Origin of the sequence: Cellulosimicrobium arenosum, from assembly GCF_014837295.1 — a bacterium.
GTDB classification, from domain to species: Bacteria; Actinomycetota; Actinomycetes; order Actinomycetales; family Cellulomonadaceae; genus Cellulosimicrobium; species Cellulosimicrobium arenosum.
In genome coordinates, this window is the sequence record NZ_JACYHB010000019.1 from 1 (window position 1) to 51,848 (window position 51,848).

The following is a 51,848-nucleotide window of genomic DNA, read 5'->3' on the forward strand; positions in this document are numbered from 1 at the left end:
GGGGAGGGGCGGCGGCGGGTCGTGGCGGGCCTGGCGGGAGCCCGCGAGGAACGAGCGGGCGGATGGAAGACCCGCCGCCGCCCCTCCCCGCCCGGCCGCCGCACGCACAGACCGCGACCTTGCCGACGCGCCGACGCGCCGACGCGCCGACGCGCCGACGCAGGCTCACCACCGGTCGTGGATCTGCCCCCGGAGGTACTCGTCGTAGATCTCGCGCACGCCGGACGCGAAGAGCGGTCCGAGCACGTCGAGCGAGCCCGCGACCGCGTTCGAGCGTGCCTGGTCCACGTTCCGTGCGCCGGGGATGACCGTGGAGACGCCGGAGCGCTGCCAGATCCACGCGATGGCGGCCTGCGCGGGCGTCACGTCGGCGCCGAGCCGGTCGCGCACGAGAGCGGTGAACTCGCCCGCGGCCCGCACCCCGGTCTCGTAGTCCACGCCCGAGAAGGTCTCGCCGACGTCGAACGCGCTGCCGTCCCGGTTGAACGAGCGGTGGTCGTCGTCCGCGAAGGTCGTGGTCCGGGTGTACTTCCCCGAGAGCAGGCCGGACGCGAGCGGGACGCGGGCGATGATGCCCACCCCCGCGTCCGAGGCGGCAGGCAGGACCTGCTCGAGCGGCTTGAGCCGGAACGCGTTGAGGATGATCTGCACCGACGCCACGTGGGGCCGGGCGATCGCCGTCAGCGCCTCGTCGACGGTCTCCACGCTCACGCCGTAGGACGCGATCGCGCCCTCCGCCCGCAGGGTGTCGAGCGCATCGTACACCTCGTCGCGCGAGTACACGTCGGTCGGCGGGCAGTGCAGCTGCACGAGGTCGAGGCGCTCGGTGCCCAGGTTGCGCCGCGACCGGTCGGTCCACTCGCGGAACTTCGCGAGCGTGAAGTTGTCGGGGTCCTGCTCCTCGCGGCGACCCATCTTCGTCGCGACGGTGATCGAGTGGCCCGGGTTGTCGGCGAGGTAGGAGCCGATGACCTGCTCGCTGCGCCCGTCGCCGTAGACGTCGGCGGTGTCGAAGAAGGACACGCCGGCCTCGGCGGACGCGTCGAGCACCGCACGGGCGTCGGCCTCGCTGACGTCTCCCCAGTCGGCACCGAGCTGCCAGGTCCCCAACCCGACGACCGAGACGAGTCGTCCCGTGCGTCCGAGCACTCGTCGTTCCATCGTTCCTCCTCGTGCTGCGTCGGGCGCGGCGGTGCGCGCGCCCGACCACCGAGTCTGACGGGAGCCGGTCGATCCCGCACCCGCGCGCGCCGAGTACCGTATGTGAGCGTGAACACCTACGCCCCCACCGGAGCCCAGCTCCGCATCGTCCACGGAGACCACGCCGCCACGATCACCGAGGTCGGAGCTGCCGTGCGCGAGTACACCGTCGGCGGCCGACCCGTCTTCGTCCCGTTCCCGGCCGACGAGCTCTCGCCCGCCTTCAACGGCGGTGTGCTGGTGCCCTGGCCCAACAGGTTGCGCGACGGCGCGTACGAGCTGGACGGCACGGCGTACCAGGTGCCGATCACCGAGCCGCGCCGAGGCACCGCGCTGCACGGGCTCGCCTGCTGGCAGCGGTGGGGCGTCGTCGAGCACGACGTCGCCACCGTCACGCTCGAGCTCGCCCTCGTCCCGACCCCCGGCTACCCGTTCTCCGTCGTCACGCGCGTCACGTACTCGCTCGGGGACGACGGGCTGCACGTGCGGGTCCGGACGACCAACGTGGGACCCGGGGCGGCGCCGTACGGCGTCGGCTTCCACCCGTGGCTGTCCCCGAACGGCGCGGACCTGGACGAGTGCACGCTCCGCCTGGACGCGACGACGCGCGTCACGACCGACGACCGGCTGCTGCCGACGGGCACGGAGCCGGCGTCGGGCTCGTTCGACCTGCGCGAGGCCCGCCCGCTCGCCGGGGTGGATCTCGACGACGCGTACGTGGACGTGCTCCGCGACGACGACGGCCTGTCCTGGACACGGCTCGCGGCCCCGGACGGTCGCACGGCGGCGATCTGGATGGACTCCACCATGGACACATGGCAGGTCTGCACGGGCGACCACGTCGACCCGGCGTTCCGCCGGTCAGGCGTCGCCGCCGAACCCATGAGCTGCATCGCGGACGCGTTCCGCACGGGCGACCGGCTCGTCCGGCTGACCACCGGCCAGACCCACGAGGTCACGTGGGGAGCGACGCTGCTGTGAGCCGCGCGCGCGGCGACGGCGGAGCGGGCGGCCCCCCGACACGCCGCTGAGACGTGGACGGGTCGTCCGCCGGCCCCCGCGTCGGCGACAATGGCTCCGTGGAGGACGCCGCTCATCGAGAAGTTCGCATCTGCGTCGTCGGCGACGAGCTGTGCGCCGGCGCCGGGGACGCCAAAGCCCTGGGGTGGGCGGGCAGGGTGGTGGCACGCACGCACTTCCCGCACCCCGCCTACGTCTTCCCGCTCGCGATCCCGGGCGAGACCACGACCGCGCTCAGCCAGCGCTGGGAGACCGAGACGGTACGGCGCTTCGCCACGGACCCGGACGTCGACAACCGCCTCGTCGTCGGGCTCGGACGGCACGACCTGGACGCGGGGCTGTCCGTCGCGCGGTCGCGCCTCAACCTGGCGAACATCCTCGACGTGGCGGACTCCCAGCGGCTGCAGACGTTCGTCGTCGGCCCTCCGCCCGGCCGTCCGCAGGACGGCCCCCGCCTGGCCGAGCTGTCCAACGCCTTCGCCGACGTCGCCAACCGCCGCCGGGTGCCGTACGTGGACACGTTCAGCCCGCTGGTCACGCACGAGCAGTGGCTCGCGGACCTGGCGCAGAGCGGCAACGGCCTCCCCGGGCAGGCGGGCTACGGGCTCATGGCGTGGCTCGTGCTGCACACCGGCTGGCACGCCTGGCTCGGGCTGCCCGACGCCGCGGCCTGAGCCGCGGCGTCGGGTGTCCCGCGGGGCGCGGGCTCAGCCGCGTGAGACGGTGACGTCCCCCGAGACCGTCCGCGCCGACACGTACGCCGCTGCGGCGCCGCGCGGGTCGACGTGGTCGACCTTGGTCGAGCGCTGCGCCGAGCTCTCGAGCGGGGCGCCGTCGAGCACCACCTTGCCGTTCACGCTGCGCGCCCGGATGTTGACGGGGGTTTCGGGGCCCAGCCGCACGGCGACGTCCCCGGAGACCGTCTTCGCCTCGACGAGCGGCGTCTGCTCGCGCGCGACGATCTCCACGTTGCTCGAGACCGTCGAGACCGAGGCGCGGCCGAGCGTCCCGACCAGGTTCACGGCTCCCGACCCGGTGCTCACGCGCACGTCGCCGAGGTGCTCGAGCACGTCGACCGACGCCGATGCTGTCTTGACGGAGACGGCGCCGCTGGAGCCCTGCACGCGCACCGGTCCCGTCGCGGTCGCGACCGTCAGCGCACCGCGCGTGCCGGTCGCGGTCGTGGCGGCCACCGACGTGGAGAGCTTCAGCGCGACGTCCACGGGGACGGTCAGGCGCACCGTGGCACTGTCCTTGTCGCGCATGCCCTTGGCACGTTCGACGATCCCCTCGAAGCCCGAGAAGTCGTAGCCGATCCTCAGGTCGCCGTCGTGCGCGCTCACCTGCAGCGGTCGCTCGGAGATCTCGGCGACCTCGACGTGCGCTCCCGACGTGCGCGCCGGGTCGGCCACGACGTCGAGCGAACCGGCGTTCAGCTGGACGACGACGCGGCGGACCTCGTCCACGTCGATGTTCTGCGGGGCGTTGATCACCCAGGACTCTGTAGTCATGTGCACTCTCCTCGGGTCGGGATTCCTGTGGTCGGTTCGTGTGGTTCGTGCGGATCAGGGAAGGGTCGCGCGCACGGCGTCGCGCGCGCCGTCGAGCACGGTGCGCAGCGTGTCGAGCGACACGTCCGTGACCGCGCCGGACGCGTCGGCGCGGCGCAGGTCGGCCCGGACCTCGTCCCGGAACCGGCGCAGCGCGACCTCGGCCTCCGCGCGACGCCGGGCCGAGTCGCGCCGACGCCCCTCGCTCGCGTCGGGACGTTCGCGCGCGGACCGGGCCGCCGCGGTGAGCTCGGCACGCAGCCCCGCGAGGGACCCCTGGACGTCGGCGCGCAACGCCTGCGCGCGGCGTCGCACCGTCTCGGTGATGTCGTGCTCGAGCGCGAAGACGTCGTCCCGCCGGGCTGCGAGCTCCGCCCGCCCGGCGGGGGTGAGCTCGTAGGTCGACTTGCGACCGTCCTCGCTGCGCACGACCAGGCCGTCCTCCTCGAGCCGGGCCAGGCGCGGGTAGATGGTTCCCGCGCTCGGGCGGTAGGTCCCGCCGAACCGCTGGGAGAGCTCCGTCATGAGCTCGTACCCGTGCTTGGGCCCGGACGCGAGGAGGGCCAGCAGGTAGAGCCGGAGCTGCCCGTGGGCGAACACGGTGGCCATCAGCGACCGACCGCCCCGTCGTCGACCGGCGCCGCGGGGACGGCGCCGTCGTGGGCACCGCGCAGGACCGTGACGCCGCCGGAGACGGCTGTCACCTCGACCGGTCGCCCGGGGCCGTGCACGGCCGCCCGTGTGAAGGAGCCGAACGAGACGTGCTGCGCCTCGCCGTCCACGACGACGCGTCCGCTCAGGCAGCGGACGGCGTAGTCCATCAGGTCCGGGTCCGGGAGGCGGACGAGCACGTCCGCGGACACGGCGTTGACGCGCACCACGGACGGGGTCGTGCTCGTCGCCACCGTCACGGTGCCCGACACGGAGTCGACGGTCAGCTCGCTCAGCGCGCCGGTCGCCGTCAGAGCCCCGGAGACCGACTCCATCTCCAGGCGTCCGTCGTGCTCGCTCGCCGCGACGTCACCCGAGACGGTGTCGACGTGGAGCGTGCCGCAGGTCCGGCTCGCGACGAGCGCACCGGAGACCGTCGCCAGGTACGCGCCGTCGTGCAGCCCGGCGACGAGCGCCTCCCCCGTCACGGTCCGGACCCGGACCTGGGTGCCGGCCGGCACCGCCACGTGGATCTCCGCGGCGTCCGTCCCCGTGTACGAGCGGAACCGCTCGACGAAGCCCCGCCATCCGACGCTGACGGGGCCGTGCCCGATCCGGAGCGCGTCGCCCGCGTACTCGACCTCGAGCGGACGTCCGTCGACCGCGTGGACCTCGACCCGCGCGTCGGTGCGCCCGGGATCGTCGTGGGCGACGACGTCGACGCGCCCTCCGAGCACCGTCGCGTCGAGCGAGCCGACGCGCTCGAGGTCGATGATCTGGGGACCGTCGACGGTCCAGCTCTCGCCGTTCATCTGTGTTCCGTCCTCCTGGGAGCCGTCCAACCGGCCACACGCGATATATCGCGTCAGACAGACACGATATATCGCGTTCGCCCGCAGGGCAAGGTGTCCTGTGTGGGACCATGGAAGGCAGTCGGGGCCCGATCCCCGCACGAGACCCCACGGGAGAACACCATGAGCAAGCGCGGACGCAAGCGTCGCAGCCGCAAGGGCAACGCAGCGAACCACGGGAAGCGCCCCAACGCCTGAGGCGACACGAGCACAGCACGAAGGCCCGGACCGACACCGTCGGTCCGGGCCTTCGTCGTCCCTGGGACGAGCGCTCAGCGCTCCTCGATCACCGCGGTGGTGGTGGTGGTCGTGATCGAGGTCGCCGTCATCACGGTCAGCTGCGCGTGGATGCGTGCCCGCAGCCCCGCGGGCGCCTGCTCGTGGCAGGACCGCTGCACGAGACGCTTCACGAGCTCCTCGACGCTCAGCTCCGCGAGGCACGGCGAGCAGTGTGCGACGTGCGCGCGCATCTGCTGCTCGTCCTCCGGCGTCATCTGCGAGTCCAGGTACTCGTAGAGGTGCAGGAGCGCGTGCTCGCACTCCGACTGCCCCTGCGTCGAGTGCGGGATGGGGGTGACCGTGGCCCCCGCGTCACTCTCCTGTGCGTGCTGGCCCGTGCTCACGACTCACCTCCGGCGTTCTTCGCTCCGACCAGGCCGCGCCTGGTCGCGTAGTCCGCGAGCAGCTCGCGCAGCTGACGCCGGCCGCGGTGCAGGCGGGACATGACCGTTCCGATCGGTGTCCCCATGATCTCCGCGATCTCCTTGTAGGGGAAGCCCTCGACGTCGGCGTAGTACACCACCATGCGCCGATCCTCCGGGAGCTCGGCCAGGGCACGCTTGACGTCGGAGTCCGGGAGCCGGTCCAACGCCTCCGCCTCGGCCGAGCGCAGACCCTGGGACGTGTGCGACGCCGCCCGGGCGATCTGCCAGTCCTCGACGTCGTCCGTCTGCGCCTTCTGCGGCTCACGCTGCTTCTTGCGGTAGGTGTTGATGAACGTGTTCGTCAGGATCCGGTACAGCCACGCCTTGAGGTTCGTCCCCGGTCGGTACTGGTGGAACGCCGCGAACGCCTTGGCGAACGTCTCCTGCACGAGGTCCTCGGCGTCCGTCGGGTTGCGCGTCATGCGCAGGGCCGCGGAGTAGAGCTGGTCGAGGTACTGCAGGGCGTCCTGCTCGAACCGGGCGGCACGCGCGGCGTCGCTCTCCGCCGCGGGCGCACGGTCGGTCTCGGTGCTCTCGTCCGGGTTCGCGTCGTTGCTCGCGTCCGGGGCGGAGGTGGGTGGCGTCGTCATCACCGACGAGCCTAGTCCTCCACGGCCCCGTCCGTCCGGCGAGCCGACAGCGAGAACGCGCGTGGTGGGCCAGCCGGCGGTGGGCTGCGCGGGTGCGGACGGTCGCAGGGCCACGGACGGCGGCTGGACCTGGTGCTCGAGAACGCATGTCACGACCTCTCCAACGGTTCCCCGGCCCGTCCCATTCCCGACGGCCCCGCGCGGCGAGGAGTTCCCGCCGACGAGCCGTGGCGGGTGGCGCGGCGGCGCCGCGCGAGGCAGGCTGGGACAGAACGCCCACCTGCGAAGGAGTCCCCCATGCCGATGCTGCTTCGTCAGCTCGCGAGGCCGATGCTGGCCTCGTGGTTCGTCTACGACGGCGTCCAGGCCGCGATCCGCCCCGCCGAGCACGTCCGCGCGGCCCGGAGCGGTGTCGAGCTCGTCGAACGGAGCGTCGGCGTCGAGGCACCGCTCAGCGAGAAGCAGGTCACCGCCCTCGTCCGTGCGCACGGCGCGGCGACGGCGCTGGCCGGGCTCTGCCTCGCCGTCGGCAAGGCGCCGCGGACCGCGTCCCTCGCGCTCGCGGCGCTCACCGTCCCGCTCGCGGTGGTGAACCAGCCCTTCACCTCCGGCGAGGCGACGCGGGCAGAGCGGACCCGTCGGTTCGTCACGAACATCGGCGCGATCGGGGCCGCGCTCATCGCCGGTGCGGACTACGAGGGCCGGCCCGGGGTCCAGTGGCGGCTGGCGAAGGCGCGGCACGACCTCGCGCTCGCCAAGGACGCCAAGCAGGAGGCGCTCGTCGCGAGCGCCAAGGACGCTGCGCACCAGACCGGTCGGTCCGCACGCAAGGCGGCCAGGTCCGCGCGCACGTCCGCCGAGCAGGCGGCCGCGAGCGTGTCGCACGCGGTGCACGACGCCGGCGACGCCGTCCGGGCCACGGTCTCCTGAGCGGCGGACGCTCCGCCGTCGGGCCGCGACGCTCCACTAGCCTGGGGCCATGACCGACGTGCGCCCCGACTCCCCCGCCACCCCTGCCGCCGACGGGGACGGCTGGCCCGCGCCCGTCGCGGGCGGACCGCTCGACGCGACCGTCGAGGTGCCCGGGTCGAAGTCCCTGACGAACCGCCTGCTGGTGCTGGCCGCGCTCGCCGACGGGCCCGGCGTCCTGCGCGGCGCGCTGCGCTCGCGCGACGCGGACCTCATGGTGGCGGGGTTGCGCTCGCTCGGCGTCGAGGTCGCCGAGGGCGACGCCGCGAGCGAGCTGCGCGTGACGCCCGGCCCGCTGCGAGGGCCGGCGGAGGTCGACTGCGGGCTCGCGGGCACGGTCATGCGGTTCCTGCCCCCGGTCGCGGCGCTCGCGGACGGGACGGTCCGGTTCGACGGCGACGAGGGCGCGCGGGTGCGCCCCATGGGTCCCGTCCTCGCGGGCCTGCAGGCGCTCGACGTCGGGGTGGGAGCCGGCGAGGGCGGCCCGGTCACGTCCGGCCGCGCGCCGACGACGCTGCCCTTCACGATCCGCGGGCGCGGCCACGTGCGAGGCGGGTCCGTCGACGTCGACGCGTCGGCGTCGAGCCAGTTCGTGTCCGGGCTGCTGCTCGCCGCCGCCCGGTTCGACCAGGGCCTGACGCTGCGGCACACCGGCCGGACCCTGCCGAGCATGCCCCACATCGACATGACGGTGCAGGTCCTGCGCGACGTGGGCGTCGTCGTCGACGACTCACGGGCCTCGATCTGGCGGGTCGAGCCGGGCACGATCGCCGCGCGCGACGTCCGGGTCGAGCCCGACCTGTCCAACGCCGGGCCGTTCCTCGCGGCCGCACTCGTCGCGGGTGGGACGGTGCGCGTCGCAGGGTGGCCGACGACGACGACGCAGCCGGGTGCGATGCTCGGCGACCTGCTCACCGCCATGGGCGGGCACGCGACGCTCGCGGACGGTGTCATGACCGTCACCGGTACGGGAGAGGTCCGCGGTGTCGACGTCGACCTGCACGCCGCGGGCGAGCTCGCGCCCACGATCGCGGCGCTCGCCGCGCTGGCCGGCTCCCCCAGCCGGCTGCGCGGCATCGCGCACCTGCGCGGCCACGAGACGGACCGGCTCGCGGCGCTCGCGAGCGAGATCACGCGCCTCGGGGGGCAGGCGGAGGAGACCCGCGACGGGCTCGTCATCACGCCGAGGCCGCTGCACGGGGCGACGTTCCGTACGTACCACGACCACCGGATGGCGACCTCGGCCGCGCTCCTGGGACTGCGCGTCCCGGGCGTCGTCGTCCAGGACGTGGCGACGACCGCCAAGACCTTGCCCGGGTTCACGGGCATGTGGGACCGCATGCTGGCCGGTGCGTCCGTGGGAGCGGCGACGCGCTGATGAGCCGGCTACCCGACGAGTCGGACTTCCGGTCCCGCCCCACCAAGCGGGGCAGCCGGCCGCGCACCAAGCAGCGCCCCGAGCACGCGGACGCGGTGTCGGGCTTCGTGATCGGGGTCGACCGCGGCAGGTACACGCTGCTCGTCGGGGGCGAGGACGTCGGGGGCGACTCCTCCGCAGGTGCCGACGAGCGCACGGTGACCGCGATGAAGGCCCGCGAGCTCGGTCGGACCCGCGTCGTGTGCGGGGACCGCGTCGGCATCGTGAGCGACGTCAGCGGCGACGCCGGCACCCTCGCGCGCATCGTGCGGATCGAGGAGAGGTCGTCGGTGCTGCGTCGTACCGCCGACGACACGGACCCCTACGAGCGGGTCATCGTGGCCAACGCCGACCAGCTCGTGATCGTCACCGCGCTCGCCGAGCCCGAGCCGCGGACGCGGATGATCGACCGGTGCGTCGTGGCCGCGTACGACGCCGGCATGGACGTGCTCCTGTGCCTGACCAAGGCGGACCTCGCGGATCCCGCCCCCCTGCGCGCCCTGTACGAGCCGCTCGGCGTCTCGGTGGTCGTGACGCGGCGCGTACCGACGACGGACGACGACTGGGAGATCGAGCCGCTCGACGCGGTGCGGGACGCGCTCGCCGGCCGCGAGTCGGTGTTCGTGGGGCACTCCGGCGTGGGCAAGTCGACGCTCGTGAACGCGCTCGTGCCCGACGCCGGCCGCGCCACCGGCGTCGTCAACCAGGTCACGGGCCGGGGCCGGCAGACGTCGACGTCTGCCGTCGCGCTGCGGCTGCCCGGTGGAGGGTGGGTCATCGACACCCCCGGCGTGCGCTCGTTCGGCCTCGCGCACGTCGAGGTGGACCACCTGCTGAGCGCGTTCGAGGACCTCGCCGAGGTCGCCGCCGAGTGCCCGCGCGGGTGCACGCACCTCGACGACGCTCCCGACTGCGCGCTCGACGACTGGGTCACCGCGTCGCCCGACGCGCCGACCCGCGACGCACGCGCCGCGAGGGTCGAGTCCTTCCGCCGGGTGCTCGCGTCCCGCACCGGCGGCGCCTGACCGCTACGGTGTCACCCATGGTCACCCCCTCGACGCGCGGATACGACGACGACCTGCGCCTCGCCCACGTCATCGCCGACCAGGTCGACGCCCACACCATGTCGCGCTTCAAGGCGCTCGACCTGCACGTCGAGTCCAAGCCGGACTCGACCCCGGTGAGCGACGCCGACCGCACCGCCGAGGAGATCATCCGGGCCCAGCTCGGCAGGGCGCGCGGGCGCGACGCGATCGTGGGCGAGGAGTTCGGCGAGACCGGGCACGGTTCGCGCCGCTGGATCATCGACCCCATCGACGGGACGAAGAACTACGTGCGTGGCGTCCCGGTGTGGGCGACGCTCATCGCGCTCGCCGACGGCGACGACGTCGTGGTCGGCCTCGTGTCCGCACCCGCGCTCGGGCGGCGCTGGTGGGCGGCGAAGGGGACCGGCGCGTGGACAGGCAAGTCGCTCGCCGCCGCCTCGCGCCTGCAGGTCTCCGGGGTCGCGGAGTGGTCCGACGCCTCGCTCGCCTACTCGTCCCTGACGGGGTGGAAGGAGCAGGGCCGTCTCGACGCGTTCCTCGGCCTCATGGACGACGCGTGGCGCACGCGCGGGTACGGCGACTTCTGGTCGTACATGCTCGTCGCCGAGGGTGCGGCCGACGCCGCCGCCGAGCCGGAGCTCGAGCTCTACGACATGGCCGCGCTCGTCCCGATCGTCACGGAGGCCGGCGGACGGTTCACGTCGCTGGACGGCACCCCGGGGCCGTGGGGCGGCAACGCCGTCGCGACGAACGGGCTGCTCCAGGACACCGTGCTCGAGCGGATCGGCGACACCGTCCACGCGAGCGGCGCGCGGCCCGAGGCCTGACCTCAGGCCCGCGGGACCGCCGCGATCTCGGACCAGTCGTACCAGAGCAGGTCACGGTCGGTGACACGCTCCAGCGCTGCGTCGAGCGCCGCGTCCGCGTCCGGACCGTCACCGTCCGCTGCGGCGAGGACCGCTGCCACGTCCGGCGCTGCCTCGACCTCGTCGACGTGCACGCACACGACGGCCACGTCCGGCACGGTCTGCACGATGTCGACGGCGCTCGGCGACAGGTCTTCGTCGTCGGTGCCCGCCGGACGCGCCGATCCGCCCGGCCCCGCGAGCTGGACCGCGGCGTCGGGCACCTCGAGCGTCACCACGAGCCGCTGACGCGGTGCGCCCGGCCGCGCGGCGACCAGGGCGAGCGAGTCGTCTGCGGCCTCGAGCGCCGCGGCGAACTCCAGGCCTTCGTCGTCCTCGTCGGGCAGCTCGCGGGTCAGCGCCGTGGTCACCGCGTGCGCGCCCCGGGGCCGCACGGTCCACCGCGCGGCGTCGCGCGTCAGCACGACGTCGTCGAGCTCGTCCAGGGTCGCGGGCAGGTAGATGCGCATGGGATCAGTGTGCCGCTTCGAGGCTGCGCGCGGCGCTCCCGGGAGCGGGGCGCGCGGGCACGACCTCGCGCAGGTGCTCCGCGACCCGCGCCACCGCGCGCCGCGCCGACCCGCTCGGCGACACCTCCGGGAGCGTCCTGCCCTCGCGCAGCGCGACGTCGAGCGCGCCGTCCTCCGGGACGACGAACAGGTCGGCGACTCCCGCGTAACGCTCCATCGCCAGGCGCACCGCACTCTCCGGACGCGGTCCGACGACGGCCGCGCGGACCCGGTTCACCACGACGACCCGCTCCGCGGAGAGCGCGACGCCGCTGTCGGCGAGCTCGTCCAGCGACCGGACGAGACGCTGCAGTCCGACCGGGTCGGCGGACCCGACCACGACGACCGCGTCGGCCGCGGACAGGGCGCTGAGCGTCGCCCCGTTGCGCTGCGGCGCGCGGGTGTCATAGCTCAGCAGCTCGTCGCGCTCGACGCAGAATCCGCAGTCGACGACGGTCCAGTCCGCGAGCGTGCGGGTCACGTCCCACACGGCGTCGAGGGACGGGCCGGGCAGCTCGGGCCAGCGGGCCGCGCGGGCGATACCCGTCAGGACGCGCAGCCGGGGCGCGACGACCGGCGTCAGGCGCGCGAGCGTGGCCGCGGACAGCATGCCCTGCGCAGCGCCCCGGGCCGCCGCCGCCAGGCCGGGCGACTCGTCGAGCAGCCCGAGGCGCTGCGCGATCGTCCCTCCGTACGTGTCGGCGTCCACCAGGACGACGTCCGCCTCCGGCCCGCGGGGAGCCGTCGCGGGCAGGTCGACCTCAGAGACCGCACGACGTGCGCGGCGCGGACGCCTGCCCGGGGCGCGGGGTCCCGACAGCTCCGCGGCGAGGTTGACCGCGAGCGTCGTGCGTCCGGGTGCGCCCGTCGGTCCCCAGACGGCGACGAGGCGGCCGTCGCGCGGAGCCTGTGACCCGAGGGCACTCTCCTGGGGGGCCGTCGGCGGCAGGGCCGGCCCGCCAGGTGCCGCGGAGGCGCCGCGCGCCGTGTCGCGGACCGCGTCGCGCAGCCCGGCGGCGGGTGCCGACAGGTCCACGACGGTGTCCACGCCGAGCGTCACGAGCATGTCACGCTCCCACGGTTGGCCGGCGATCGCCACGACCCGCACCGCGTGCGCGTGCAGGTGCGCGATCGCGTCCCGGTCGAGCGACGGCAGGTCCGCCGAGACGACGGCGACCCGACCGGCACCGGCCGCGGCAGCCGCGAGGAGCTCGACGACGTCGGCGCAGCGCCGCGTCACCTGCAGTCCGGAGCCGGGCGCGTCGAGCGCCGTCACGACGCCTGCCTCGCCCGGCCCACGCACCGCGCACAGGACGGTCGCGACGGCCGTCGCCCCCGCCATCAGGCACCGCCCCGGGGGACGACGGCGAGGTCGCCCTCACCGGTCACCGCGCTGAGGACGGTCGGCAGGTCGGCCACTGGCACCAGGGTGTGGACCGTGACGGGACCGCCCGCGACCAACGATCCGCCGCCCTCGTCGACCTGCGCGACCGTCACGTCGGAGACCAGCTCGACCGGGTCGCGGGGCGCGTCGTCGTCACCCTCCGCGGCGTCCTCCGCCGGGACGTACCAGAGGTCGACCTGCGTCCCCGGGGCGATCCGGTCCGACAGCCCGGTGGTCACCGGGACGGCGACCGACCGCACCTCGAGATCCTCCGCGCTCCCGTAGGCGGACGGGCGCACGAGCTCGCCCGGTTCGAGCGCCCGGAGCATCACCGCGTCGTCCGGCAGCGGCGCGTCCGCGTGCACGTAGCCGTCGTCCACCGGACCCAGCTGGACGTCGACGATGCGCAGGTCCTGTGCGGCGACGGGGTCGCCCGGCAGGAGCACGCCGGCAGCCGCGTAGACCGGCACCGTGCGGCTCGCCGAGCCGACCGCCCACGACCCGAGCGCGACCGAGCAGGCGATCACGACGACGCCGATCAGCAGGCGCGGGTCGCGCCAGGTAGGTCGACGTAGCCGCGACGCCGTGGGTGATGCCGCGCCGGGCCGTGCGCCGTCGCGTTCCGCGAGCTCGGGCCGGTCTGGCGGGGCAGGGTGGATCGTCTGAGTCATCGTCGTCCCGTCCGTGGCGTCGAAGAGCGCGGGTGCGCTCCGAGGTCATGATGGTGGCTCGGGCGCCACCGTGCCGAGGCCCTGTGGAGAACAGCGTCCCGGCGAGGAGCGCGTGCCAGACTTGGGCCATGGCACAGCGCTTCCTCACACTCGCCGACGTCACGGAGGAGCTCAACATCTCTGCGGCGCAGGCGTACGCGCTCGTCCGTTCCGGCGAGCTCCCCGCGATCCAGGTCGGCGGTCGCGGTCAGTGGCGGGTCGAGGCGTCGGAGCTCGAGACCTACATCCAGCGCCTGTACGCCCAGACCCGCCAGCGCATCGACGCGGGCGAGTTCGAGGCCTGACACCCCGCGCACCGAGCGGTCGCTGCACCGTTCCCCCTGCGGTGCGGTCATCTGGTGCCCGTCCCCCCGTCCGACTCGCTCACGCACACCAGCGCGGCGAAGGGCACCGTCCGGGTCCCGTGCGACTGCCCGGGGGCGACCTCGAGGTCCAGGTGGTCCTTGCCGACCCTCGCGATCCAGCCGGGATGGACGCCCGCGAGGGTGCTCACCTGTACCGGCCGACGGTCGCGCATCAGCGCGCGCAGCACGTGGCCCACCCCGTAGCCGTCGCCCCGAGGACCCGGGGCAGGTCGCGCGGTCCGCGCGAGTCCTTGCACCGTGACGACTGCCGAGGTGAGGACCACGTGCTGGCGTGTCGCGTCCGTGAGCAGCAGCCAACCGGTGCCGAGATCGTGCAGCCGACCCGAGACACGCGAACCGTCCCGCAGCTCGAGCGTCACGACGTCCCGGGTGTCGCGCAGCCGCTCCGCGAACGTGATCGTCGCGTGCTCTGCGCGCGTGAGGTCGGCGACAGCGACGTCACGGTCCGCGCGCTCCGCCGCGACCAGCTGCGCCGCGAGATCGTCGAACAGCGCCTCCCATCGCACGCGCACACCGTAGCGGGCACCCACCCCTGCCTTGTCGCAGCCGTCCACATCACGAGAAGTCGCTGGACACCCATGCCCATTGCCGCTTAGATGGCTTGAGGACGATCAAACAACATCAAACAGCATCTGAAGATATCGAGTCACATCAAGCAGCAGACATGCGCACGGCACGTCCAGCGGATCGGGGAGCACCATGGGAGCACGGACACGACCGGACCTGGACGGAGAGGTACGACCGGCTCCGGCAGCCGACGCGTCGTCCGCCGCGAGGGTGCTGCTCCTCGCGCTCGTCACGGGCGTGGCGACCGCGGTCCTCGCCTGGAGAGCGGGGGTGGTCGCGGCCGATCTCGCCCCGCTGCGCGTCGAGGACTGCCTCGAGCTGCTCGCGCTCGCGGTGGGGATCCTCGCGGCGGGCTGGCTGGCACTGGCCTCCCTGCTCGCCCTCCTCTGCGTCCTCGTGCGGGCCGGAGGGCGCTCCTGGGCGCGCGGCGAGCGCCTGCTCGTGCGGCACGCGCCCGCGGTCGTCCGGCGCGCGGCGCGCGTCGGCGTGAGCCTGTCGGTCGGTGCTGGCCTCGTGCTGGGAGCCGGGACCGCACAGGCCGCAGAGCTCGAGCCGCCCGAGCAGCAGAGCGCGGTCGCCGTCGACCTCGGCTGGCGGGAGGCGCCCGCGGCCGCGACTGCCGACGCCAGGCAGACCCCGGCGGCGGCCGACGCCGGGCAGAAGCCGGAGAGCGTGCCGGATCCCGCCGCCGCAGCGGACCACGGAGGCGGCACGGCACGTCCGGCTCCGAGCCCGTCGAGCACGACGACGGGCGCGAGCACGTCCACCTCGACCACCGAGACGGTCGTGGAGAACGCTCCGACGAGCGCTCCGGACACCCCCGAGGCCGCGTCGGCGCGCGGGACCGACGTCCCCGCACCGGCGCCCGCCGCCGCGGCGGCGGCCCCGTCCGTGCCCGCGCAGACCCGCGACGCCGTCCTCACGGTCCGGCGCGCGCAGCAGCCGGCTCCCACCGGCACCACCAACCCCGCGGAGGTCGTCGTGGTCCGTGGCGACAACCTGTGGAGCATCGCCGCTCGGCAGCTCCCGGCCGACGCGTCCGCCGCCGACGTCGGTGCCGAGGTCGAGCGCTGGTACGCGGCGAACCGGGGCGTCGTCGGGGACGACCCCGACCTGATCCGACCCGGCCAGGTCCTCGTCCCGCCGCCCGCCTGACCGTCACGAGCACAAGGAGCACGGCTATGACCGCACCGACCGTCACGTCCTTCTCTGCGCCGTCTTCCACGACGCGCGCCCGCACCGCGGACGTCCCCGCCGCACCCTCCCCGGCACGGCTCCTGCGCTGCATCGGGGAACGCGCCGCCCCGGAGATCGACACCCTCGCGCCCCACGTCCCGCAGCACCTCGTCCGCCGACGCCCGCTCGGCGAGGCGACCGCACCCGGCCCCGTCGCCGACCCGCGTGCTCTGTGCTGCGCGGTCGTCCGTGCCGCCGTCGAGGTGCTGCGCGGCGAACGCACGGTCCACCAGCTCGCCCGGTGGGTCACCCCCGAGATCTACGACGCGCTCGCACGGCGGGCCCGCCTCGTCGTCGACGCCCGGGCGCTCACCCCCGTGACGGCCGGCGCGCCCGAGCCGACGACGCGGCCCGTCAGCGTCCGCCGCGCCCGGGTCGTGCGGCTCGGCGAGTCCGTCGCCGAGGCCACGGTCGTCGTCCAGGACGGGGACCGCGTGCGTGCAGCAGCAGCGCGTCTCGAGCTACGACGAGGCGTGTGGCGCGTCGTCGTGCTCGAGATCGGCTGAGACGACGAGGGTTCCCCGCGCGCGGTGACCCGGGACGCGCCTACTCCTCGTTCCTGCCGTGGCAGACCTTGTACTTCTTGCCCGAGCCGCACGGGCACTGCGCGTTGCGGGGTGTTCCCGGGAAGGTCCGCCCGTCGCTCTCGACCGATGCCGCCTCACCGTGCAGCGCACGACGCGACCGGCGGCTCGACGCACCGGTCACGACGGCCTCCCCCGTGCCGTCCTCGCTCGGCGCGCTGTACGACAACGGCACCTGACGGTCCGGGCCGTCGAGGCCCTTCGCGAGCAGGACCCCGTTGCCCCGGTCCTGGGCAGCCGCGGGTTCCTCGACCGGCACGTCCTGCGTGGCCGTGTCCTGGGCAGCCGTGTCCTGGGCGGGCGCGTCCTGGGCGGGCGCGTCCTGCACCGGTGCGTCCTGCACCGGTGCGTCCTGCACGCTCTCGTCGGCGACGGGTGCGTCCTCGACGGGCGCGTCCTGCACCGCTGCGGCGGACACGCCTCCGGCGAGCGCCTGACCGCTCGCCGAGCGCGCCACCTGAGCCGCGTTGGCCGCGTCGATCACCGGCGGCTGCCCCTCGGGCGCGGCGCCGGGCTCGGCGACCTTCACCTCGAGGTTGAACAGGTAGCCGACCGTCTCCTCCTTGATGGCCTCGGTCATGGCCTGGAAGAGCTGGAAGCCCTCGCGCTGGTACTCGACCAGCGGGTCGCGCTGCGCCATCGCACGCAGCCCGATCCCTTCCTTGAGGTAGTCCATCTCGTAGAGGTGCTCGCGCCACTTGCGGTCGAGCACGGACAGCGTGACGCGCCGCTCGAGCTGGCGCATGTTCGCCTCGCCGAGCGACTCGGTGCGGTTCTCGTAGGCGATCTTCGAGTCCGACAGGATCTCCTCGAGGATGAGCTCGCTCGACAGCCGCGTCGGTCCTCCTGCCTGCTCGACGACCTCGTCGACCTCGATCGAGACGGGGTAGACGGCCTTGAGAGCGGTCCACAACGCCTCGAGGTCCCACGTCTCCGGGTTGCCCCCGGCCGTCGCGCCCTCGACGTAGGCCGTGAGCACGTCGGTCCGGAAGTGCTGCACCTGCTCCTGCAGGTCCTCGCCCTCCAGCACGCGGCGGCGCTCGTCGTAGATGACGGTGCGCTGCCGGGCCAGGACGTCGTCGTACTTCAGGACGTTCTTGCGGATCTCGAAGTTGCGGGACTCGACCTGGCCCTGCGCGCTCGCGATGCCGCGGGTGACCATCTTGGACTCGAGCGGGACGTCGTCGGGGAAGCCCGCGCGGTTCATCATCGACTCGGCGAGACCGGAGTTGAACAACCGCATGAGGTCGTCCTGCATGGAGAGGTAGAACCGGGACTCCCCCGGGTCACCCTGCCGTCCGGATCGACCGCGGAGCTGGTTGTCGATCCGACGTGACTCGTGGCGCTCGGTACCCAGGACGTACAGGCCACCGAGCTCGACGACCTCGTCGTGCTCGGCCGCGACCGCCGCCTTCGCCTTCTCGAGCGCGTCGGGCCAGGCGGCCTCGTACTCCTCGGCGTTCTCCGCGGCGTCGAGCCCACGTGACTCCATGTCTGCGACGGCCATGAACTCCGCGTTCCCGCCCAGCATGATGTCCGTACCGCGACCGGCCATGTTCGTCGCGACCGTGACGGCTGCCTTGCGGCCGGCCTGCGCGACGATCGAGGCCTCGCGCGCGTGCTGCTTCGCGTTGAGCACCTCGTGCGGGACGCCCTGCTTCTTCAGCTTCGCCGACAGGAGCTCGGACTTCTCGACGCTCGTCGTGCCGACCAGCACCGGTTGCCCGTGCGCGTGCCGCTCGACGATGTCGGCGACCACGGCGTCGAACTTGCCGTCCTCGTTCTTGTAGACGAGGTCGGCCTGGTCGATGCGCTGCATCGGACGGTTCGTCGGGATCGGCACGACACCGAGCTTGTACGTGCCCTGGAACTCCGCGGCCTCGGTCTCGGCCGTACCGGTCATGCCGGCGAGCTTGGCGTAGAGACGGAAGTAGTTCTGGAGCGTGATCGTGGCGAGCGTCTGGTTCTCCGCCTTGATCTGCACGCCCTCCTTCGCCTCGATCGCCTGGTGCATGCCCTCGTTGTAGCGGCGGCCGGGCAGGATGCGACCGGTGTGCTCGTCGACGATCATGACCTCGCCGTTGAGGACGACGTAGTCCTTGTCGCGCTTGAACAGCTCCTTGGCCTTGATCGCGTTGTTGAGGAAGCCGATGAGCGGCGTGTTGAGCGACTCGTAGAGGTTGTCGATGCCGAGGTAGTCCTCGACCTTCTCGATCCCCGGCTCCAGGACGCCGACCGTGCGCTTCTTCTCGTCGACCTCGTAGTCCTGCTCGACGTTCAGCCGGCGCACGACCTTGGCGAACTCGCCGTACCAGCGGTTCGCGTCACCCGACGACGGACCGGAGATGATGAGCGGCGTCCGCGCCTCGTCGATGAGGATCGAGTCCACCTCGTCGACGATGGCGAAGTTGTGGCCGCGCTGGACGAGGTCGTCGGGCGACCAGGCCATGTTGTCGCGCAGGTAGTCGAACCCGAACTCGTTGTTCGTGCCGTACGTGATGTCTGCGGCGTACTGCTCGCGCCGCTCGGCCGGCGTCTGGCCCGAGATGATGCAGCCCGTCGTCAGCCCGAGGAACCGGAAGACACGACCCATGAGCTCGCTCTGGTACTTGGCGAGGTAGTCGTTGACCGTGATGACGTGCACGCCCTTGCCCTCGAGCCCGTTGAGGTAGGCGGCCGTCGTCGCGACCAGCGTCTTGCCCTCACCGGTCTTCATCTCGGCGATGTTGCCGAGGTGCAGCGCTGCACCGCCCATGAGCTGGACGTCGAAGTGGCGCTGGCCCAGCGTGCGGCGCGACGCCTCGCGCACGGCCGCGAAGGCTTCCGGGAGCAGGTCGTCCAGGGACGCCCCGTCCTCGATGCGCGCCTTGAACCGGTCGGTCTCCTCGCGGAGCTCCTCGTCGGAGAGATCCTCGAAGCTGGGCTCCAGCTTGTTGACTTGGTCGGCCAGACCGGACAGCTTCTTGAGGATCCGACCCTCGCCGAAGCGCAGGACCTTATCGAGGATCGCAGGCACGCAGAACTCCCGTATCGATCGCGTCCCCGGGCCGGGTGGACCGGGAGGGTGCCGCGCCCGCACCGCGCAGTGGTGCACGGGTGGGACGTCGGCAACGTCACAGACCATCGTAGGCGAGTCGGGGACCGGCGCGTCCCGCCCGCCCGTTCGCCGACGACGAACCGGCCCGTCGCGTCGGGTCAGCCCGCGCCGCGGACCGCGGCGGACAGGTCCGGGGCGAGGTCTCCGGACGGGGCGACGTCCACGTCGGGCACCCCGAGCCACGCACCGAGGACACGCAGCTCGGCGGCGAGCCGACCGGCCGTCGCGGTGCCGGCAGCCTGCTCTCGGTGCGCGGACAGGACGCGCAGCACCCCGTCCCGGCGGTCGGCCTTGAGGTCGACTCTCGCCGTGATGTCACCGTCCTCGAGGAACGGCAGCACGTAGTACCCGTGGACCCGCTTCGCTGCCGGCACGTAGATCTCGATCCGGTAGCGCACCCCGAAGAGCCGCTCGAGGCGCGTGCGCTCGAAGACCACCGGGTCGAACGGGTTGAGCAGCGTCGTCGCGGTCGCGTGACGCGGCAGCACCGCATCCGCGTGCAGGTACGTGGGCTCGTCCCAGCCGCGCACGGCGACCGGGCGCAGCGTGCCGGCGTCGACCAGCTCGGCCAGCGCGGTCCGCACGCCCGGGCCGCCGATGCGGAAGTAGTCCTTGAAGCAGCGCAGCGTCCCGACCCCGTGCGCGCGCGCGCCGATCTCCAGCAGCGCCCGCACCGCGTCGGCGTCCGCCACGGGCGGGAGCGCGAGCACCGCCGGCGGCAGGACCCGGTCGGTGAGGTCGTAGCACCGCTCGAACGCCGCGTTGCGACGCGTCGAGGTGACCTCCCCGGTGAAGAACAGGAACTCGAGCGCCCGCTTGGCCACGGTCCAGTTCCAGCCCCACCGGGACATGTCTCGAGGGTGCGAGCGCCCCTCGGCCTCGAGGATCGCGTGCACCTCGCTCGCGGTGACAGGTCCGCGCTCGGTCACGAGCCGACGGACGTCCTCGACCGCCGCCGAGTGGCTCATCTCGACCGAGCTGATCGATCCCCACGCCTCGGTGCGGTAGCGCCGGCGACGCCACTCGAGCAGCGGCCACGTGCTCGGCGGCACGTAGGACGCGACGTGGGCCCAGGTCTCGACCAGACGGCGGGGCGCACGGCCCGCGGCGCGGTCGAGCAGCCCCGTGTCGTAGGGACCGATCCGCGCGTAGAGCGGCATGAGGTGCGCGCGGGCGAGCACGTTCACGGAGTCGATCTGCAGCAGCCCCAGCCGGTCGATCACCCCCTGCACGTGCCGCATCGTGGGTGCGCCGGCCCGCGCCGCGCCGCCAGGGGAACCGAACGGCCGTGGCCGATGCAGTCCTTGGGCGGCGAGCGCGACGCGACGTGCCTGCGCGAGCGACATCGACTCGAGAGTGACCACGTCCCGATCCTGCCCCGGGCCACCCACACGGGCCCCACGCCCGCCCCCACCTCGTCCGGAGCGAGCACGCCGTACCTGACGCCGTAGGACGCCTACCTGGCGACCTACGCGTCAGACCGAGGTCAGGCGGACTTCTCGACCTTCTGCTCGGCGCAGTCGCACGCCGTGTCGAGCGCGACGACGCCGTACGTCCACCCGCGCCGACGGTAGGCGACGGACGGTCGCGAGGTCTCGACGTCGACGAAGAGGTAGAAGTCGTGCCCGACCATCTCCATCTCGTACAGAGCGTCGTCCATCGTCATGGGCTCGGCGGAGTGGAGCTTCTGCCGGATCACGATCGGGGAGTCCCCGTCCCCGATCGTCGTCTCGACGGCCTCGCCGGGGTGGCTCGGCGTCGTCGGCGCGGGCGGCTCCGGTGCACCGTGCTCGGCCGGGTCGAACGGCCGGACGTCGACCGGGGGCGTCACCGTGTGGTTGCGGTGGTGGTCCTTGCGCCGGTCACGTGCCCGGCGCAGCCGCTCCGCCAGCTTCTCCATCGCGAGGTCGAGGGCTCCGAACCGGTCGTCCGCAGCGGCCTCCGCCCGGACCACGGGCCCCTTCGCCCGCACGGTCAGCTCGACGCGCTCGCGGACCCCGGAGAGCCTCGGGTTGTTCTCGTGCGTCACCTCGACGTCCACGCGCTGTGCGCTGGGCGAGAGCTGCTGGACCTTGGCGAGCTTGTCCTCCGCGTGACGGCGGAACCGGTCCGCCACCTCCGTGTGCCTGCCGACGACGACGATCTCCATGTGAGCCTCCGCGTTGGGGTGTACGGGACCCGGCCGTCGAGCCGAGCCCGGTCCGAATGAGTGCGGGGCACCCGCGCCGGGTGCCGGTGGTCCACCACCTCCCCGCGACAGCCGTGTCACGGTGTCGCGCTCGGTTCGCTCGCGCGGCGACGGGCACAGGTGTCCTGGGCTCCCGCACGTCCGCGGCGACTGGTCCTCAGCCTAACCCTGACCCTCGGGTGTCGGCAGCACCAACGACAGGTGAACCGACCGGGCCGCCCGCGACGAGCTCGTCCTGCCCGCGGACGCCTCGGGGTGGCGGCGTCGCCACCAGCACGAAGGCCCCGAGCACCGCGAGCCCGGCACCGTTGAGGGCTCGCTCGCACGCGGCGACCGTCGCGCCGGTCGTGAGCACGTCGTCCACGACGACGCACGCCGCACGCTCGCGCACGCGTGGCTCCGCCCGGACACGACGTCCCGGCCGGACGGCCGTCAGCCGGGTCCCCCGACCGCGCGACCCCTGGCCGACCTGGTCGCGCGCCGGGCCGTCCCGCACGAGCACCCGAGCGGTGCGTGCGCGGCAGCCCGCCGAGCGCAGCCCGTCGACGAACGCGTCGGCGAGCACCACCACGGGTTCGCGGCCGCGGGCCCGGCGAGCCCCCAGGGAGGACGGCGCGGGCACCACCCGCACCTCGCCGTCGCGGCCGGCCGCGGGTCCGGCCGCGGCGCGCAGCAGCGGCGCCAGCTCGCGGCCCGCCGCACGCACCGCGGCACGCAGGGGTCGATCGAGGTCGGCCCTCCCCCGGTCCTTCCAGGCCACGACCACCTCGCGCAGCGGACCCGCGTACGACGCCAGCGTCCACACCGGCAGCGGCGCCAGACCGTCCAGCCGGTCGAGCCGCGGAGCACCGTCCTCGGCGCGCCGCGGCGGTCCTCCCAGGGGAGCCAGGCACGGGTCGCACCACGCGACGTCGGGCAGGTCGCAGCCCGGGCAGGAGACGGGCACGACGAGACGCGCCACGTCGCGCACAGCACGCTCGACGACGGCCCACGCTGCAGGACGAGCACCACGCACCCACCCATCCTGGACCGGGCGCCGCGGACGCACCGCCGCGGCACCCGGACGCTGTGGACGACGCCGTGCAGCGACCGTCCTGGGGAAGTCTGGGGAAGCCTGTGGAAGCCCAGACGAGCCGCGGTCCCCGGATCAGCCGGGGTAGGTCGGCAGGACGACGTCCGTGGCGACCCGCGTCCAGAGCGTCGAGCTCCCTGCGGAGTACAGGCTGCGGTCTCCCGTGCCGAGCAGCACGGACGAGACGCCGGGACCGGCCGCGAGCCAGTCGGCGTCCTCCAGCGGTGACGCCTGGCGCGTGGGCCCGCCGACGGGCACGAGCTGCAGGCGTGGCGACACGTCGGTCGCGGTGCGGCCCAGCACCCCCAGCAGCGCCGTGTCCGTCCACATGACCTGGGACGCGCTGGTCACGGGCTGCCCGACGCGCACCGGGTCGGACACCTGGACGGGCAGCCCCGACTCGTCGCGCACGACGCCGGCGACATCGACCCGCACGCTCGTGCCGGACGTGCTCACGACGGCGAGGCGGGCGCCGTCGGGCGCCACGCGGACGCTGACGGCCCGGCGCTCCTCGAGCCACGGGACGGGGACCGTCGCACTCACCTCACCGTCGAGGGAGACCACCTCCAACGACCCGCCCTGCACCGCCGGCCCGCTCCACACGAGGCCGAACCGGTCGATGCCGGGCGCCAGCAGCCCCTCGCCCTCGAGCAGCACGACACTGTCGGAACCGTCGTGGGGCGCCGTCACGAGCCGGTCGGTGCCGTCGCGCACGACGAAGGTCGAACCGGACGACGACCCGCGGAACGCGAGGGCCGTGGGGTCCAGGCCGGCCAGGGGTGCGACGCCCTCGACCGGTTCGGTGCTCCTGCCCTCGAGCGTGGAGACGTCGTCGCCGACCAGGACGACGGGGTCGTCGGGCGTGACCGCGGGGCCGATGTCGGGTGTCGGGCCCGCGGCGAGCGGAGCACTGCCCACGGACAGCTGGACGACCGGCCGCGCAGGATCGGCGAGGGACGCCTCGAGCTGGGCCACGAGCATGCCCCGGTCGGTCGTCGACATGGCGGACGCCGCGTCGGTGAGGGGCACGACGACGGGCCCCGTGTCGGCCACGGTCACCGAGTCGATGCTCAGGCCGATGCCTTCCGGGGTGGCGGTCGTGACCGCCCCGCTGAGCCACTCGGCGGGGCCGGCGAGCGTCTCGCGCACCGCGAGCGTCTGCCAGTTGCGCCCCGGGAACCAGCGCTCGTCGGGCACGAGGTAGCGGCGGTCTGCGGTCGGGAAGTAGAGGTCGGTCGCGCGGTACGTCCGGTCGAAGTTCGTGCGCGTGATCGCCAGCCCGTCGTCGGTGGTCTCGATGCGCCACTGCCCGTCGCTGTCGCGCGCGAGCTCGTAGACGAGCTCGGTGGTGCTGCCGGGCAGCTGCTCGGTGTACACGCCCCGCGCGTCGACCACCCCGACGAGCTCGGCGGTGGCGCGCACCGTCGCGGTGTCCGCGTCGGCCGCCGAGTCGTCCACGTCGAACGTCGGCTCCGTCGCGAGGACCGCCACCTGGGCGAGCGGGCTCCACGACGAGGCCGACGCCGGCGTGAGGAACTCGGTCGCGACGTCGAACGTCCCCGTCGCGCCCGAGACCTGGGCCGCGAGGAAGCCCTGGACGATCTGGTCGGGGGGCGCGTCCTGGCGTGGCGAGTTCGCCTGCAGGAACACCGGCCCGGGTGCCGCGACGACGGCCTCGCCCTCCATCACGGGGCCGGACGTCGGGATCGCGGCGCACGCACCGAGGACCGTCGCGCACACCACCACGACGACGGCGAGGACGACCCGGCGGACCGGCCGCGTCGTCGGCGGCGATCCGGTGCGCGCGGTCGTGCGCGACGTCGCGCGGTCGCGGTCGTGGCTCATCGGTCCTCCTCCGCGGGGTCGGTCGCGGTCCCCGGGACGCGTGCGCCGGCGACCGGGACGACCGGGAGCTCGCCCGTCAGGGCCGGCAGCCCGGCCGGGTCGACCGTACCGTCCACGTCCTCGGTCACGGCGGCGGCGGACGACCCGTCCCACTCGTGGGCCAGGCCGCGCCCCGCGGACGCCTCCGTGACCAGCGGCAGCGGCGAGGACCGGAGCTGGATGCCGGCCCGCCGCGGCAGCGTCAGGCGGAAGCTCGCTCCCCGGCCCGGTCGTCCCCACGCCTCGAGCCAGCCGCCGTGCAGGTGCGCGTCCTCGAGCGAGATCGCGAGCCCGAGCCCGGTACCGCCGGTCGTCCGGGCGCGGGCCGGGTCCGCACGCCAGAAGCGGTCGAACACGTGCTCCACGTCGTGCGGGGTCATCCCGACGCCGTGGTCGCGCACGACGACGGCGACCGCGTGCCCGTCCCCCTCGACGGTCACCTCCACCGGATGGTCCTCGGCGTGCTCGATCGCGTTGACCAGGAGGTTGCGGACGATGCGCTCGACCCGACGCGGGTCGACGTCGGCGGTCAGCCGCTCGTCCGCCAGGTGCACCGACAACCACACGCCCTTGCGCTCCGAGAGCGGCGCGGCGTGCTCGACCGCGGCCAGGACGACGTCGCGCACGTCGCGCCGCTCGGCCTCGAGAGCGGCGGCCCCCGCGTCGAACCTGCTGATCTCGAGCAGGTCGGCCAGCAGGTCCTCGAACCGGTCGAGCTGGGCCTGCAGGAGCTCCGTGGAGCGCCGGGACACCGGGTCGAACTCGTCGCGCGAGGTGTACAGGACCTCGGACGCCATGCGGACCGTGGTCAGCGGCGTGCGCAGCTCGTGCGACACGTCGGACACGAAGCGCCGCTGCAGCATCGACAGCTCCTCCATGCGCCCGATCTGCTCCTGGAGGCTCTGGGCCATCTCGTTGAGGGTCCGTGCGAGGGAGGCCATCTCGTCATGACCCTTGACGGGCAGCCGCTCGTCGAGGTGACCGTCCGCGAGGCGCTCCGCGACGCGGGCCGCCCCGCGCACCGGCTGGACCACCTGGCGGGTGACGATGGCCGTGATCCCCGCCAGGAGGGCGAGCATGATCAGCGCGCCGACGAGCAGGACCGACTGCAGGAAGCCGAGTGTCTCCTGATCCGCCTCCAGGTCGTAGAGGTAGTAGAGCTCGTACGTGCCGGCGACCGGCACCTCGACGGTCGACCCGACGACGACGCCCGGCACGACCTCCGTGCCAGGGGCGTCGGGGTCCGGGATCGCGACCGGCTGGAGCTGCTGGGCGCCGTCGGCCGCGATCGTCGCCGCACGCATCTCCGGGGACACGAGCTGCGCGAGCTCGCGGTTGGACGACACGTCGAGCACGACGTACGGCTCGCCCTGAGCGCGCCAGAGGAACACCTCGCGCGAGGCGGAACCGCTCGACTGGAGCATCTCGTTGAGGTCGTACAGCAACGACTGGGCCTCGGACGCCGTCGCGGCAGGTGACGCGTCGAGGGTCCGGCGGGCCTGGGCCGTGGACTGTGCGCTCTCGAGGTCGATCTCCGCGATCCGGCGGTCGAACAGCCCGTCGCGCATCGAGTCCGACAGGTACGCCCCGAGCGCGGCGACCGCCACGACGCCGACCACGAGCACCGACGACACGACGCGCAGCTGCATCGAGGAGCGCCAGCGCCACACGCTCTGTCGTACCAGCACCCGCACGCGGCGTCGCGCCCGGCGCAGGGCCGCGCGACCGCGGCCCAGGACCGTGCGCCAGCCCGCGCCGTGCTCGCTCACGTGCGCGCCGCGCCCGCCTTGTACCCGACGCCGCGGACGGTCAGGACGATCTCGGGGTTCTCCGGGTCGTGCTCGATCTTGGACCGCAGGCGCTGGACGTGGACGTTGACCAGCCGCGTGTCCGCGGCGTGGCGGTAGCCCCACACCTTCTCGAGCAGGACCTCTCGCGTGAAGACCTGCCAGGGCTTGCGCGCGAGCGCGACGAGGAGGTCGAACTCGAGCGGCGTGAGCGCGATCGCCTCACCGTCGCGGGTCACGCGGTGGCCGGTCACGTCGATCTCGACGTCGCCGACCCCGATGTGCTCGGGCGCGGGCTCGTCGCTGCGGCGCAGCCGCGCCCGGATCCGTGCGACGAGCTCCTTGGGCTTGAACGGCTTGGAGATGTAGTCGTCCGCGCCCGACTCGAGACCGAGGACGACGTCGACCGTGTCGCTCTTCGCCGTGAGCATGATGACCGGGACACCGGACTCCGCCCGGATGAGGCGGCACACCTCGGTCCCGTCCTTGCCCGGCAGCATGAGGTCCAGCAGGACGAGGTCCGGCTGCGTGCTGCGGAACGCCTCCAGGGCACGGTCCCCGTCCTCGCAGAAGACCGGATCGAAGCCCTCGGAGCGCAGCACGATGCCGATCATCTCGGCCAGGGCGGTGTCGTCGTCGACCACGAGCACTCGAACCTTCATGCGGACATGATGCCATCGCACGCGGCGGGCACCCGCGCCGTCACGCCGTCGGTGCGGGTGAAGCGGTCCCGCGCGGGCCCCGGGCCTCGTACTAGGGTGGCCTCGCCAGCGGGCCGAGACCCGGGACCGACGCAGGACCGACCGACAGCGGGGACAGGAACGATGAGCACACCCGACCCGTCCGACACCACGGACGAGTCCGCCCGCACCCCTCAGGGCGGGCGGGGCGGCCAGGGGGCCACCGACCCCACGAGCGCACCGGCGGGGCCCGGGCCCGACGGCGGCTGGGGCCAGCCCTCGTTCGGGACGCCCGGGTACGGACCGGCGTCGTCCCCGGGCGCCCCGCCGCCCCCGGCCACGCAGGACCGGCCCGTCGACCCCCAGCAGCCGCACCGTCCGCCGCCGCGCTACGGCCAGTACGCCTCGGGGCAGGGCCAGTCAGCACCCGCAGCACCCGCAGCACCGGCGTCACCACCCGCGTACGGGCAGCCGCAGTACGGGCAGCCCCCCGCCCAGCAGCACGGGCAGCCTTCGGCCCCGCAGTACGGGCAGGGCCAGTACGGGCAGGGTCAGTACGGGCAGCAGGGTCAGTACGGGCAGGGCCAGTACGGAGGCCCGGGAGTCGCTCCCGCGGGGTTCGCGGGCGCCCCCTTCGCCCCGCCGGTCAACAAGCCGGGCATCGTCCCGCTGCGCCCGCTGACGCTCGGCGAGATCTTCGACGGGGCGTTCGGGGCGATCCGGCACAACCCGCGGGTGATGCTCGGGATGAGCACGCTCGTGGTGGTCGCGGCGACGATCGTCGGCGCACTGCTCGGCTACGCGTTCTCGGGCTACGTCGCCGACGCGTTCCTCTCCATGCCGACGGAGGCCGGCCTCGGCGGGATGGAGAGCGAGTTCGCGACCCTCTACTCGACCACGATCGGCACCGGCCTGACCACCGCCCTGGCCACGCCGATCGTCAGCGGGCTGCTGACGGTCTCGATCGGCCAGTCCGTGATCGGGCGTCGGGCGAGCGTGCACGAGGTCTGGAGCCAGGTCGGAAGCCGTGCGTGGTTCCTCATCGGCTGGGCCCTGCTCCAGTCGCTCGCGTTCGGCGTCCTCATCGTGGTCGTCGTGGTCGTGGCCGTCGCGGGCTTCGCCGTCGACCCTGCTCTCGGCGGCATCCTGACCCTCGTGGGCATCCCGGCCTACCTGGCCGCGGTGATCTGGCTCGGAGCCCGCACGGGTCTCGTCCCTCCCGCGCTCGCGCTCGAGGGCAAGCCGTTCTGGCAGACCGTCGCGCGCGCGTGGCGCCTGACGCGCGGCTCGTTCTGGCGGCTCGTCGGGATCTACGCCCTCGCGTACGTCGCGATGTACATCGTCTCCCAGATCGTCGTCACCCCGTTCAGCCTCGTCGGCGTGGTCGCGCTCACCGGGGGGCAGGCATTCGTCGGGAGCCTCGTCGTGACCCTGGGGGCTGCGGTCGCGACGATCGTGATGTCGCTCTTCCTCGGGAGCGTCGTCGCGCTGCTGTACATCGACCTGCGGATGCGTCGCGAGGGCCTCGACGTCGAGCTCGCCGCCGCCGCGGCGAGCGAGCAGCGCCCCGCATGACCGTGCCCGGCCTGCGGGGGGACGTCCCGGTCCAGCCGGGTGCGGACGAGGCACGACGCTGGCTCGTCCACGAGCTCGCGAAGCCGGAGTACGCGCAGGACCCGTCGTTGCTGGAGCGGTTCCTCGACTGGTTCACCGGCCTGTTCGACGGCGCGCCCACGCTCGACCTGCACCGCGGCCTGGCCGCGCTGGCCGTCGTGGCGGTCGTGGTCGTCGTCGCGGTCGTCGCCTACCGGGTCGCCGGTCCGGTCCGGCTGTCGCGCAAGGGCGCGCCGTCCGCCGTCGTGCTCGACGAGGACGACCGCAGCGCCGCGGAGCTCCGGGCCGCCGCCGACTCCGCCGCGGCGGCCGGCGACTGGGCCACGGCCGTGCTGGAACGGTTCCGCGCCGTCGTGCGGTCGCTCGAGGAGCGCGCCCTGGTCGAGCCCCGGCCCGGGCGCACCGCGCGCGAGGCCGCGGAGGCCGGCGGGGACCGGCTGCCCGACGTCGCCGCCGACCTCACCACCGCCGCGCACCTGTTCGACGACGTCTGCTACGGCAAGCGCACCGTCGGGCCGGACGCGGACGCCTCGCTCCGCGCGCTCGACGCGCGCGCGGCCGCGACGCGGCCCACCGCGCGTGCCGGGCTCGCGGGAGTCGCCTCGTGAGCGCCCCCGCACCCCCGAGCGCGCCGACCGCGGGGCAGAGCCCGACCACGGGTCCCGGACCCGTGACGACGCTGCGCACGCCCGTCGTCGGCGACGGCACCACCGCGTCCTCGCGCGCACGCTCACGCTGGCGCCGGGCCCGGTGGCCCGTCCTCGTCGTGGTCGCGCTGCTCGTGCTCGCCGGTCTGTCGGCGATCGCACGACCCGCGACGTCCAGCACTCCCCTGGCCCCGGACAACCCCGAGCCGCCGGGTGCGCGGGCGCTCGCCGAGGTGCTGGGCGACCGGGGCGTGGACGTGGTCTACGTGCAGACGGTCGCCGACGCCGTCGCCGCGGCCGAGGCCGACGAGCCCACGACGCTGCTCGTCGCGCAGGGCGACTACCTGCTGCCGGAGCAGGAGGACGCGCTCGTCGGGACCGGCGCGGACCTCGCCCTCGTCGCGCCGTCCGACCACCTGCTCGACCTCGCGACCGACGGCGCCGCGCAGCTCTCCTACTCCTGGGGCAGCTCCGAGACCGCCCGCCCCGCGGGCTGCGACGACCCTGCCGCGCAGGCCGCGCAGGAGATCCGCTCCGACGGGGTCGGGTTCGAGGCGACGGGGACCGGCGACGTCACGCTGTGCTTCGCCGCCGCCGACGACCCCGACGTCGCGGCCTACCTCGCGCACGAGGGTGACGGTCGCACGGTCCGCGCCCTCGACACGTCCACCATCCTGCGCAACGACTCGATCGCCGACGACGGCGGGGCCGCCCTCGCGCTGTGGACCCTCGGGGCGAACGAGCGGCTCGTGTGGCTCGTCGCCGACCCCTTCGACATGTCGTTGTCCGGCGAGGGCGAGGAGGACGGCGTCGTCGCCGCGTCCCTGCCCCCGTGGGCCGGCGTCGCCGCGCTCCAGCTGCTCGTCGTGGCCGTCGTCCTCGCACTGTGGCGCGGACGACGGCTGGGTCCGCTCGTGACCGAGCACCTGCCCGTCGTGGTCCGGGCGTCCGAGACGACCAGGGGCAGGGGCCGGCTCTACCGCCGTGCCGGTGCGCGCGGTCACGCGGCGGCAGGGCTGCGCGCGGCCACGGCCGACCGCGTCGCGTCGCGCCTCGGCCTGCCCCGTTCCGCGGAGGCGACCACGCTCGTGGACGCCGTCTCCCGGGCGACCGGGCGACCCGTCGAGCAGGTCACGCACGTCCTGTACGGTCCACCACCCGCCGACGACGCGTCGCTGCTCGAGCTCGCGCGTCTCCTTGACCAGATCGAGAGCGAGGTCCACCACTCGTGACGCAGCCACCCGAGGGCCAGCACCCCCAGCCCGACCGCTTCGCCCCGCAGCACCAGCCCGACGCCGGGCGCAGCGCGCCGCTGCTGCCGCCCCAGCCGCGGGACCAGGTGCCCGCCGGTCCGCCGCAGGACCAGGTGCCCACCGGCGCACCGGCGTACCAGGACGCGACCCGGCAGACGGCACCCTCCGCACCTCCCACGCCTCCCGCGGCGCCTGCCCCCTCGACCCCGCCCGCGCCCTCGCTCGAGCTCCGCCAGGCGCTCGCGAACGTGCGCGCGGAGGTCGGCAAGGCCGTCGTCGGGCAGGACGGCGCCGTGACGAGCCTGCTCATCGCGCTGCTGTGCAAGGGGCACGTGCTGCTCGAGGGTGTGCCGGGCGTGGCGAAGACGCTCCTGGTGCGCACGCTCGCGGCGTCGCTCGACCTCGACACCAAGCGCGTGCAGTTCACGCCCGACCTCATGCCGGGCGACGTCACCGGCTCCCTCGTGTACGACGCGCGGACCGCCGAGTTCTCGTTCCGCGAGGGACCCGTCTTCACCAACCTCATGCTCGCCGACGAGATCAACCGCACGCCGCCCAAGACGCAGGCGTCGCTGCTCGAGGCGATGGAGGAGCGACAGGTCTCGGTGGACGGCACGCCACGCATGCTGCCCGACCCGTTCCTCGTGATCGCGACGCAGAACCCCGTCGAGTACGAGGGCACGTACCCGCTGCCCGAGGCCCAGCTCGACCGTTTCCTGCTCAAGCTCGTGCTGCCCCTGCCCGAGCGCGAGCAGGAGGTCGAGATCCTCGCGCGGCACGCCGCCGGGTTCGACCCGCGCGACCTCGCGGGCGCCGGTGTCCGACCCGTCGCCGGACGCGACGTCCTGGACCGCGCCCGCGCCGAGGTCGCCCAGGTCCAGGTCGCGCGCGAGGTGCTCGGGTACGCCGTGGACGTGTGCCGTGCGACACGGCACTCGCCGTCGTTGTCGCTGGGCGTCTCGCCCCGTGGGGCGACCCTGCTGCTCGCGACCGCGCGCGCGTGGGCCTGGCTGTCCGGTCGGTCGTACGTCACGCCCGACGACGTCAAGGCGCTCGCGCACCCGACGCTGCGTCACCGCGTGCAGCTGCGGCCCGAGGCCGAGCTCGAGGGCGTGACCGCCGAGAGCGTGCTCGACACCGTCCTCGCGTCCGTCCCCGTCCCCCGCTGAGGCCCTCGTGGCTCTGACGTGGCGCGCCGTCGTCCTCGCGGCGCTCGGGATCGTGCCCGTGCTGCTCTGGCCCGTGCCCGGGACCGTGCTGGTCTGGGCGCTCGTCGTGGTGGCGGTGTGCGCGCTCGACGTGGCGCTCGCGGCGTCCCCGCGACGCGTCGCGGTCGAGCGGCGGGTCGCTGCCGCGGTCCGGCTCTCGGAGCGCACGAGCTCGCGGCTGACGCTGACCAACGTGGCGCCGCGCCGGCTGCGAGCGCTCGTGCGGGACGCCTGGTCACCGTCCGCGGGCACGGTGTCGAATCGCCACACGGTCGACCTGCCGCCCGGCGAGGCGACGCGGGTCACGACCGTGCTCGTGCCCACGCGGCGCGGGGACCGGGTCGCCGACAAGGTGACGATCCGGTCGTTCGGGCCGTTGCGGGTCGCGGCCCGGCAGGCCTCGCTCGACGTGCCGGGTCACCTGCGCGTGCTCCCCGAGTTCCGGTCCCGTCGCCACCTGCCGAGCAGGCTCGCGAGGCTGCGCGAGATGGACGGGCGCTCGGCGGTCCAGGTGCGCGGCGAGGGCACCGAGTTCGACTCGCTGCGCGAGTACGTCATCGGCGACGACGTGCGCTCGATCGACTGGCGCGCCTCGGCCCGGCGGCACGACATGGTCGTGCGCACCTGGCGACCGGAGCGGGACCGGCGCGTGCTGATCGTCGTCGACACCTCGCGCACGTCCGCCGCACGGCTCGGTGACGAGCCCCGCCTGGACGCGAGCATCGAGGCCGCGCTGCTGCTCTCCGCGCTCGCGGGCCGGGCCGGCGACCGCGTCGAGCTGATCGCCTACGACCGCACCGTGCGGTCCCGCGTCGCCGGCGCCGCGGGTCCCCGGCTCATGCCCGCGATGGCGGACGCCCTCGCCCCGCTCGAGCCCGCCCTGCTCGAGACCGACTGGTCCGGCCTCGTCACCGCGGTGCACGAGCGTCTGAGCCAGCGCGCGCTCGTCGTCCTGCTGTCCACGCTCGACGCCGCGGCGATCGAGACGGGGCTGCTCCCCGTCGTCGGGCAGCTGACGTCCACGCACCAGGTGGTCCTCGCCGGGGCGGGCGACCCCGAGGTGAGCGCGCTCCGGTCCGACCGCTCGGGGACCGCCGAGGTGTACGACGCGGCGGCCGCGGCGCGCGGCGAGATCGAGCGCGTCGCGGTGACCACGGTGCTGCGCCGACACGGCGTCGAGATCGTCGACGGCCTCCCGGACGAGCTGGCCCCACGCCTGGCGGACACGTACCTGGCGCTGAAGGCGGCAGGCCGCCTCTGACCCCGACGTCGTCAGCACCCGGTGAGCCCCGGTGCTGACAGGGACTCGGGGTAGGGTCGGCGCAGCGTCCACGAACACCGACTCCTGGAGATGCCCGTGGCCTGGCAGCCGACCGACCCGCGCGACCGCGAGCGCAGGACGCGCCGCACCGCGATCATCGTGGTCGCGGCCCTGCTCGCGACCTTCGTCATCCCCGTGCTGGCGATCCTGCTCTCCTGAGCCGGCCGTGGCACCCACGACACCGACTAGTCCGAGCGCCGGGCACCGGTACGGACCGCGGCTGACCCTCGACGACCTGAACCGTGCGCTGCTCGCGCGCCAGCACCTGAGCACCCGGGCGGACGCGACGGTGCTCGACGAGGTGCGGCACCTCGTCGGCCTGCAGTCCCAGGTCCCGTCGTCGCCGTACCCGGGGCTGTGGTCCCGCCTCGCGTCGTTCACGACCGACGACCTCGGCGACCGCCTGCTGGACCGCAGCGTGGTGCGCCTCGGCACGCTGCGCGGCACGGTCCACCTCGTGGCGGCCGACGACGCGCTCGAGCTCGCGGCGCACGCGCGTCCTGCGATGGCCGCGCACCTGCGGTCCAGGAACCAGCACGGGACCGCGCTCGCCGACGTCGACCTCGACGACCTCGAGCGCGCGGCCGAGGACCTCCTCGCCGAGCCGCTCACGTCGGTCGAGCTCGGGCGCCGCCTTGCCGCCCGGTGGCGCGACGTCGGCCCCACCCAGCTCGCCTACGGCGCGCGCTGCCTCCTGCCGCTCGTGCAGGTACCGCCGCGGGGGCTGTGGGGCGCGAGCGGTCCGGGCACCGCCACGACCTGGACGACGGCGGACGCCTGGCTCGGCCGGTCGCGGCACGACCTGGACGGCGTCGCGCACGGCACCGACGCCGCGGCCGTGCTCGCCGCGCGCGTGCGGCTCGTGCGGCGCTACCTCGCGGCGTTCGGCCCGGCGAGCGTCGCGGACGCCCAGCGCTGGGCCGGTCTGACGAGGCTGCGGGCCGCGTTCGACCGGCTGCGCCCCGAGCTCGCGACGTTCACCGGCCCGGGCGACGTCGAGCTGTTCGACCTGCCCGACGCACCGCGGCCGGGCGGCGACGCACCGGTCCCGGTGCTGCTCGTCGCGGACTTCGACAACCTCGTGCTCGCCCACGCCGACCGCGCACGCGTCCTCGCAGACCTGCCCGTGCAGCGGGTCGTCAGCATCAACGGCCAGGTCGCCGCGACCGTGCTCGTCGACGGGCGCGTGACCGGGTCGTGGACCTGGACGGTCGAGCGGGCGGCCGGCGACGCCGTCGTGCGGGTCGAGGTGCGACCGCTCGCGCGCCGCGACGGCGGTCACGAGGGACCGCGGGCGCCCGCCGGGGCGCTGCGGGAGACGGACGTGCTGGACCAGGTCGTCGAGCGCGCCGCGGACTGGTCGCGGGTCGCCGCGCCGGGTGCGACGCCGCAGGTCGTCCTCTCGTAGCGCGAGGGCTTCAGGCAGCGACCGGTGCGACGTCGCCCGCGTGGTCGGCGGTGAGGTCTCCGGTCTCCCCCGCCCGGGCCGCGCGGCGGCCGAGCACGATCGTGTAGACCCAGAAGCCCGCGAGGGCGATCGCGCCGATGACGATCTTGAGCCACCACGGCATCGTGGAGCCGGTGACGAAACCCTCGATGACGCCGGAGATCGCGAGCGAGATGATCAGCCCGATCGCGACGGTCACCAGGGACCGTCCTTCCTGGGCGAGCGCTCGACCGCGCGGCAGCGGCCCGGGTGCGATCCACGCCCAGCAGATCCGCAGCCCGGCGGCGCCGGCGACGAACACCGACATGAGCTCCAGCAGGCCGTGCGGCGCGATGAGGGTGAGGAACAGCTCGAGCTCGCCGTGCGCGGCCATCATGCCGCCCGTGGCCCCGACACCGATGGCGTTCATGAGCAGCACGTATGCGGGATAGACGCCCGTGATCCCCAGACCGATGCACTGCGCCGCGATCCACGCGTTGTTGGTCCACACCACGGTCGCGAAGTCGAGGCCCGGGTCGTAGTAGGACGCGAACGCCTCGTCGACGTACTGCTCCTGCGCGCTCGGCGGGCCCATCGACGCGAGACCCTCGGGCGTCGTGGCGACCCACACGCCCGCCACGACCGCGACCGTCAGGCACGCGGCGGTGACGCCGACCGACCACCATCGGATCCGGTAGAGCGCCGCGGGCAGCGAGACCACGAGGAACCGCACGACGTCGCGCCACGCCGGCTCGTGGGCGCCGGCGATGCGGCTCCGTGCCCGGGCGAGGAGGTCCGAGAGCCGCGTGATGAGGACCGGGTCCGGGGCGACGGACCGGACCGTCGACAGGTGCGTCGCCACCGTCTGGTAGAGGCGCACGAGCTCGTCCGCCTCCGCGCCGTCCAGCAGGCGCCGCTTGGTCAACGTCTCCAGGCGGTCCCACTGCGCGCGGTGCACGTCGGTGAAGGCGTCGAGGTCCACGACCGATACCCTGCCACAAGTGATGTGCCGCACGAGAACGGGAGGGCGCACGTGCGCGAGGGAATCCTGATCGGTGAGGGCGTCGTCCTCGACGCGAGACCGGCGTCGTTCGCGACGCGGATGCTGGGCGCGCTCCTCGACGTGCTCGCGATCTGGGTCGTCCTCATGCTCCTGCTCGTCGTGACCTCGCAGTCGCTGGACTTCATCGACCCCGACTTCGGACCCGCGATCGTGATCGCGGTCCTCGCGCTCGTCATGGTCGTCGTCCCCACCACGGTCGAGACGCTGACGCGTGGGCGCTCGCTCGGCAAGCTCGCCCTGGGCGTGCGCATCGTGCGCGACGACGGCGGCCCCGTCCGCTTCCGTCACGCGTTCCTGCGAGCCCTGGTCGGCATCGGCGAGCTGTGGCTCACCCTCGGCTCGGTCGCCCTCGTCGCATCGCTCACGAACGACAAGGGCAAGCGGCTCGGGGACATGGCCGCCGGCACGTACGGGATCCGCGTGCGCGGTGGGAAGGGGACGCTCGCACCGCTCGTCATGCCGCCGCACCTGCAGTCGTGGGCCGCGCGCGCCGACATGCGGCGCCTGCCCGACGGACTGGCCCTCGCGTCCCGGCAGTTCCTCTCGCGCGTGAACCGGCTCAACCCGGCGTCGCGCTCGCGCCTCGGGCAGGACCTCGCGGCGCAGGTCGAGAGGTACGTCGCGCCCGGTCCCCCGCCCGGCACCCACCCGGAGGCGTTCCTCATGGCGGTGCTCACCGAACGTCGCGACCGGGACTGGACGACCGCGCGCCGCGCTCAGGACCGCGCCGGCGAGCAGGCCGAGACGCTGCACCGGCTCCCCTACTCGGTCCCGGACCCCGCGCGCTGAGCCGCCCCGGACGACGTGGGCGCCCGCCCCGGTCCTCGAACCGGCCGACGACGCGCACGATCCCCACGAGGGCGAACGCGTACGCGCCGAACCACAGAGGGCGGCTCGCCCACCAGTCCGCGGAGCCCGGGTCGGGCAACCGCGTGCCGAGGCCGACGAGCACGGACGCGACGACCGCGATCATCGCGGTCACGTGCCACAGGTAGACCGTCATCGAGCGGGCCGCGACCGCGGCCACGACACGCCGTCCTCGACCCCGGGCCCACCGCACGAGCAGGTCGCGCGCCGCGAGCGCGAGCGCGACGAGCGCGACCGCGTGGAGCAGGACGGGCGCCGTCGGGGGGCCGAGGTTGGACATCGCCTCCCCGGGCATCCCGATGAGCGAGGCGGGGTACGGCCCGACGACGACCAGGAGCGCCGCGACCGCGAGGGCACCCGCCGCGACCGCGACGAGCACCGCGCGGCGCGGCAGCACGGCCACGGGGACGATGCGCCCGCGCCGCACGACGCGCAACCCGGAGCGCGCATCGGCGTACAGCAGGCCGATCGCGTAGGGCACGGCCCACACGAGCACGACGTCGACGAGCGCGAGCCGCTCGAGACCGGCCCCGAACCGCAGCGCCTCGACCGCGAGCGGGACCGCGGCGAGCACCCCGGCCCCCCACCACCCGGTGGCGTGCAGGGTCCGGCGCAGCGAAGGCGTGAGCGCGACGAGCACGACGTAGACGCCGAGGAACCACAGGAGCTGGGGAGCGAGTAGCGAGAGGGTCAGCACCGCGTCGTCGGGCAGCCCGGTCGCGAGGAGCACGGCGACGACGACCGCCCACGCTGCGACGAACACCCCGACGGGACGTAGGAGCCGGGTCACGCGCCGGGCGACGAGGGCGAGGCCGGACGGGGCCGGTCCGCCCGGGACGCGTTGCAAGCCGTACGCGGCGGACGCGCCGGCCGCGAAGAACAGGAGTGCGAGCACCTGCAGCACCCACGTCACGACCCAGCCGTGGCCGTGCGCGAGCGCGTTCCCGATCTCGAGGTGCCGGCCGTCCCACGTCGCGTCGGCCATGAGCCAGTGCACGGTCACGACGCACACCGTCGCGACGGCGCGCACGGCGTCGACGAAGACGTCGCGGGCCGCGCGACCCGGCGGCGTTCCGGGTGGCCCCGCGGCGGGTTGCCCGACGGCGGCGCGGGTGCCGGGACCGCGGGCCGTCGTCGCCGGCAGGACGTGGTTGCGGGGCGGGTCGAGCAGGGCGGTCACGGGGGGCTCCTCGGTCGGTGGGAGCCGGAGTCGTCCGGCTCCCACCAGTCTCGAGAAGTGCCCTCTGACCTGGAACGGGACCGTCCCCCGCGTGGTCCGGGGTCAGCCGCCGGCCGTCGGGGGGCTCTCCCCCGCGCCCGACCGCCGCCCGTCAGACCTTCAGGTAGCGGAGCACCGCGAGCACCCGTCGGTGGTCCCCCGCGTCCTGCGGGAGCCCGAGCTTGCCGAAGATCGACGTGACGTTCTTCTCGACCGCGCCGTACGAGAGGAACAGCGCCTCCGCGATCGCCGAGTTGGACCGCCCCTGCGCCATGAGCTCGAGGACCTCGGTCTCGCGCGGCGTGAGGCGCGCGAGACCGTCGTCCGACCGCGAGGCGCCCATGAGCTGGCTGACGACCTCCGGGTCGAGCACGGTCTGCCCCGCCGCGATGCGCTCGAGCGCGTCGACGAACTCGCTCACGTCGGCGACGCGATCCTTGAGGAGGTACCCGACGCCCTGCGCCCCGCCCGTGAGCAGCTCGCTCGCGAACCGCGTCTCGACGTACTGGGAGAACAGCAGGACGCCGAGCCCCGGGTAGGCCGCACGCAGCGCGAGCGCGGCACGCAGCCCCTCGTCGGTGAACGACGGGGGCATGCGGATGTCGACGACGGCGACGTCGGGCAGCGCGTCGTCGGCCGCGAGACGCGCGACCGCGGCGACGAGCGCGTCGCCGTCACCCGCCGCCGCCGCGACCTCGTGGCCGCGGCGCGTGACGAGCGCGACGAGCCCGTCGCGCAGGATGGCCGAGTCCTCGGCGATGACGAGCCGCATCGGGGTCCTTCCGGTCCGGTCGGGTGGCGCGCCCATCCTCACACGTCCGTGGGCAGCAGCACGGTCACGACCGTGGGTCCGCCCACCGGGCTGGACAGCTCGAACGTCCCGTCGACGGAGCGCACGCGCTCCGCGAGCCCCGCGAGCCCCGACCGGTGACCGTCGGCACCGGGCTGGACGACGCGCGCGCCGCCCTGCCCGTCGTCGCGCACGCGCAGGCGCAGGCGCGCCCGGTCACGACGACCGCCGCGCCCGCCCGGAGCCGTGCCCTGCCGCTCGACGAGCACGTAGACCCCGCTCGCCCGCGCGTGCTTGACGGCGTTCGTCACGAGCTCCGCGACGCAGAAGTACGCGATCGACTCGACCGCGGGCGCGAGGCGGCCCGACGCCTCGACCGCGGGGTCGACGTCGACAGTGACCGGGAGCGGCGTGCGCGCCGCGAGCGTCTCGAGCGCGACCGCCAGGCCGTTGTCGAGCGCGGGCGGGTGGATGCCGCGCGCGAGCTCGCGCAGCTCGACGAGCGCCTCCTTCGTCGACGCGTGCGCCTGGTCGACGAGCGCGAGCGCGTCCGTGGGCTCGGACCCGGAGGCGAGCTGCTCCTTCGCCTCGCCGAGCTGCATCGCGACCGCGACGAGGCGCGCCTGCGTGCCGTCGTGCAGGTCGCGCTCGATCCGGCGCAGCTTCGCGTCGCCGTCCTCGACGGTGCGGCCGCGCGACTCCTCGAGGTCGGCGACCCGCAGGCTCGCGAGGGTCGGGGCGAGCAGCGCGACGGTGAGCACCCGGAACAGGTAGGTGACGGCACGCGTCACGTGGGGCCACACCCACAGGAAGACCATCCCCACGAGGACGAGGCCCAGCTGGCGCACCGGTGTGTCCACGAACCAGTCGGTGCCGAACGACGCGCCACGGTGCCACGACCCGTCGCTCGTCTGCTGCAGCGGGAGGAACTGCGACCAGAACCAGTGCGTCGTCGCGCCGAGCCCCACCGCGAGGAATGCCGTGCTCACCACGAACCCGGTGATCGCGAGCGGGAACGTGACGAACAGGAACAGCAGCGTCCGCCACCCCGTGGCGTCCCCGAGCCCGCCCCAGAGCGTGCGCCAGAAGCCCCGCGGGCGCACGTACGGCGAGGGGGCCGCGACGTCGGCGCCCAGCATGGACCGGACCATCGACCGGTACATCGAGCCCCAGCCGCGCCCGCCGAGCACCAGCGCGCTCGACACGACGAGCCCGACCACCGTCACCCAGATCCCCGCCGTGAACGAGACGGTGAAGACCGTGTAGGCGAAGGCGAAGGGGGCGAGCAGGAGCGCGAGCCACAAGAAGCCGTACCCGCGCCACGTGCGGCCGGCGAACGGCGCGCGCAGGAACGCGACCGGCTCGTGGCGGTCCACGACCCGCGGGTCCCGGCGGGTGCCGGCAGGACCGGTCGCGCCCGGCACGCCAGGAGCCGGGGAGTCCGGGGCGGTACCCGACGGCGTGTCGTCCGGGCGGGGCACGGCGTCCTGCTGGTCAGAGGTCACGGCTGTCATGGTGACAGTCTGGCCGGGCGTGCGCGGGACGAACAGGGTGCCGTCCGCCGAGCGCGGTGGGGACATCCCCCGCGCGGGCCGGGCCTCAGGCCGGTCGGTCCACCAGCTCGTCGGCGGAGTCGGGTGCCGGCCCGTCGTCCGGGGTGCGGCCGCCCGACCAGACCGACCAGACGACGACGGCCACGACCAGGACGACACCGATGACGGTGAGCCACACGCCCTGGCTGCGCAGCGGACCGGTGATCCGGTCGAAGACGACGCCCGTGGCGTCGTCCGCGACCGAGGGCGGCAGCGCGGCGAGGTACTTCCCGCGACCGAACGCGATCGCACCCACGAGCAGCAGGCCGGCCGCGGCCCAGGTGCCCCCGACGAGCGCGGTCCCGCGGCGTCGGGCCGGGGCGATCCACACCGCGAGCGCGCCGAGCGCGACCACGACCCACGGCAGCCACGCTGCTGCCCGGGCCAGCCAGGCCACCCCGTTCTGCACCGCGGAGAGCTGGGGGAACTCGCCGACCGCGATCTGCGGGTCGACCGCGGGGATCGACTCCGCGAAGGAGAAGCCGCGGTCCTGGAGCTCGGCACGGACGTCGTCCACCACGGGACCGAGGCTCAGGTGCACGACGCCGTCCCGCGACACCTCGACGACGTCGCCCTCGCCCGTGACGACGTAGACGACGGCGCGGTGTCCCGCCCGGTTGGCGTTGTTCCACACCGCGACGAACGCGTCCGAGTCGACGACCCGTGTCACGATCTTGCGCACGAGCGACTCGACCTGCCCGTAGATCACGGGGGCCAGCGCCGCGGCGGCGGCGTCCGAGCGCTGGGTCGCCTGGCCGGACAGGATCGGTCGCTCCTCCGGGTCGATCGACGCCGCGACGCCGTCGAGCACCGACGCGGTCATCGTCTCGACGTCGATCCGCTCCATGACCTGGTCCGTCACGACGTCCACGACCTTGCCCCTGACGGACTCGTCCTGGGCGAGCGGACTGACCATCGCGACGTACCGGTCGGTGTTCAGGAGCGTGCCGTCGGCGTACCGGGCGACCACGGCCGCGATCGCGAGGACACCGCTCAGCACCAGCACGAGGCCGCACGCGGTCCACTGCACCCACCCCGGCACCCGCGACCCCGACCGCTCCCCGCGACCCGGACCCGTCCCCGAGTCCGGGCCTGTCCCCGCCTCCGGGCCCGTCCCGCCCGCGCGGGCTCTCGCCGCTGCCGTGTACTCGGGCTCGCCCACGAGCTCCTGCTCGTCCGCGCCGGACGGCTCGCCGGGGTGCTCCGTGGCCGTCTCACCGGCCGCGTCGGCGTGCTCCGCGGCGCCGGCGGACCCCGCGGCGTCGTCCTTCGGGTCGGTGCTCGGCATGCTCGGCACTGTCACGCTCCATCCGTACGTCGGGGTCTGGGGGCGAGAGTACGACCCCGGGTCACGGCGCGCGCGCCGACCCGTCAGTAGCGGTAGTGCTCGGGCTTGAACGGCCCCTCGGCGGAGACGCCCAGGTACTCGGCCTGCGCCGCCGAGAGCGTGGTCAGACGGACGCCGAGGGCGTCCAGGTGCAGGCGCGCGACCTTCTCGTCGAGAACCTTCGGCAGGCGGTAGACCCGCTGCTCGTAGGCGCGTGCGCCGTCCCCCGACGGTGCCTCCACCGCGTCGCGGTACAGCTCGATCTGACCGATCACCTGGTTGGAGAACGAGTTGCTCATGACGAACGACGGGTGCCCCGTCGCGTTGCCCAGGTTCAGCAGGCGCCCCTCGGAGAGCACGATGATCGAGCGGTCGCCACGGTCCGTCCCGTCCGGCCCGACGCCGGCCGGGAACGTCCACTCGTGCACCTGCGGCTTGATCTCGGTGCGGGTGACGCCGGGCAGGTCGGCGAGACCGGCCATGTCGATCTCGTTGTCGAAGTGGCCGATGTTCCCGACGACGGCCTTGTCCTTCATGGCCGCCATGTGCGCGGCCGTGACGACGTCCTTGTTGCCCGTCGTCGTGATGAAGAAGTCCGCCTCGTCGAGCACGTCCTCGATGCGCGCGACCTGGTAGCCGTCCATCGCGGCCTGCAGGGCGCAGATCGGGTCGACCTCGGACACGATCACGCGTGCGCCCTGGCCGCGGAACGCCTCGGCCGCCCCCTTGCCGACGTCGCCGTACCCGGCGACGAACGCGACCTTGCCGCCCATGAGGACGTCCGTGGCGCGGTTGATGCCGTCGGGCAGCGAGTGCCGGATCCCGTACTTGTTGTCGAACTTCGACTTGGTCACCGAGTCGTTGACGTTGATCGCCGGGAACAGCAGCTCACCGGCCTCGGCGAGCTGGTACAGGCGGTGCACGCCCGTCGTGGTCTCCTCCGTCACGCCGTGGATGGCCTGGGCGACCGCGGTCCAGCGCAGCGGGTCGGCGTCGAGCGCGCGGCGCAGCACTGCACGGACCACGTTCATCTCGTGCGTGTGGTCCGGCTCGCCCGGCAGCGTGTCCGGCGGGACGACGCCCGCGCGCTCGTACTGGAGCCCCAGGTGCACGAGCATCGTGGCGTCGCCGCCGTCGTCGAGGATCATGTTCGGCCCCGACGCGGCGCCGTCCGCGGCCGGCCAGACGAGGATCTGCTCCGTGCAGTCCCAGTACTCCTCGAGAGACTCGCCCTTCCACGCGAAGACCGGCACCCCACGCGGGTCCGACGGCGTCCCGTCCGGCCCGACGGCGATCGCGGCGGCGGCCTCGTCCTGCGTGGAGAAGATGTTGCAGCTCGCCCAGCGGACCTCGGCGCCCAGCGCGGTGAGGGTCTCGATGAGCACGGCCGTCTGGACGGTCATGTGCAACGAGCCGGCGATGCGCGCGCCCGCGAGCGGCTGTGCGTCGGCGTACTCCGCGCGCAGCGCCATCAGGCCGGGCATCTCGTGCTCGGCGAGGCGGATCTGGTGGCGTCCGGCCTCGGCGAGGCTCAGGTCGCGGACCTTGTAGCGGCCGGGGACCTCGTCGAACCCGGGCGTCGAGGTGGGAGCGGTGGCGGTCGAGGACATGGTTCTCCTGTGCTGTGGGTGCTCACGGTCGAGTGGTGCGCTGGGGGCTCCCGTCCGCGCCGTCGGCGGCTCTCGCCGCCGCACCCTCAGGGTACCGACGCCTGGCGACCCCCGCGCCGCCTGCCCGGACGGCGAACGCCCGCCCCCGGCTGCTGCCGGGGACGGGCGTTCGTGATGTCTTCCGAGAAGGGCTCAGCCCTCCAGCGCGGGAACGACGTCGGGGTACTCCTCGAGCCACGCGTCGACACCGGCTGCCGGGTCGTCGGGGTGCTGGTTGACGACCTGGTCCTCCAGCGCGCCGTACTGCTCGTCGTCCAGCGCGATCTGCCCGATCCAGTCGGCGACGTCCGGGTACTCCTCGGAGATGCCCTCGGTGCCGAGGAAGTGCAGACCCTCTGCCTCTCCGAGCGCACCCTTCGGGTCCTCGAGATCCTTCACCGGGTAGGCCGAGTTCGCCCAGAACGGACGCCACAGCGTGACGAGGATGTCCTCCTGGTTCTCGGTGGCCTTCTCCAGCTCGGTGAGCATGGCCGTCGTCGAGGACTCCACGAGCTCGTAGCCTGCCTCGTCGAGACCGTAGTCGGGGATGACCGCGTCCTTGGTGATGTCAGTCAGCCCGGCGCCCGGCTCGATGCCGACGATCTTGCCGTCGAACATGTCGACGTTGTCCGCGAGCTCGTCGATCGAGTCGATGTCGGTGTACTCCGGCACCGCGAAGGTCAGCTTCGCGTTGTCGTAGTAGGTGTCGAGGTCCTCGATCTGGTCGCCGTACTGGTCCATGTACTTCGCGTGGGTGACCTCGGGCCAGGCCGACGGGTAGATGTCGACGTCGCCCCTGGACAGGGCCGTGTAGAGCAGCCCGGCGTCGCTGATCTCCTCGTGCTCGACCGTGTAGCCGGCCTCGTCGAGGAAGTGGTCCAGCAGGTAGGCGGTGCTCAGGCCGTCGGTCCACGACGGGATGTAGCCGAGCGTGATGGTCTTGTCGCCACCACCGTCGCCGTCTCCGCCGTCGCCGGCGGTGTCGTCCCCGTCGCTGCAGGCGGCGAGCGTGAGGCCGAGCGCCGCGGTGGCGGCCACGGCCACGCCCTGACGCATCCGACGGTTCGTTCGGAGGGTACTCATGGGTGATTCCTTCCCTAGGGATGTCTTGCAGAAGGTCTGGACGGGGCGACGTCAGCCGACGTCGACCAGCACGGTCTCGGCCGCGGCGCGACGGCTGCGCACCATCGCGACGAGCGAACGTCCCGTGGGCTGGCCGATGGCACCGGTGAGCCGGTCCAGGAAGATGGCGAGGATGACGACCGCGAGCCCGGCCTCGAACCCGAGCGGGACGTCGAGGCGGGAGATCGAGGTCACGACCTCCTGGCCGAGGCCGCCGGCCCCGACGAGCCCGGCGATGACCGACATGGACAGCGCGAGCATGATGACCTGGTTGACCCCGGCCATGATGGTCGGCAGTCCGAGCGGGAGCTGGATGCCCCACAGGATCTGGCCGCTGGTGCCGCCGAACGCCTCGCCCGCCTCGACCGTCTCCGAGTCGACCTGCCGGATGCCGAGCTCGGTGAGCCGCACGCCCGGGGGGAGCGCGAAGATGATCGTGGCGCAGACGCCGGGGACGACGCCGATGCCGAAGAAGATGACCACGGGCACCAGGTAGACGAACCCCGGCATGGTCTGCATGAAGTCGAGCACCGGACGGACCGCCGCGCTGAACGTGTCGTTGCGCGCGGCCAGGATGCCCACCGGGACGGCGATGAGGAGCGCGATGAGCGCGGCCACGATGACCAGCCCCAGGGTCTCCATCGCCGGTTCCCACATGTCCATGCTGACGACGAGGAGCGTGCCGAGGAGCGTGAAGAGCCCGAAGCCCCACGAGCGGACGAGCAGGGCGAGAAGGGTGAACAGCACGACCATGACCAGCGCCGGCAACGCCAGGAGCGTGTCGGTGACCGTCTCGACGAGGAACAGCAGGCTGGTGCTGATGGCGTCGAGCACGGGCGAGAGGTTGTCGTAGATCCAGTCGATGGCGCTCTTGACGCCGTCGCCGATGTGCAGGTCGGGGAGGACGGAATCGGTGCTGGTGGACATCAGACGGCTCCTGCCTGGTCGAGAGCGGACTGGCCGTCGGCGGCCACCGGGGCGTCCTCGACCGCGTTCGGGTCCGGGACCTCCTCGACGGCGTCCGGGACGGAGAGCGCGCTCAGCAGCGTCACCCGGGGGATGACGCCCTGGAGGCGCCCCTGCTCGTCGACCACCACGAGGGGGGCCCGGCTGGACGCCGCGTCGGCGAACAGCTCGACGAGCGGCGTGTCCGGCGTGACGCGGACGATCTCCGTGCTCACCGGCAGCCGGTCGACACCGCGCTTCACGGCGTCGGCGACGGCCTCCTCCCAGACCACGCCCTCGACCGTGCGGTTTCGACCTGTCACCAGCAGCGCGGGGACCTGGTTCTCGCGCATGAGCTTGTGCGCTGCCTTCGGGCCGGTCTCCGCACCGACGACCGCGACCGGGCGCTCCATGACAGCGCTAGCCGTCAGCACCCGGCTCCGGTCGACGTCCGCGACGAACTGGGCGACGTAGTCGTTGGCGGGCTCGTTGAGGATCTGCTCCGCGGTGCCCACCTGGACGATCCGGCCGTCGCGCATCATCGCGATGCGGTCGCCCAGTCGCATGGCCTCGTTGAGGTCGTGGGTGATGAACAAGATCGTCTTGCCGAGCTCCGCCTGCAGCTCCAGGAGCTGGTCCTGCATCTCCTTGCGGATCAGCGGGTCCAGCGCGCTGAACGCCTCGTCCATCAGCAGGACGTCGGTGCCCGCGGCGAGCGCACGGGCGAGCCCGACGCGCTGCCGCATGCCGCCCGAGAGCTCCGACGGCATGGAGCCGCCCCACCCCTTCAGGCCGACCATTCCCAGCGCCTCGTCTGCGCGCTGCTCGCGGTCGGCCTTCGACACGCCGCGCAGCGCGAGCGCGTACGCCGCGTTCTCGCCCACGGTGCGGTGCGGCAGCAGGGCGAAGTGCTGGAACACCATGCTCACCTTGGTGCGACGGACCTCACGCAGCTGCGCCGTGGACAGGTGCGTGACGTCCTGCCCGTCGATGCTGATGCTGCCGGCCGTCGGCTCCAGGAGCCCGTTCACCGTGCGGATCAGGGTGGACTTGCCGGAACCGGAGAGCCCCATCACCACGAAGATCTCGCCCGGGGCCACCTCGAAGGTGGCGTCGATGACCGCGGCGGTCAGACCTTCACGGCGCAGCTTCTCGCGGTCCGCACCCTCCTTGAGCATCCGGACACCGCGTTGGGGGCGACGACCGAAGATCTTGGTCAAGCCGTTTGCCTCGATGGCTGGCACAATTCTCCCGTGCTCGGGGACTGGGACATGCGCCGGGGGTGCGCTCGCTGGGGCACCCGGGGCACGGACGCTCGACTGCTCGTGGCGCTGAGGCCCGGAGTCGGTCGTCACCTACTTCCTCCGACGGTATGACCCTGCTTTCGCAACGATCCGCGCAAAAGGGGCAAAGCGCAGCAACATCTTTACCATGCTGTGACACTCGGTATCACGCGGGCCACCGACCGCGGGTCCGGGTCGCGCCCTTTCGGGCAGAGCTCTCCGTCAGGTGTTCCCGTGGTGCCGCGCCGGACCTACGGTCGGACGAAGGCGTCTGCCGTGCGCCGCTCTTCACCCGCGACGGGAGGTCCGACGTGTCGGAGGAAGCCGCACCCAGGCCTGCCCGGACCCCGCCGGCTCGACGGGCCGCGCGCGCAGAGATGGTCCGCACTCCCCCGGCGACCACCCCGGGCGCCATCCGGACGGTCGACGCCGCACGGGTCGCGTCGGCGGCTCCCTCCGCGCCGTTGCACCTCGCCTCGATGCCGGCGCTCCAGCGGCAGGCAGGGAACGCTGCCGTGACGAGCAGGATCGCCGTCCAGCGAGACGTCGCGTCCCTGCCCGCCGGGAAGCAGTACCCGGCCACCCGGGGGACGGTCGTGGCGATCCGCGCGCTGCTCTCGGCGTCGGTGCGGACCATCGCGGACGTTGATCAGCGGGCCGCGGCGGCGGAGCGGCAGGCCGCGGACGACAAGACGCTGATCCACCCCATCATGGTCGCCGGCGCCTCGCTGCACAGCGGCAGGCCACCCGTCGGGGCGATCACGACGTGGGCAGAGGTCGATGCCGCGCTCTTCGCCTTCTGCACCGAGGTCTCGGCGCGAGCGACGGGTCTCGGGCGGGAAGCGATCCGGGCGGGCGACGCGCCCGCAGCCTCCGTGTTCCTGCGCACCGCCGACCGTGCGCACGACCTCGCCGCGTCCCATCGGCAGGCCGCACCCGCGCAGCCACCGGCTCTCACCCGTGCGGCGCCGACGCACGGGAAGTCGACGCTCGCGACGGCCACGACGGTGCTCGACGCGGGCAACAACGCGCTGGCGCTGCCCGTCACGTCGACCGGTCTCGCGCTGGCGCCGCCGCTCGCCCTGGCCCCGACGGGGGCGGTGGCGGTCGGCGCGACCGTCGCAGGCACCGGCGGGGGCGGGCTCGGCATCCTGTTCGGACTGATCGGCGTCGGGATGGGAGCGAAGGCAACGTACCGGGGCCGGACGTCCTGGAAGGAGCTGCGGGACCTCAGCGCGCGCCTCGGCGGTCTGGACGACGACGTGCGCAGCCACCTCATGGCGGGGATCGCCGATCACGGTGCCGCCCAGAAGCGGCGCAAGATGTGGGGCGGCCTGGGCGCGATGTCGCTGGGGAGCGTCGCCATGATCGCCGGCGCGCTCTCGATCGCCGCCGCGCTCACCGCCGGCATCACCGCCGGCACCCTGGGCATCGGTGCCGCGGTGATCGGGATCGCGGCCGCGATCTTCGGGCTCGGCCTGCTGATCGGGCGGTGGGTGCACAAGCGCAACAAGCGCAAGAAGTGGCAGGACACGGCCGACGCCGGGGCAGCGAAGCTCGTGTCGTCGGCGGGTCAGACCAAGGACGCCGTGCTGCGCACCGAGGCCCGGGCGACGATCGCCGCCCTCGGCCTGGACCCGACAGCGGACGCCGGGCAGCTGACGGCCGACATCGCCCGTGTGCTGCACACCGAGGTGACGTCGGGGCGCAAGCTCATCGCCTTCCAGGTGCTGCACTACCTCACCTCGGGTGTGCCGAGCGAGTCGGTCCAGGCCGGGCTGGTCCTCGAGGCGCTGCACGTGGACCCGGCGAAGGTGCTCACGCTCTCACGGGACGCAGCCGTCGGGGAGATCGCGCGCAAGCTCACGCACGGCTGAACCCCGGTGCCCGCCCGCGGGCGCGGACAGGATGTGCGGCATCGACGGCGACCCGCTGAACAGAAGGGTCGGGCGGGGCCCGGGCGTCAGCCGTTCTTCGAGGGACGGTAGCCAGCGGCTCGAGCAGCCCCGGTGGTGGTGAAGCACTCCTCGGGCTTCGTCCGGTCGTACCAGCGCCCACCGGGGACGTGGTAGATCATGCTGCTGGCGTTGCCCTTGACACGAGCCCACGACGGGCAGTTCCACGTGCTCGCCGGCGACGTACGGCTCGGACGCGGCGCCGCCTTCACGGCCGCGGTCTTCGCGCTCGCGCGATACGCGGTCACGTACGTGGACCGCTTGCCCGTGACCGTGACCGTGATTCGCTTGCCCTTGTCACCCGACCTGACCTTGAAGGTGGACCTCGTGGCGCCGCTGACGGACCTGCCGTCCACCTTCCACTGGTACGAGAACAGGGGGGTCGGCGACCACGAGCCGGGCGATGCCTTCAGCGTCTTGCCTACCTGCACCGTCCCGCTGATCTTGGGAGCCGCGGTCCGGGCGAACTTCGTCGCGACAGCCACGGTCGAGCTGCTGGTGACGCTCCTCGTCGCGTAGCCCGTGGCCCGGCCCGTCACGGTGACAGTGATGCGCTTGGCGTGGTCGTTCTTCTTGAGCACGTATGTCGACTTCGTCGCGCCACTGATGCTCTTTCCGCCGGCCTTCCACCGGTACGAGACTGCACCCTTCGGCGCCCACGATCCGGCCGTGACCCGGAGCGTCGAACCCACCCTCGCGGTCCCGGTGATCTTCGGCGTAGGTGCCGAGAACGTGCCCGCTGCCACGGCCTGGGTCGCGGCACTGGTGACCGAACGCGTCGTGTAGCCGACGGCCTTCCCCGTGACGGTGAGGGTGATCTTCTTGCCGTGCAGGCTCGACGGCACCGTGTACGTCGAATGCGTCGCGCCCTTGATCGCGGTGCCGTTCGCCCGCCACTGGTAGCTCACGCTCGGCTTGGGCGTCCAGGTACCCACCGATGCGGTCAGCTTCTTGCCCACCTGGGCCGTACCGGAGATCTTCGGGGTCGCCGCCGACAGCGCGCCCGCACCCACCGTCACGGTTGGGCTCGTCCTCTCGGCGTCGGGGTGGAAGGCCGCACTCCCGGTGACGATGACGCCGATCTCGTGACCCAGGTCGGCCGGCGCGGGCACGTAGGTGGGTCGGGTCGCACCTGCGACGGCAGCTCCGTCACGGGTCCACCGATAGCTCAGCGTCGCCCCGTTCGACCAAGCTCCTGGTCCGGCGGTGAGGGTCGATCCAATCCGTGCTGAGCCCACGATCGTCGGCACGGCGCCGGACAGGACGCCGGTCACGGCCGCTGTCGGCGCGGAGGACTCGGTACGAGGAAGGTGGCTGCTCTCGCGCGAGGTGACGGTCACGACGATCGCCGCACCCAAGTCTGCTGACGTCACTACGTACTCGGACGCATCGGCCCCCACGATCGGAGCGCCGTCGCGACTCCACTGGTACGACAACGACCCCACGGGCAGCCAGGTGACCGATGCACGGAGCCGCTCACCGACGACCGCAAGACCGACGATCGCCGGCGCCGCCCCCTGGACGGCGCAACGCTCCACCACCGAGGTGGCGACCGTCGTGACCGTGGTGGGCTGCGCGCCCGGGTCCGGGACGGTGCCAGTGACCCGCGCGGAGAGAGAGGTACCGACGAGGTCGGGCCCGATCTCGAGCGTCTGACCCGACCTGCCGTCGAGCACCGAGGAGTCGGCGAACCACTCGTAGGACAGAGCCACGTCGTGCGGCTGCCACGAGCCCGGCACGACGCTCAGTGACTCGCCGACACAGGGCTGCCCCGCGATCGTCAACGGCTCGTTCGGCGCCTGGACGACCCTCGCCTCCGGGACTGCGATGTCCGCCCGGATACCCGCGGGAACGCGCGCGACACCCGCAGCCGGCAGCGCCGCCGTAGGGGCCAGCACGAGCGCGGCGAGGATGGTCAGCACCAGTGCGCGATGGCCGGTCGCGGACGCGCGGGGAGATCGGGGGACGGACATCTCGGCTCCGGTCTAGATTTTATCGACCACGATGGTCGGGGATCTGAAAGATAGGGCATGCGAAGCGCCCTGTAATCACCCCGGTCGGGGCCCTGGCCCCGGCGCTGGTGGCGAATGGGCGGGCTTCTGCTGATCTCGCGATGTGCACCATCGCCGAACGCCGCAAACTTCACCCGCCGCGCCGGTTCCCTACCATCGACGGCTCCGAGGGTCTCAGTCCGCCACCATCGAAGAGCTGCCCGACGCGGTGGCAGTGGTGGCCCCCCTCCACGCGCGCGGGTCGCACCGGTCAGCGTGTCACCGTGCGTTCGGCGATCAGTGGCCGCGCAACGAGCGACCGGGCCATCTCATCGACCGAGAGCCCCTTGTAGAGCACGTCCACCACTCCCGACGTGATCGGCATGTCCACCCCTACGGACAGCGCCAGGTCGAGGACCGACCGGGACGACTTCACGCCTTCAGCAGTCGTGCCAGTCTTCACGACGGCGTCCTCAAGGCTCAGGCCCTCGCCGATCAGACGGCCCAGTCCGTGATTGCGGGACGATGGGGACGTACAGGTCGCCACCAGGTCCCCCATACCCGCGAGGCCAGAGAAGGTGGCGGTGTCGGCGCCCAGCGCGAGACCGAGTCGAGTGATCTCGACAAGGCCACGGGTGATGATCGTCGCCGTCGTGTTATAGCCGTGGCCTCGGCCCTGCGCCATTCCGACTGCCAGAGCGACCACGTTCTTGACCGATCCGCAGAGCTCGACTCCGATGACGTCGGAGTTGGTGTAGGGACGGAAGTAGTCGGTCGTGCACGCGCGCGCGACCGTGCGCGCAGCACGAAGGTCAGTCGAGGCGACCACCGTGGCGGTTGGTTGCCGCTCGGCGATCTCACGCGCAAGATTCGGGCCGGAGACGACGACTATGCGATCGGCGGCAACGCCGAGCGCCTCGCCGAGCACGACGCTCATGCGTTGATCGCTCGTGAGCTCGATCCCCTTCATGAGCGAGACCACGAGTGTTCGTGGATCGAGATCCAGGTGCATCTCCGCCAGTGCGTTCCGGACCATCTGGGAAGGGAGTGCGACCACCACGATCTCCGCACCCTCGGCGACCCACGTCTCGTCCGTCGACGCCTCGATCGAGGAAGGCAGGTCGATGCCTGCAAGATACCGCGCGTTGCGGCCGGCCGAGAGCTCTTGTGCGGTGGCGCGGTCCCGGGTCCAGATTCGCACCGAGCAACCTGCATCCGCCAGGACCGCGGCAAAAGCAGTCCCCCAGCTTCCACCTCCGAGCACGGCGACCCTGGTGGACCGCACGAGCGCACCGCTCACTGCCTCGAACTCCATCGTGATGTCACCGCTCATGATGCCCTTCCTCGCACGCTCACCCCCACATGCACGGGGACGGAATCATCCCAGGTCTTCTGCCGCTCTCCCGCGGGATACCGCTCTCGTTGAAGGCAGCGTACGGGCTGGACCGAGCTCTGTGGGCGGGGTCAAGCCCCTTGGAGTGGTGTAGCGCTGCGTGATCTTTGTTGGGGTCAGGCGCTGAGCTCGAGCATGGGGTCGGGGTTCACCTCGATTCCCGGATCGGTGACGGTCGTGAGGCGGCATCTGGTGA

At 73.5% G+C, this 51,848-nt stretch carries 47 protein-coding genes and 1 pseudogene; 19 read left to right on the forward strand and 29 right to left on the reverse strand.

The genetic code is table 11. The features are described from left to right. Positions 1–165: 165 nt before the first annotated feature. Entirely contained in the window at positions 166–1,161 is a 996-nt protein-coding gene (locus IF651_RS16765) for an aldo/keto reductase (RefSeq protein ID WP_191830273.1), read from the reverse strand. Between the two features lie 108 nt (positions 1,162–1,269). Here IF651_RS16765 and IF651_RS16770 point away from each other — a divergent pair, with 108 nt between their 5' ends. Together IF651_RS16770 and IF651_RS16775 are read left to right on the forward strand one after the other, a co-directional pair. Then, positions 1,270–2,181, forward strand: coding sequence for an aldose 1-epimerase family protein (locus IF651_RS16770; protein ID WP_191830274.1), 912 nt, complete (start codon positions 1,270–1,272; stop codon positions 2,179–2,181). A gap of 98 nt (positions 2,182–2,279) precedes the next feature. Beyond that, positions 2,280–2,894 carry a GDSL-type esterase/lipase family protein gene (locus tag IF651_RS16775; RefSeq protein ID WP_191830275.1) on the forward strand — a complete coding sequence of 205 codons (615 nt, stop codon included), beginning with the start codon at positions 2,280–2,282 and terminating at the stop codon, positions 2,892–2,894. Positions 2,895–2,927: 33 nt separating this feature from the next. Here IF651_RS16775 and IF651_RS16780 read toward each other — a convergent pair whose 3' ends face one another. From IF651_RS16780 to IF651_RS16790, 3 genes are read right to left on the reverse strand one after another with little or no spacing between them, the layout of a single operon-like run. After that, positions 2,928–3,731 carry a DUF4097 family beta strand repeat-containing protein gene (locus IF651_RS16780; protein WP_191830276.1) on the reverse strand — a complete coding sequence of 268 codons (804 nt, stop codon included), beginning with the start codon at positions 3,729–3,731 and terminating at the stop codon, positions 2,928–2,930. A 54-nt stretch (positions 3,732–3,785) separates the two neighbouring features. Next, complete coding sequence (locus IF651_RS16785; RefSeq protein WP_191830277.1) at positions 3,786–4,379, reverse strand: PadR family transcriptional regulator; 594 nt, start codon at positions 4,377–4,379, stop codon at positions 3,786–3,788. After that, complete coding sequence (locus IF651_RS16790; RefSeq protein WP_191830278.1) at positions 4,379–5,233, reverse strand: DUF4097 family beta strand repeat-containing protein; 855 nt, start codon at positions 5,231–5,233, stop codon at positions 4,379–4,381. The genes IF651_RS16785 and IF651_RS16790 overlap by 1 nt, the downstream gene beginning before the upstream one ends. A 162-nt stretch (positions 5,234–5,395) precedes the next feature. On the opposite strand from IF651_RS16790, the gene IF651_RS18375 reads away from it, so the two are divergent. Beyond that, entirely contained in the window at positions 5,396–5,470 is a 75-nt protein-coding gene (locus IF651_RS18375; protein WP_099052597.1) for a 50S ribosomal protein bL37, read from the forward strand. Between the two features lie 74 nt (positions 5,471–5,544). Here the strand turns inward: IF651_RS18375 and rsrA are convergent, their stop codons facing one another. Beyond that, the gene (rsrA, locus tag IF651_RS16795) at positions 5,545–5,895 is read right to left on the reverse strand and encodes a mycothiol system anti-sigma-R factor (RefSeq protein WP_191830279.1); all 351 of its coding nucleotides are present in this window, start codon (positions 5,893–5,895) and stop codon (positions 5,545–5,547) included. Continuing rightward, positions 5,892–6,680 (reverse strand): sigma-70 family RNA polymerase sigma factor, encoded by a 789-nt coding sequence (locus tag IF651_RS16800; RefSeq protein ID WP_422110503.1) that lies wholly within the window; start codon positions 6,678–6,680, stop codon positions 5,892–5,894. Before IF651_RS16800 ends, rsrA begins: the two co-directional genes overlap by 4 nt. Before the next feature lie 183 nt (positions 6,681–6,863). On the opposite strand from IF651_RS16800, the gene IF651_RS16805 reads away from it, so the two are divergent. Genes IF651_RS16805 through hisN form a run of 4 tightly spaced genes read left to right on the forward strand, consistent with a single transcriptional unit; the run spans position 6,864 to position 10,825 of the window. Further along, on the forward strand, positions 6,864–7,496 hold the full coding sequence (locus IF651_RS16805) for a DoxX family membrane protein (RefSeq protein WP_241744563.1): 633 nt from the start codon (positions 6,864–6,866) through the stop codon (positions 7,494–7,496). Positions 7,497–7,545: 49 nt separating this feature from the next. Continuing rightward, positions 7,546–8,913, forward strand: a complete 1,368-nt coding sequence (gene aroA / locus IF651_RS16810; protein ID WP_191830281.1) for a 3-phosphoshikimate 1-carboxyvinyltransferase — start codon at positions 7,546–7,548, stop codon at positions 8,911–8,913. After that, on the forward strand, positions 8,913–9,977 hold the full coding sequence (gene rsgA, locus IF651_RS16815; protein WP_191830282.1) for a ribosome small subunit-dependent GTPase A: 1,065 nt from the start codon (positions 8,913–8,915) through the stop codon (positions 9,975–9,977). Before aroA ends, rsgA begins: the two co-directional genes overlap by 1 nt. 17 nt (positions 9,978–9,994) lie before the next feature. Further along, entirely contained in the window at positions 9,995–10,825 is an 831-nt protein-coding gene (hisN, locus tag IF651_RS16820) for a histidinol-phosphatase (RefSeq protein ID WP_191830283.1), read from the forward strand. 2 nt (positions 10,826–10,827) lie between these two features. Here the strand turns inward: hisN and IF651_RS16825 are convergent, their stop codons facing one another. Genes IF651_RS16825 through IF651_RS16835 form a run of 3 tightly spaced genes read right to left on the reverse strand, consistent with a single transcriptional unit; the run spans position 10,828 to position 13,467 of the window. After that, positions 10,828–11,373, reverse strand: coding sequence for a DUF6912 family protein (locus IF651_RS16825; protein ID WP_191830284.1), 546 nt, complete (start codon positions 11,371–11,373; stop codon positions 10,828–10,830). A 4-nt stretch (positions 11,374–11,377) separates the two neighbouring features. Further along, positions 11,378–12,754, reverse strand: a complete 1,377-nt coding sequence (locus tag IF651_RS16830) for a CpaE/TadZ family protein (RefSeq protein WP_191830285.1) — start codon at positions 12,752–12,754, stop codon at positions 11,378–11,380. Then, a complete protein-coding gene (locus IF651_RS16835; protein WP_191830286.1) occupies positions 12,754–13,467 on the reverse strand; it encodes a CpaB family protein in 714 nt (237 codons plus the stop codon). The genes IF651_RS16830 and IF651_RS16835 overlap by 1 nt, the downstream gene beginning before the upstream one ends. Before the next feature lie 128 nt (positions 13,468–13,595). Here IF651_RS16835 and IF651_RS16840 point away from each other — a divergent pair, with 128 nt between their 5' ends. Continuing rightward, positions 13,596–13,811: a helix-turn-helix domain-containing protein gene (locus IF651_RS16840; RefSeq protein ID WP_191830287.1), complete on the forward strand. Its 216-nt coding sequence runs from the start codon at positions 13,596–13,598 to the stop codon at positions 13,809–13,811. Positions 13,812–13,858: 47 nt separating this feature from the next. Here the strand turns inward: IF651_RS16840 and IF651_RS16845 are convergent, their stop codons facing one another. Further along, positions 13,859–14,398 carry a hypothetical protein gene (locus IF651_RS16845; RefSeq protein ID WP_191830288.1) on the reverse strand — a complete coding sequence of 180 codons (540 nt, stop codon included), beginning with the start codon at positions 14,396–14,398 and terminating at the stop codon, positions 13,859–13,861. A gap of 193 nt (positions 14,399–14,591) precedes the next feature. On the opposite strand from IF651_RS16845, the gene IF651_RS16850 reads away from it, so the two are divergent. After that, positions 14,592–15,614 carry a LysM peptidoglycan-binding domain-containing protein gene (locus IF651_RS16850; protein ID WP_191830289.1) on the forward strand — a complete coding sequence of 341 codons (1,023 nt, stop codon included), beginning with the start codon at positions 14,592–14,594 and terminating at the stop codon, positions 15,612–15,614. A 26-nt stretch (positions 15,615–15,640) separates the two neighbouring features. Then, a complete protein-coding gene (locus tag IF651_RS16855) occupies positions 15,641–16,201 on the forward strand; it encodes an Rv3235 family protein (protein ID WP_191830290.1) in 561 nt (186 codons plus the stop codon). A 40-nt stretch (positions 16,202–16,241) separates the two neighbouring features. Here the strand turns inward: IF651_RS16855 and IF651_RS18395 are convergent, their stop codons facing one another. From IF651_RS18395 to mtrA, 8 genes and pseudogenes are all read right to left on the reverse strand, one after another. Further along, positions 16,242–16,808, reverse strand: coding sequence for an SEC-C metal-binding domain-containing protein (locus IF651_RS18395; protein ID WP_479682365.1), 567 nt, complete (start codon positions 16,806–16,808; stop codon positions 16,242–16,244). After that, positions 16,800–19,295, reverse strand: a pseudogene (secA, locus tag IF651_RS16860) (preprotein translocase subunit SecA); the annotation flags it as partial. The pseudogene secA and the gene IF651_RS18395, both read right to left, overlap by 9 nt. 179 nt (positions 19,296–19,474) lie before the next feature. Next, positions 19,475–20,722, reverse strand: a complete 1,248-nt coding sequence (locus tag IF651_RS16865; protein ID WP_191830312.1) for a winged helix-turn-helix domain-containing protein — start codon at positions 20,720–20,722, stop codon at positions 19,475–19,477. A gap of 140 nt (positions 20,723–20,862) precedes the next feature. After that, on the reverse strand, positions 20,863–21,525 hold the full coding sequence (gene hpf / locus IF651_RS16870; RefSeq protein WP_191830292.1) for a ribosome hibernation-promoting factor, HPF/YfiA family: 663 nt from the start codon (positions 21,523–21,525) through the stop codon (positions 20,863–20,865). A 196-nt stretch (positions 21,526–21,721) separates the two neighbouring features. Next, complete coding sequence (locus IF651_RS16875; RefSeq protein WP_191830293.1) at positions 21,722–22,579, reverse strand: ComF family protein; 858 nt, start codon at positions 22,577–22,579, stop codon at positions 21,722–21,724. Positions 22,580–22,711: 132 nt separating this feature from the next. Then, complete coding sequence (locus IF651_RS16880) at positions 22,712–24,481, reverse strand: LpqB family beta-propeller domain-containing protein (RefSeq protein WP_191830294.1); 1,770 nt, start codon at positions 24,479–24,481, stop codon at positions 22,712–22,714. Then, the gene (mtrB, locus tag IF651_RS16885; RefSeq protein WP_338404032.1) at positions 24,478–26,289 is read right to left on the reverse strand and encodes an MtrAB system histidine kinase MtrB; all 1,812 of its coding nucleotides are present in this window, start codon (positions 26,287–26,289) and stop codon (positions 24,478–24,480) included. Before mtrB ends, IF651_RS16880 begins: the two co-directional genes overlap by 4 nt. Next, positions 26,286–26,969 carry an MtrAB system response regulator MtrA gene (mtrA, locus tag IF651_RS16890; protein WP_191830295.1) on the reverse strand — a complete coding sequence of 228 codons (684 nt, stop codon included), beginning with the start codon at positions 26,967–26,969 and terminating at the stop codon, positions 26,286–26,288. The genes mtrB and mtrA overlap by 4 nt, the downstream gene beginning before the upstream one ends. A 162-nt stretch (positions 26,970–27,131) precedes the next feature. Here mtrA and IF651_RS16895 point away from each other — a divergent pair, with 162 nt between their 5' ends. The 7 genes from IF651_RS16895 to IF651_RS16920 all read left to right on the forward strand — a co-directional run bounded on the left by IF651_RS16895 (position 27,132) and on the right by IF651_RS16920 (position 34,438). Next, the gene (locus IF651_RS16895; protein WP_191830296.1) at positions 27,132–28,562 is read left to right on the forward strand and encodes a DUF7847 domain-containing protein; all 1,431 of its coding nucleotides are present in this window, start codon (positions 27,132–27,134) and stop codon (positions 28,560–28,562) included. After that, positions 28,559–29,209, forward strand: a complete 651-nt coding sequence (locus IF651_RS16900; RefSeq protein WP_194720347.1) for a DUF4129 domain-containing protein — start codon at positions 28,559–28,561, stop codon at positions 29,207–29,209. Before IF651_RS16895 ends, IF651_RS16900 begins: the two co-directional genes overlap by 4 nt. Further along, positions 29,206–30,480: a DUF4350 domain-containing protein gene (locus IF651_RS16905; RefSeq protein WP_338404033.1), complete on the forward strand. Its 1,275-nt coding sequence runs from the start codon at positions 29,206–29,208 to the stop codon at positions 30,478–30,480. Before IF651_RS16900 ends, IF651_RS16905 begins: the two co-directional genes overlap by 4 nt. 134 nt (positions 30,481–30,614) lie before the next feature. Next, positions 30,615–31,670: an AAA family ATPase gene (locus IF651_RS16910; RefSeq protein ID WP_191830316.1), complete on the forward strand. Its 1,056-nt coding sequence runs from the start codon at positions 30,615–30,617 to the stop codon at positions 31,668–31,670. A gap of 7 nt (positions 31,671–31,677) precedes the next feature. Further along, positions 31,678–32,970 carry a DUF58 domain-containing protein gene (locus IF651_RS16915; RefSeq protein WP_191830297.1) on the forward strand — a complete coding sequence of 431 codons (1,293 nt, stop codon included), beginning with the start codon at positions 31,678–31,680 and terminating at the stop codon, positions 32,968–32,970. A 96-nt stretch (positions 32,971–33,066) separates the two neighbouring features. Next, complete coding sequence (locus IF651_RS18095) at positions 33,067–33,189, forward strand: hypothetical protein (protein WP_277818687.1); 123 nt, start codon at positions 33,067–33,069, stop codon at positions 33,187–33,189. A gap of 7 nt (positions 33,190–33,196) precedes the next feature. Continuing rightward, a complete protein-coding gene (locus tag IF651_RS16920) occupies positions 33,197–34,438 on the forward strand; it encodes a DNA glycosylase AlkZ-like family protein (protein ID WP_191830298.1) in 1,242 nt (413 codons plus the stop codon). A gap of 10 nt (positions 34,439–34,448) precedes the next feature. Here the strand turns inward: IF651_RS16920 and IF651_RS16925 are convergent, their stop codons facing one another. Continuing rightward, entirely contained in the window at positions 34,449–35,438 is a 990-nt protein-coding gene (locus tag IF651_RS16925) for a stage II sporulation protein M (RefSeq protein WP_191830299.1), read from the reverse strand. A gap of 51 nt (positions 35,439–35,489) precedes the next feature. Here IF651_RS16925 and IF651_RS16930 point away from each other — a divergent pair, with 51 nt between their 5' ends. Then, positions 35,490–36,308 carry an RDD family protein gene (locus tag IF651_RS16930; protein ID WP_191830300.1) on the forward strand — a complete coding sequence of 273 codons (819 nt, stop codon included), beginning with the start codon at positions 35,490–35,492 and terminating at the stop codon, positions 36,306–36,308. Here IF651_RS16930 and IF651_RS16935 read toward each other — a convergent pair. The 8 genes from IF651_RS16935 to IF651_RS16970 all read right to left on the reverse strand — a co-directional run bounded on the left by IF651_RS16935 (position 36,193) and on the right by IF651_RS16970 (position 46,274). Then, positions 36,193–37,566, reverse strand: coding sequence for an acyltransferase family protein (locus IF651_RS16935; RefSeq protein ID WP_191830301.1), 1,374 nt, complete (start codon positions 37,564–37,566; stop codon positions 36,193–36,195). The two genes, IF651_RS16930 and IF651_RS16935, sit on opposite strands and share 116 nt — an antisense overlap. A gap of 151 nt (positions 37,567–37,717) precedes the next feature. Further along, on the reverse strand, positions 37,718–38,377 hold the full coding sequence (locus IF651_RS16940) for a response regulator transcription factor (protein ID WP_191830302.1): 660 nt from the start codon (positions 38,375–38,377) through the stop codon (positions 37,718–37,720). Positions 38,378–38,415: 38 nt separating this feature from the next. After that, on the reverse strand, positions 38,416–39,909 hold the full coding sequence (locus tag IF651_RS16945; protein WP_191830303.1) for a sensor histidine kinase: 1,494 nt from the start codon (positions 39,907–39,909) through the stop codon (positions 38,416–38,418). An 85-nt stretch (positions 39,910–39,994) separates the two neighbouring features. After that, positions 39,995–41,275 (reverse strand): hypothetical protein, encoded by a 1,281-nt coding sequence (locus IF651_RS16950; RefSeq protein ID WP_191830304.1) that lies wholly within the window; start codon positions 41,273–41,275, stop codon positions 39,995–39,997. A gap of 83 nt (positions 41,276–41,358) precedes the next feature. Then, positions 41,359–42,924 carry an adenosylhomocysteinase gene (gene ahcY, locus IF651_RS16955; RefSeq protein ID WP_191830305.1) on the reverse strand — a complete coding sequence of 522 codons (1,566 nt, stop codon included), beginning with the start codon at positions 42,922–42,924 and terminating at the stop codon, positions 41,359–41,361. 192 nt (positions 42,925–43,116) lie between these two features. Continuing rightward, positions 43,117–44,046, reverse strand: coding sequence for a glycine betaine ABC transporter substrate-binding protein (locus tag IF651_RS16960; protein ID WP_422110502.1), 930 nt, complete (start codon positions 44,044–44,046; stop codon positions 43,117–43,119). Positions 44,047–44,097: 51 nt separating this feature from the next. Beyond that, positions 44,098–45,012, reverse strand: a complete 915-nt coding sequence (locus IF651_RS16965; protein ID WP_191830306.1) for an ABC transporter permease — start codon at positions 45,010–45,012, stop codon at positions 44,098–44,100. Then, entirely contained in the window at positions 45,012–46,274 is a 1,263-nt protein-coding gene (locus IF651_RS16970) for a betaine/proline/choline family ABC transporter ATP-binding protein (protein WP_191830307.1), read from the reverse strand. The genes IF651_RS16965 and IF651_RS16970 overlap by 1 nt, the downstream gene beginning before the upstream one ends. Positions 46,275–46,828: 554 nt before the next feature. On the opposite strand from IF651_RS16970, the gene IF651_RS16975 reads away from it, so the two are divergent. Beyond that, complete coding sequence (locus IF651_RS16975) at positions 46,829–48,190, forward strand: hypothetical protein (RefSeq protein WP_191830308.1); 1,362 nt, start codon at positions 46,829–46,831, stop codon at positions 48,188–48,190. A gap of 86 nt (positions 48,191–48,276) precedes the next feature. Here IF651_RS16975 and IF651_RS16980 read toward each other — a convergent pair whose 3' ends face one another. After that, on the reverse strand, positions 48,277–50,241 hold the full coding sequence (locus IF651_RS16980) for a sunset domain-containing protein (protein WP_191830309.1): 1,965 nt from the start codon (positions 50,239–50,241) through the stop codon (positions 48,277–48,279). A gap of 289 nt (positions 50,242–50,530) precedes the next feature. Further along, positions 50,531–51,592 carry an NAD(P)H-dependent glycerol-3-phosphate dehydrogenase gene (locus IF651_RS16985; protein ID WP_191830310.1) on the reverse strand — a complete coding sequence of 354 codons (1,062 nt, stop codon included), beginning with the start codon at positions 51,590–51,592 and terminating at the stop codon, positions 50,531–50,533. Positions 51,593–51,848: the final 256 nt, after the last annotated feature.

Coding starts and splice junctions, on each gene's coding strand:
- IF651_RS16765 (WP_191830273.1), bottom strand. CDS start 1,161: ATGGAACGACGAGTGCTCGGACGCACGGGACGACTCGTCTCGGTCGTC.
- IF651_RS16780 (WP_191830276.1), bottom strand. CDS start 3,731: ATGACTACAGAGTCCTGGGTGATCAACGCCCCGCAGAACATCGACGTG.
- IF651_RS16785 (WP_191830277.1), bottom strand. CDS start 4,379: ATGGCCACCGTGTTCGCCCACGGGCAGCTCCGGCTCTACCTGCTGGCC.
- IF651_RS16790 (WP_191830278.1), bottom strand. CDS start 5,233: ATGAACGGCGAGAGCTGGACCGTCGACGGTCCCCAGATCATCGACCTC.
- IF651_RS16805 (WP_241744563.1), top strand. CDS start 6,864: ATGCCGATGCTGCTTCGTCAGCTCGCGAGGCCGATGCTGGCCTCGTGG.
- aroA (WP_191830281.1), top strand. CDS start 7,546: ATGACCGACGTGCGCCCCGACTCCCCCGCCACCCCTGCCGCCGACGGG.
- rsgA (WP_191830282.1), top strand. CDS start 8,913: ATGAGCCGGCTACCCGACGAGTCGGACTTCCGGTCCCGCCCCACCAAG.
- hisN (WP_191830283.1), top strand. CDS start 9,995: ATGGTCACCCCCTCGACGCGCGGATACGACGACGACCTGCGCCTCGCC.
- IF651_RS16825 (WP_191830284.1), bottom strand. CDS start 11,373: ATGCGCATCTACCTGCCCGCGACCCTGGACGAGCTCGACGACGTCGTG.
- IF651_RS16830 (WP_191830285.1), bottom strand. CDS start 12,754: ATGGCGGGGGCGACGGCCGTCGCGACCGTCCTGTGCGCGGTGCGTGGG.
- IF651_RS16835 (WP_191830286.1), bottom strand. CDS start 13,467: ATGACTCAGACGATCCACCCTGCCCCGCCAGACCGGCCCGAGCTCGCG.
- IF651_RS16840 (WP_191830287.1), top strand. CDS start 13,596: ATGGCACAGCGCTTCCTCACACTCGCCGACGTCACGGAGGAGCTCAAC.
- IF651_RS16850 (WP_191830289.1), top strand. CDS start 14,592: ATGGGAGCACGGACACGACCGGACCTGGACGGAGAGGTACGACCGGCT.
- IF651_RS16855 (WP_191830290.1), top strand. CDS start 15,641: ATGACCGCACCGACCGTCACGTCCTTCTCTGCGCCGTCTTCCACGACG.
- IF651_RS16865 (WP_191830312.1), bottom strand. CDS start 20,722: ATGTCGCTCGCGCAGGCACGTCGCGTCGCGCTCGCCGCCCAAGGACTG.
- hpf (WP_191830292.1), bottom strand. CDS start 21,525: ATGGAGATCGTCGTCGTCGGCAGGCACACGGAGGTGGCGGACCGGTTC.
- IF651_RS16880 (WP_191830294.1), bottom strand. CDS start 24,481: ATGAGCCACGACCGCGACCGCGCGACGTCGCGCACGACCGCGCGCACC.
- mtrA (WP_191830295.1), bottom strand. CDS start 26,969: ATGAAGGTTCGAGTGCTCGTGGTCGACGACGACACCGCCCTGGCCGAG.
- IF651_RS16895 (WP_191830296.1), top strand. CDS start 27,132: ATGAGCACACCCGACCCGTCCGACACCACGGACGAGTCCGCCCGCACC.
- IF651_RS16900 (WP_194720347.1), top strand. CDS start 28,559: ATGACCGTGCCCGGCCTGCGGGGGGACGTCCCGGTCCAGCCGGGTGCG.
- IF651_RS16940 (WP_191830302.1), bottom strand. CDS start 38,377: ATGCGGCTCGTCATCGCCGAGGACTCGGCCATCCTGCGCGACGGGCTC.
- IF651_RS16945 (WP_191830303.1), bottom strand. CDS start 39,909: ATGACAGCCGTGACCTCTGACCAGCAGGACGCCGTGCCCCGCCCGGAC.
- IF651_RS16950 (WP_191830304.1), bottom strand. CDS start 41,275: ATGCCGAGCACCGACCCGAAGGACGACGCCGCGGGGTCCGCCGGCGCC.
- ahcY (WP_191830305.1), bottom strand. CDS start 42,924: ATGTCCTCGACCGCCACCGCTCCCACCTCGACGCCCGGGTTCGACGAG.
- IF651_RS16960 (WP_422110502.1), bottom strand. CDS start 44,046: ATGAGTACCCTCCGAACGAACCGTCGGATGCGTCAGGGCGTGGCCGTG.
- IF651_RS16965 (WP_191830306.1), bottom strand. CDS start 45,012: ATGTCCACCAGCACCGATTCCGTCCTCCCCGACCTGCACATCGGCGAC.
- IF651_RS16980 (WP_191830309.1), bottom strand. CDS start 50,241: ATGTCCGTCCCCCGATCTCCCCGCGCGTCCGCGACCGGCCATCGCGCA.
- IF651_RS16985 (WP_191830310.1), bottom strand. CDS start 51,592: ATGAGCGGTGACATCACGATGGAGTTCGAGGCAGTGAGCGGTGCGCTC.